Origin of the sequence: Sphingomonas sp. Leaf38 (assembly GCF_001421825.1) — a bacterium.
Taxonomy (GTDB): domain Bacteria; phylum Pseudomonadota; class Alphaproteobacteria; order Sphingomonadales; family Sphingomonadaceae; genus Sphingomonas.
On record NZ_LMLD01000008.1, the window covers coordinates 213,729 to 269,344 of the forward strand.

Annotated in this window: 57 protein-coding genes, 1 tRNA gene and 2 pseudogenes (1 of these 60 only partly in view); 29 read left to right on the forward strand and 31 right to left on the reverse strand. The window is 64.3% G+C overall.

Annotated features, from left to right (window positions below; all coding sequences use genetic code 11):
• Positions 1-56: 56 nt before the first annotated feature.
• The 7 genes from ASE88_RS02105 to ASE88_RS02135 all read right to left on the reverse strand — a co-directional run bounded on the left by ASE88_RS02105 (position 57) and on the right by ASE88_RS02135 (position 7,112).
• On the reverse strand, positions 57-1,472 hold the full coding sequence (locus tag ASE88_RS02105; RefSeq protein WP_056474793.1) for a UDP-N-acetylmuramoyl-L-alanyl-D-glutamate--2,6-diaminopimelate ligase: 1,416 nt from the start codon (positions 1,470-1,472) through the stop codon (positions 57-59).
• Positions 1,473-1,482: 10 nt separating this feature from the next.
• The gene (locus ASE88_RS02110; RefSeq protein WP_056474796.1) at positions 1,483-3,201 is read right to left on the reverse strand and encodes a peptidoglycan D,D-transpeptidase FtsI family protein; all 1,719 of its coding nucleotides are present in this window, start codon (positions 3,199-3,201) and stop codon (positions 1,483-1,485) included.
• Positions 3,198-3,893 carry a hypothetical protein gene (locus tag ASE88_RS02115; protein ID WP_056474799.1) on the reverse strand — a complete coding sequence of 232 codons (696 nt, stop codon included), beginning with the start codon at positions 3,891-3,893 and terminating at the stop codon, positions 3,198-3,200. The genes ASE88_RS02110 and ASE88_RS02115 overlap by 4 nt, the downstream gene beginning before the upstream one ends.
• Entirely contained in the window at positions 3,890-4,840 is a 951-nt protein-coding gene (gene rsmH / locus ASE88_RS02120; protein ID WP_055880004.1) for a 16S rRNA (cytosine(1402)-N(4))-methyltransferase RsmH, read from the reverse strand. The genes ASE88_RS02115 and rsmH overlap by 4 nt, the downstream gene beginning before the upstream one ends.
• On the reverse strand, positions 4,837-5,364 hold the full coding sequence (locus ASE88_RS02125) for a division/cell wall cluster transcriptional repressor MraZ (protein ID WP_235525821.1): 528 nt from the start codon (positions 5,362-5,364) through the stop codon (positions 4,837-4,839). The genes rsmH and ASE88_RS02125 overlap by 4 nt, the downstream gene beginning before the upstream one ends.
• A gap of 450 nt (positions 5,365-5,814) precedes the next feature.
• Positions 5,815-6,084: a hypothetical protein gene (locus ASE88_RS02130; RefSeq protein ID WP_056474801.1), complete on the reverse strand. Its 270-nt coding sequence runs from the start codon at positions 6,082-6,084 to the stop codon at positions 5,815-5,817.
• A gap of 59 nt (positions 6,085-6,143) precedes the next feature.
• Entirely contained in the window at positions 6,144-7,112 is a 969-nt protein-coding gene (locus ASE88_RS02135; protein ID WP_056474804.1) for a cysteine synthase A, read from the reverse strand.
• A gap of 366 nt (positions 7,113-7,478) precedes the next feature.
• On the opposite strand from ASE88_RS02135, the gene ASE88_RS18645 reads away from it, so the two are divergent.
• The 4 genes from ASE88_RS18645 to aat all read left to right on the forward strand — a co-directional run bounded on the left by ASE88_RS18645 (position 7,479) and on the right by aat (position 9,732).
• On the forward strand, positions 7,479-7,658 hold the full coding sequence (locus tag ASE88_RS18645) for a hypothetical protein (protein WP_055879993.1): 180 nt from the start codon (positions 7,479-7,481) through the stop codon (positions 7,656-7,658).
• A 124-nt stretch (positions 7,659-7,782) separates the two neighbouring features.
• A complete protein-coding gene (locus ASE88_RS02145; RefSeq protein ID WP_055879990.1) occupies positions 7,783-8,166 on the forward strand; it encodes a hypothetical protein in 384 nt (127 codons plus the stop codon).
• 127 nt (positions 8,167-8,293) lie between these two features.
• A complete protein-coding gene (locus ASE88_RS02150; RefSeq protein WP_056474810.1) occupies positions 8,294-9,004 on the forward strand; it encodes a ParA family protein in 711 nt (236 codons plus the stop codon).
• A complete protein-coding gene (aat, locus tag ASE88_RS02155) occupies positions 9,001-9,732 on the forward strand; it encodes a leucyl/phenylalanyl-tRNA--protein transferase (protein WP_056474814.1) in 732 nt (243 codons plus the stop codon). Before ASE88_RS02150 ends, aat begins: the two co-directional genes overlap by 4 nt.
• 35 nt (positions 9,733-9,767) lie before the next feature.
• On the opposite strand, the pseudogene ASE88_RS18650 reads toward aat, so the two are convergent.
• The 5 genes and pseudogenes from ASE88_RS18650 to ASE88_RS02180 form a co-directional block, all read right to left on the reverse strand.
• Positions 9,768-10,196: pseudogene (locus ASE88_RS18650) on the reverse strand (DUF2155 domain-containing protein); the annotation flags it as partial.
• Between the two features lie 2 nt (positions 10,197-10,198).
• Positions 10,199-10,591 carry an NADH:ubiquinone oxidoreductase subunit NDUFA12 gene (locus ASE88_RS02165; RefSeq protein ID WP_055879979.1) on the reverse strand — a complete coding sequence of 131 codons (393 nt, stop codon included), beginning with the start codon at positions 10,589-10,591 and terminating at the stop codon, positions 10,199-10,201.
• A 136-nt stretch (positions 10,592-10,727) separates the two neighbouring features.
• A complete protein-coding gene (locus tag ASE88_RS02170; RefSeq protein WP_200910129.1) occupies positions 10,728-11,156 on the reverse strand; it encodes a DUF192 domain-containing protein in 429 nt (142 codons plus the stop codon).
• Between the two features lie 68 nt (positions 11,157-11,224).
• Entirely contained in the window at positions 11,225-11,749 is a 525-nt protein-coding gene (locus ASE88_RS02175) for a cold-shock protein (RefSeq protein WP_056475000.1), read from the reverse strand.
• A 192-nt stretch (positions 11,750-11,941) separates the two neighbouring features.
• A complete protein-coding gene (locus tag ASE88_RS02180; RefSeq protein ID WP_082463463.1) occupies positions 11,942-12,598 on the reverse strand; it encodes a regulatory protein RecX in 657 nt (218 codons plus the stop codon).
• A 107-nt stretch (positions 12,599-12,705) separates the two neighbouring features.
• Between ASE88_RS02180 and ASE88_RS02185 the strand changes: the two genes are divergently transcribed.
• Both ASE88_RS02185 and ASE88_RS02190 read left to right on the forward strand, forming a co-directional pair.
• Positions 12,706-14,469 carry a fatty acyl-AMP ligase gene (locus ASE88_RS02185; RefSeq protein ID WP_055879971.1) on the forward strand — a complete coding sequence of 588 codons (1,764 nt, stop codon included), beginning with the start codon at positions 12,706-12,708 and terminating at the stop codon, positions 14,467-14,469.
• Between the two features lie 122 nt (positions 14,470-14,591).
• Positions 14,592-16,949, forward strand: coding sequence for a putative bifunctional diguanylate cyclase/phosphodiesterase (locus ASE88_RS02190; RefSeq protein WP_056474825.1), 2,358 nt, complete (start codon positions 14,592-14,594; stop codon positions 16,947-16,949).
• 89 nt (positions 16,950-17,038) lie between these two features.
• On the opposite strand, the gene ASE88_RS02195 is transcribed toward ASE88_RS02190, so the two are convergent.
• Positions 17,039-18,331: a M28 family metallopeptidase gene (locus tag ASE88_RS02195; RefSeq protein WP_056474828.1), complete on the reverse strand. Its 1,293-nt coding sequence runs from the start codon at positions 18,329-18,331 to the stop codon at positions 17,039-17,041.
• 200 nt (positions 18,332-18,531) lie between these two features.
• Here ASE88_RS02195 and ASE88_RS02200 point away from each other — a divergent pair, with 200 nt between their 5' ends.
• On the forward strand, positions 18,532-19,215 hold the full coding sequence (locus tag ASE88_RS02200; protein ID WP_056474831.1) for a hypothetical protein: 684 nt from the start codon (positions 18,532-18,534) through the stop codon (positions 19,213-19,215).
• 3 nt (positions 19,216-19,218) lie between these two features.
• Here ASE88_RS02200 and ASE88_RS02205 read toward each other — a convergent pair whose 3' ends face one another.
• Positions 19,219-19,674: a universal stress protein gene (locus ASE88_RS02205; RefSeq protein ID WP_055879958.1), complete on the reverse strand. Its 456-nt coding sequence runs from the start codon at positions 19,672-19,674 to the stop codon at positions 19,219-19,221.
• A 122-nt stretch (positions 19,675-19,796) separates the two neighbouring features.
• On the opposite strand from ASE88_RS02205, the gene ASE88_RS02210 reads away from it, so the two are divergent.
• The 13 genes from ASE88_RS02210 to ASE88_RS02265 all read left to right on the forward strand — a co-directional run bounded on the left by ASE88_RS02210 (position 19,797) and on the right by ASE88_RS02265 (position 32,019).
• Positions 19,797-21,152, forward strand: coding sequence for a pyruvate dehydrogenase complex dihydrolipoamide acetyltransferase (locus tag ASE88_RS02210; protein WP_056474834.1), 1,356 nt, complete (start codon positions 19,797-19,799; stop codon positions 21,150-21,152).
• A gap of 116 nt (positions 21,153-21,268) precedes the next feature.
• On the forward strand, positions 21,269-21,481 hold the full coding sequence (locus ASE88_RS02215) for a hypothetical protein (protein WP_235527713.1): 213 nt from the start codon (positions 21,269-21,271) through the stop codon (positions 21,479-21,481).
• A complete protein-coding gene (locus ASE88_RS02220; RefSeq protein ID WP_055879954.1) occupies positions 21,478-21,867 on the forward strand; it encodes an acyl-CoA thioesterase in 390 nt (129 codons plus the stop codon). Before ASE88_RS02215 ends, ASE88_RS02220 begins: the two co-directional genes overlap by 4 nt.
• 31 nt (positions 21,868-21,898) lie before the next feature.
• Positions 21,899-23,293 (forward strand): dihydrolipoyl dehydrogenase, encoded by a 1,395-nt coding sequence (gene lpdA, locus ASE88_RS02225; protein ID WP_056474839.1) that lies wholly within the window; start codon positions 21,899-21,901, stop codon positions 23,291-23,293.
• 415 nt (positions 23,294-23,708) lie between these two features.
• The gene (locus tag ASE88_RS02230) at positions 23,709-25,133 is read left to right on the forward strand and encodes a hypothetical protein (protein WP_056474846.1); all 1,425 of its coding nucleotides are present in this window, start codon (positions 23,709-23,711) and stop codon (positions 25,131-25,133) included.
• 118 nt (positions 25,134-25,251) lie between these two features.
• Positions 25,252-25,431, forward strand: a complete 180-nt coding sequence (locus tag ASE88_RS18655; RefSeq protein WP_156356864.1) for a hypothetical protein — start codon at positions 25,252-25,254, stop codon at positions 25,429-25,431.
• Positions 25,432-25,687: 256 nt separating this feature from the next.
• The gene (locus ASE88_RS02235; RefSeq protein ID WP_055879946.1) at positions 25,688-26,842 is read left to right on the forward strand and encodes a glycosyltransferase family 4 protein; all 1,155 of its coding nucleotides are present in this window, start codon (positions 25,688-25,690) and stop codon (positions 26,840-26,842) included.
• Positions 26,839-27,780 (forward strand): glycosyltransferase, encoded by a 942-nt coding sequence (locus ASE88_RS02240; protein ID WP_056474849.1) that lies wholly within the window; start codon positions 26,839-26,841, stop codon positions 27,778-27,780. Before ASE88_RS02235 ends, ASE88_RS02240 begins: the two co-directional genes overlap by 4 nt.
• Complete coding sequence (locus ASE88_RS02245; RefSeq protein ID WP_056474859.1) at positions 27,777-28,808, forward strand: glycosyl transferase; 1,032 nt, start codon at positions 27,777-27,779, stop codon at positions 28,806-28,808. The genes ASE88_RS02240 and ASE88_RS02245 overlap by 4 nt, the downstream gene beginning before the upstream one ends.
• Positions 28,805-29,905 (forward strand): acyl-CoA dehydrogenase family protein, encoded by a 1,101-nt coding sequence (locus tag ASE88_RS02250; RefSeq protein WP_200910124.1) that lies wholly within the window; start codon positions 28,805-28,807, stop codon positions 29,903-29,905. Before ASE88_RS02245 ends, ASE88_RS02250 begins: the two co-directional genes overlap by 4 nt.
• A complete protein-coding gene (locus ASE88_RS02255; RefSeq protein WP_235527714.1) occupies positions 29,902-30,585 on the forward strand; it encodes a PIG-L deacetylase family protein in 684 nt (227 codons plus the stop codon). The genes ASE88_RS02250 and ASE88_RS02255 overlap by 4 nt, the downstream gene beginning before the upstream one ends.
• Positions 30,575-31,174 (forward strand): SAM-dependent methyltransferase, encoded by a 600-nt coding sequence (locus ASE88_RS02260; protein ID WP_056474862.1) that lies wholly within the window; start codon positions 30,575-30,577, stop codon positions 31,172-31,174. The genes ASE88_RS02255 and ASE88_RS02260 overlap by 11 nt, the downstream gene beginning before the upstream one ends.
• Complete coding sequence (locus ASE88_RS02265) at positions 31,171-32,019, forward strand: glycosyltransferase family 2 protein (RefSeq protein ID WP_056475012.1); 849 nt, start codon at positions 31,171-31,173, stop codon at positions 32,017-32,019. Before ASE88_RS02260 ends, ASE88_RS02265 begins: the two co-directional genes overlap by 4 nt.
• 62 nt (positions 32,020-32,081) lie before the next feature.
• Here the strand turns inward: ASE88_RS02265 and ASE88_RS02270 are convergent.
• A tRNA-Leu gene (locus ASE88_RS02270) sits at positions 32,082-32,166 on the reverse strand.
• Positions 32,167-32,231: 65 nt separating this feature from the next.
• A pseudogene (locus ASE88_RS02275) lies at positions 32,232-33,038 on the reverse strand (ATP-binding protein); the annotation flags it as partial.
• 237 nt (positions 33,039-33,275) lie between these two features.
• Here ASE88_RS02275 and ASE88_RS18105 point away from each other — a divergent pair.
• The 4 genes from ASE88_RS18105 (at position 33,276) to ASE88_RS18660 (ending at position 37,406) form a co-directional block, all read left to right on the forward strand.
• The gene (locus ASE88_RS18105) at positions 33,276-35,003 is read left to right on the forward strand and encodes a Mu transposase C-terminal domain-containing protein (RefSeq protein ID WP_082466076.1); all 1,728 of its coding nucleotides are present in this window, start codon (positions 33,276-33,278) and stop codon (positions 35,001-35,003) included.
• On the forward strand, positions 35,000-35,908 hold the full coding sequence (locus ASE88_RS18110; RefSeq protein ID WP_082466078.1) for a TniB family NTP-binding protein: 909 nt from the start codon (positions 35,000-35,002) through the stop codon (positions 35,906-35,908). The genes ASE88_RS18105 and ASE88_RS18110 overlap by 4 nt, the downstream gene beginning before the upstream one ends.
• Entirely contained in the window at positions 35,909-36,940 is a 1,032-nt protein-coding gene (locus ASE88_RS19825; protein ID WP_082466080.1) for a TniQ family protein, read from the forward strand.
• Positions 36,941-37,061: 121 nt separating this feature from the next.
• Entirely contained in the window at positions 37,062-37,406 is a 345-nt protein-coding gene (locus ASE88_RS18660; RefSeq protein ID WP_156356865.1) for a hypothetical protein, read from the forward strand.
• Between the two features lie 103 nt (positions 37,407-37,509).
• On the opposite strand, the gene ASE88_RS02280 is transcribed toward ASE88_RS18660, so the two are convergent.
• Genes ASE88_RS02280 through ASE88_RS02310 form a run of 7 tightly spaced genes read right to left on the reverse strand, consistent with a single transcriptional unit; the run spans position 37,510 to position 42,457 of the window.
• Complete coding sequence (locus ASE88_RS02280; protein WP_235527722.1) at positions 37,510-38,184, reverse strand: TlpA disulfide reductase family protein; 675 nt, start codon at positions 38,182-38,184, stop codon at positions 37,510-37,512.
• Between the two features lie 32 nt (positions 38,185-38,216).
• Positions 38,217-38,999 (reverse strand): sulfite exporter TauE/SafE family protein, encoded by a 783-nt coding sequence (locus ASE88_RS02285; RefSeq protein ID WP_056474865.1) that lies wholly within the window; start codon positions 38,997-38,999, stop codon positions 38,217-38,219.
• Positions 38,996-40,228: an FAD/NAD(P)-binding oxidoreductase gene (locus ASE88_RS02290; protein WP_056474866.1), complete on the reverse strand. Its 1,233-nt coding sequence runs from the start codon at positions 40,226-40,228 to the stop codon at positions 38,996-38,998. Before ASE88_RS02290 ends, ASE88_RS02285 begins: the two co-directional genes overlap by 4 nt.
• Complete coding sequence (locus ASE88_RS02295; RefSeq protein ID WP_056474868.1) at positions 40,225-40,659, reverse strand: TIGR01244 family sulfur transferase; 435 nt, start codon at positions 40,657-40,659, stop codon at positions 40,225-40,227. Before ASE88_RS02295 ends, ASE88_RS02290 begins: the two co-directional genes overlap by 4 nt.
• Positions 40,660-40,677: 18 nt before the next feature.
• Positions 40,678-41,103, reverse strand: coding sequence for a DUF6691 family protein (locus ASE88_RS02300; protein ID WP_056474870.1), 426 nt, complete (start codon positions 41,101-41,103; stop codon positions 40,678-40,680).
• On the reverse strand, positions 41,103-41,540 hold the full coding sequence (locus ASE88_RS02305; protein WP_200910125.1) for a YeeE/YedE family protein: 438 nt from the start codon (positions 41,538-41,540) through the stop codon (positions 41,103-41,105). Before ASE88_RS02305 ends, ASE88_RS02300 begins: the two co-directional genes overlap by 1 nt.
• Positions 41,540-42,457, reverse strand: coding sequence for an MBL fold metallo-hydrolase (locus ASE88_RS02310; protein WP_056474876.1), 918 nt, complete (start codon positions 42,455-42,457; stop codon positions 41,540-41,542). Before ASE88_RS02310 ends, ASE88_RS02305 begins: the two co-directional genes overlap by 1 nt.
• Positions 42,458-42,542: 85 nt before the next feature.
• Here ASE88_RS02310 and ASE88_RS02315 point away from each other — a divergent pair, with 85 nt between their 5' ends.
• The 3 genes from ASE88_RS02315 (at position 42,543) to ASE88_RS02325 (ending at position 44,147) form a co-directional block, all read left to right on the forward strand.
• The gene (locus tag ASE88_RS02315; protein WP_056474878.1) at positions 42,543-43,166 is read left to right on the forward strand and encodes a peroxiredoxin; all 624 of its coding nucleotides are present in this window, start codon (positions 42,543-42,545) and stop codon (positions 43,164-43,166) included.
• A complete protein-coding gene (locus ASE88_RS02320; RefSeq protein ID WP_056474881.1) occupies positions 43,163-43,573 on the forward strand; it encodes an ArsR/SmtB family transcription factor in 411 nt (136 codons plus the stop codon). The genes ASE88_RS02315 and ASE88_RS02320 overlap by 4 nt, the downstream gene beginning before the upstream one ends.
• Positions 43,574-43,643: 70 nt before the next feature.
• Complete coding sequence (locus ASE88_RS02325; RefSeq protein WP_056474883.1) at positions 43,644-44,147, forward strand: DsrE family protein; 504 nt, start codon at positions 43,644-43,646, stop codon at positions 44,145-44,147.
• Positions 44,148-44,498: 351 nt separating this feature from the next.
• Here ASE88_RS02325 and ASE88_RS02330 read toward each other — a convergent pair whose 3' ends face one another.
• On the reverse strand, positions 44,499-45,266 hold the full coding sequence (locus ASE88_RS02330; RefSeq protein WP_056474886.1) for a MauE/DoxX family redox-associated membrane protein: 768 nt from the start codon (positions 45,264-45,266) through the stop codon (positions 44,499-44,501).
• A gap of 63 nt (positions 45,267-45,329) precedes the next feature.
• On the opposite strand from ASE88_RS02330, the gene ASE88_RS02335 reads away from it, so the two are divergent.
• Positions 45,330-45,737: a MerR family transcriptional regulator gene (locus ASE88_RS02335; protein WP_056474888.1), complete on the forward strand. Its 408-nt coding sequence runs from the start codon at positions 45,330-45,332 to the stop codon at positions 45,735-45,737.
• 344 nt (positions 45,738-46,081) lie between these two features.
• Here ASE88_RS02335 and ASE88_RS02340 read toward each other — a convergent pair whose 3' ends face one another.
• Together ASE88_RS02340 and ASE88_RS02345 are read right to left on the reverse strand one after the other, a co-directional pair.
• Positions 46,082-46,480, reverse strand: a complete 399-nt coding sequence (locus ASE88_RS02340; protein WP_031439576.1) for a VOC family protein — start codon at positions 46,478-46,480, stop codon at positions 46,082-46,084.
• A 177-nt stretch (positions 46,481-46,657) separates the two neighbouring features.
• Entirely contained in the window at positions 46,658-47,209 is a 552-nt protein-coding gene (locus tag ASE88_RS02345; protein ID WP_056409596.1) for a hypothetical protein, read from the reverse strand.
• A gap of 848 nt (positions 47,210-48,057) precedes the next feature.
• Here ASE88_RS02345 and ASE88_RS02355 point away from each other — a divergent pair.
• Positions 48,058-48,246 (forward strand): hypothetical protein, encoded by a 189-nt coding sequence (locus tag ASE88_RS02355; RefSeq protein ID WP_041394287.1) that lies wholly within the window; start codon positions 48,058-48,060, stop codon positions 48,244-48,246.
• A 243-nt stretch (positions 48,247-48,489) separates the two neighbouring features.
• Here ASE88_RS02355 and ASE88_RS02360 read toward each other — a convergent pair whose 3' ends face one another.
• The 5 genes from ASE88_RS02360 to ASE88_RS02380 all read right to left on the reverse strand — a co-directional run.
• The gene (locus ASE88_RS02360; RefSeq protein ID WP_056474893.1) at positions 48,490-49,176 is read right to left on the reverse strand and encodes a ZIP family metal transporter; all 687 of its coding nucleotides are present in this window, start codon (positions 49,174-49,176) and stop codon (positions 48,490-48,492) included.
• A 3-nt stretch (positions 49,177-49,179) separates the two neighbouring features.
• Positions 49,180-52,413, reverse strand: a complete 3,234-nt coding sequence (locus tag ASE88_RS02365; protein WP_056474896.1) for an efflux RND transporter permease subunit — start codon at positions 52,411-52,413, stop codon at positions 49,180-49,182.
• A 3-nt stretch (positions 52,414-52,416) separates the two neighbouring features.
• Positions 52,417-53,586, reverse strand: a complete 1,170-nt coding sequence (locus ASE88_RS02370) for an efflux RND transporter periplasmic adaptor subunit (RefSeq protein WP_055879912.1) — start codon at positions 53,584-53,586, stop codon at positions 52,417-52,419.
• Positions 53,583-54,848: a TolC family protein gene (locus ASE88_RS02375; RefSeq protein ID WP_056474899.1), complete on the reverse strand. Its 1,266-nt coding sequence runs from the start codon at positions 54,846-54,848 to the stop codon at positions 53,583-53,585. The genes ASE88_RS02370 and ASE88_RS02375 overlap by 4 nt, the downstream gene beginning before the upstream one ends.
• A 421-nt stretch (positions 54,849-55,269) precedes the next feature.
• Positions 55,270-55,616 carry the 3' portion of a cation transporter gene (locus tag ASE88_RS02380; protein WP_056474902.1) on the reverse strand. Its footprint extends 316 nt past the window's final position, so 347 of the gene's 663 nt are visible here — the last part of the coding sequence; the start codon falls outside the window, past its right edge; it ends in the stop codon at positions 55,270-55,272.

Sequence of the window (55,616 nt, forward strand, 5' to 3'; positions counted from 1 at the left end):
CGCGCCCTCCCCTAGCCCCTCCCGCAAGCGGGAGGGGAATGAAGATCTAGCCCCCCTCACGCAGCACACTCCCGCGCGACGCTCACATCGTCGAACGGCAGCACCATGTCGCCAACGATCTGTCCCTGCTCATGCCCCTTGCCCGCAATCAGCACGATATCTTCGGGCCCAGCCTCGCGCACAGCGGCGGCGATCGCCGCGCGCCGGTCGCCGATCTCCTCGGCACCGCGCGCGCCCTTCAGCACGTCGCGGCGGATCGCCCGCGCATCCTCCGTCCGCGGATTGTCGTCGGTCACGATGACACGGTCGGCATGCTGCACCGCCACCTGCCCCATCGTCTCGCGCTTGCCCGTATCGCGGTCGCCGCCCGCACCGAACACCACGATCAGCTTGCCGCCCGCATGCGGCTTCAGCGCCGCGATCGCGGCCTCCAGCGCATCGGGCGTATGCGCGTAATCGACATAGACCGGCGCACCCGACTTCGCGATCACCGCCCGCTCCAGCCGCCCGCGCACCGGCTGCAACCGCGCCAGGTTCGCGATCGTCGCGGCGACATCGCCGCCGGTGGCGATCACCAGCCCGGCGGACACCAAAGCGTTCGCCGCCTGATAAGCCCCGATCAGCGGCAGCGTCACGGTGTAGGTCTGGCCCTCGGCCTCGATCGTCAGCCCCTGCCCCAGCAGCGTCGGATCGCGTCCCACCAGCCGCAGCGTCTCGCCCTGCGTGCCGACCGTCACCAGCCGGTTGCCGCGTTCGCGCGCCAGGTCGATCACGCGCGCCGCCTGCGGATCATCCGCCCACACCACCGCGGTGCCATCGGTCGACAACACTTCGGAGAACAACCGGATCTTGGCGGTGAAATACGCCGCCATGTCGCCGTGATAGTCGAGATGATCGCGGCTGAGGTTCGTGAACGCGGCCGCGGCCACCTTCAGCCCCTCGGTGCGGTACTGAGTCAGCCCGTGGCTCGACGCCTCGAACGCCAGATGAGTCACGCCTTCGCGCCCCAGCCCCGCAACGTTCGACAAAAACGTCACCACGTCGGGAGTCGTCAGCCCCGTCGTCACGCGCTCGTCGGCGGTCGTGACGCCCAGCGTGCCGATCGACGCCGCGTGGAAGCCCGCCATTCGCCACAGCTGCCGAGTCATCTCGACGCACGACGTCTTCCCGTTGGTCCCGGTGATCGCCACCGACGTCTCGGGAAATGGCGCGAAGAACCTGGCCGCCAGTTGTGCGAACCGCTCGCGCGGGCTGTCGTCGGCGATATAGGCGGCACCCTCGACGGTCAGCCCGGGCCGCGCGACCACCGCGATCGCGCCCGAGCGGATCGCGTCGGCGATATAGTCCTCGCCGTTGACGCGCGCACCTTCGAACGCGCCGAATACCGTACCCGGCGCGACCTTGCGGTGATCGATCGCGAACCCCGTCACCTGCGCCTCTTCCGTCCCGTCGGTCAGCGCTGACAGCTTCATTTGGTCGTCCTCATTGCCCGGTTGGCTGCGTGCGGGTCGGGTCCTGCCACAAAGTCGGCACGATGTCAGACACGTCGATGTCGCGGTGCGCATCGGGCACCACGCCCAGCATCGCACCCACGCGCGAGATCGTCCGGCCCACCACCGGCGCGGTATTCCACGCCGCGGTCTTCCATCCGCCGGTTTCCTTCGTGCCGAGCGGCGAATCGAGCATCGCCAGCACTACGTACCGCGGCGCATCCATCGGGAACGCGGCGGCAAACGTCGCCACGTTGCGCGAATGGTCATAGCCGCCCGACACCGCCGCCTCGGCCGTGCCGGTCTTGCCGCCGACGCGGTAGCCCGGCGCATCGCCCTTGCGCCCCGTGCCGCGCTGCACGATCAGCCGCAGCATCTGCCGCATCCGTGCGCTCGTCTGCTCGCTGATCACGCGACGCCCGACCGGCGCATGCCCTGGCGCGACCTTCAGCAACGTCGCCGGCCGCCAGATCCCGCCATTGACCAACGCCGCATAGGCGCTGGCGAGATGCAGCGGGGTCACCGCGATGCCGTGGCCATAGGCGGTCGTCATCGTCGTCGTGCGCGCCCAGTATTTTGGCCACAACGGGCGGCCCTTCTCGCGCAGCTCGATATCGGGCTTGGTATCGAAGCCCAGCTTCCTGAACATCGTCTGCATCCGCGCCGGCCCGACCTCGTCAGCGACGCGCGCGGTGGCGATGTTCGACGAATAGATCAGCGTCTCGGCCATGTTGAGCCAGCGCTTTGGATCGCCGCGCTCGTCATGGATTGTGAAGCGGCCGACCTGCAGCGGGTGCGTCGCATCGAACCGCCGCGCGAACGACGTGACGACGCCGGTATCCATCGCGGTCGCCATCGTGATCGGCTTGAACGTCGATCCCAGCTCGAACACGCTCTGAGTCGTGACGTTGCGCAGCTCCTCGCTGCCCGCCATCCCGACGCGATTGGGGTTGAAGGTCGGCAGCGAGACCATCGCGATCACCTCGCCCGTCGCCACGTCGAGGACGATCCCGCCCGCGCCGCGCGCGGAGAAGGTCGTCATCGCACGGCCCAGCTCGCTCTCCATCGCCGCCTGGACGCGGTTGTCGAGCGACAGCGCGACCGGCGTGCCGTTGAGCGCAGGGTTGGTCAGCCGCTCGTCGAGCACGCGCTCCATGCCGCTCATCCCGTGCCCCGCGGTCGACAGGAAGCCCAGCGCATGCGCCGCCATCGTCGATTGCGGATACAGCCGCTGCGTGTCGCGGTCGAACACGATCGCGGGCTCGCCGATCGCATTGACCTGCTCGACGAGCGCGGGCGACGCGCGCCGCTGCAGGTAGATGAAGCTTTTGCCCGACGTCAGCAGCGCATAATAATGCGCCTGGTCGCCCGCCTCGGGCATCAGCGCGGCCAGCTTGCTGGCGACCTCGGTCGGATCGCCGATCAGCTTCTTGGGGTGGACCGCGATCGTCCACGCATCGATCGTCCGCGCCAGTGGCGCGCCGTTGCGATCGACGATGTCGCCGCGCGCCGCGATCGTCGCCGCGCGCGCCTGCGGATCGGCGAGCGACGCCTGCACCGCCAGCATCCCCAGCCGCCCGACCACCACCAGCACCGCCGCGCCGAACAGGAACATCAGCATCATCAGGCGCGTGTGCGCGGTCGCCACCAGCGCGTGACGCTGGTTGGCGCTACGATGTTGCGCGACAGGCCGGGCGACCAAGGCCGTCACCGCCGCCGGCCGCTCTCGGAGCGCGCACCGCTCATGATGTCACCCAGAGTCGTATCGGACAGCAGCTTGCGGTCGAGCATCGCGACCGCCTGCGGCCGGACCTTGGCGACGGCCGCGAGACGATCGGTCTTGGCGGCGCGGACGAGCGCTGCCTCGGTCGACCGCGGCGTCGCCACCGACGCACGGATCACCACCGGCTTCAGCGCGGTCTTCGATGCGGCCTGGATCGCGACGCTCATCGCGCGCGGCGCGCTCGCCTGCGCCATCTGGACCGGCGCGGGCGCGAGCTTCACGACGGCGGGCGCCGCGGTCACCGGAACGACCGGCGTGGACACGACCGACCCGGCCCCCGACGGCACCAGCAGCGCGGCGGTCTGGACCCCGTCCGCGCGCAGGCTGTTGACGTCGAGCGCCGCGAGCGCGGCCTCGCTTACCACGAACTGGCCCGCGGTCGGCGCCGACAGCGCCAGCGTGTCGCCGTTCCAGCGTTCGAGCTGCGCGAGGTTGCCGCGCGTGTCGAACTCGGTCTCCAGCGCGCGGATATCGCGCTCGGCTGACCGGATCTGACCATTGACCGCCTCCAGCTTCTTGCGCTCGGCGGCAACCTGCAGCGACACGAGGTAGAAACCGAGCACGACGGCGACACAGCCCCCGAACCAGCCCACACCCTTCATCCGATACGCCGCCGTCATGTCGTCACCTCTTCCGTCCAGGGTTGCGCGGAGGTCCGCCGCGCCGTCCGTAATGTCGCCGAGCGCGCGCGCGGATTGCGTGCGACCTCAGCCTCGCCGGCGCGAACACCGCGGCCGACATGAGAAAAACTAGGTTCCGCAACGGCTTTCACCTGCGGAAGATGACGGGAACCTGAAGGCGAGCCACCGGAACGGGTGCGCAGGAAGCGCTTCACCATCCGGTCCTCGAGGCTGTGGAAGGTCACGATCGCGAGCCGGCCACCGGGCTTCAGCACGCGTTCGGCGGCCAGCAATCCGTCCGCCAATTCGCCCAGCTCGCGATTCACATGGATGCGGATCGCCTGGAACGCGCGCGTCGCGGGGTCCTTCTTGTCGTGCGCCTTGTAGCCGAGCGCGCGGCGGACGATGTGCGCCAGCTCGCCGGTCCGCGTCAGCGGGCGCGCCGCGACGATCGCGCGCGCCACGCGCCGCGACTTGGGCTCGTCGCCATATTGATACAGCACGTCGGCGATCTCGTTCTCGTCCGCCTCGTTGACGAAGTCCGCCGCCGACATGCCGGCCTGCGCCATCCGCATGTCGAGCGGGCCGTCCGACTGGAACGAGAAGCCGCGCTCCGCCTGATCGAGCTGCATCGACGACACGCCGATGTCGAGCGTCACGCCATCGACCGGCGCCAACCCGCGCGTCTCGAGCTCGGACGCCATCGCCGAGAAGTCCGCGGCGATCAGCGTCAGCCCGTCTTCGGCCTCCTCGATTCCGCGGCCGGCAGCGATCGCATCGGGATCGCGATCGAACGCCACGACGCGAGCACCGGACTTCAACAACGCCAGTGTATAGCCGCCCGCGCCGAACGTGCCGTCGACCATCGTCTCACCGGGCTCGGGGGCGAGCGCGGCCAGGACTTCGTCGAGCAGGACGGGGATATGCGGCGCGTCGGGACCGCTCACAGCTGGATCCCCTTCTCGGCCATGTAGAAGCGCGCCATTTCCTTGACGACGGGGGGCATGCCGTCGGTGGCGATCAGCGTCGCGGGGTCCCAGATCTCGATATAATCGAGCACGCCGTAAAAGAACGCATGGCCCTTGATGCCCGCATAGAAGCGCGGGAACGCGGGCATGATAAAGCGACCGGAGCCGTCGAAGGGGACGGCTTCGCCCGATGCCGCGGCGCGCTTGATGTTGTAATCATACTCGCCGTTCTCGGACGTATTCTCGGATTCGCGGCGGTCGAGGCGCTCGGCGAGGATGTCGACATAGCCCGGATCATACGCCACCAGGCAGCGATTCTTCTGATGCGCGCCGATGATGATGGTCCCGCCGTCCTTGCCGTTCGCCTTGGGCGCATTTGCGGAAAGGGTCGTGCGAAGCGCCGAAGGGATGGCTACCCGGCCCTTGTCGTCGACAAGGCCGATACCGTCTCCCTGATAGCGACCCCGTACCGACACGCCAAAACCCTTCGAAATGGCGCACACGCCTCACCATCTCGGACCACGGCCTCGCCGCGATCCGACCGCGCTAACAGCTAACGGTGAACGTGCCCCTGTATTAACCTCCATCTACCATAGAGGTCCGGGGACGCAACGGGATTTTTGGGGATTTCGGGTTTTTGCGACGAGTTTCGCGCGTCGGTTCGGAGCGAATTGCGAGCAGATCGGATTTTATCGGCGCATCAACGGGGATCTGAATGCGGGAAATCTGGGGATAGGCCCATATCTTCACCGGCTAGCGCCCGTGGACGTCATCCGCGGCTGTGTCGAGCAGACTCACCTTCGATGCCGTCGATGTCCTCACCTTCGATACTGTCATTTTGGCGACAGCCGGGACTTTGTGCAAGGATATGAGGCACATCCCTCCAATGGGCCCTGCGCTTCGGTTAATTGAATGGAGAAGCCGGACCCGATCTCACGACGAGGACGGATTACCTAGGGCGCGGGCGCCTGGGCATTGGCGCTCGGCGCCACGCCCATCTCGGCCAGAGGCTCACCCGCGCTCTTGGCATCGATGACGTTCGAAACTCCCATGTTCGCGACCACGTCCGCCTGCGCAGCGCCGGCGGTCGCGACTGGCCGCTCGCGGCTCGCCGAACCGATGATCGCGCTGGCCAATCCGATCAGCAGCACGACCGCGGCGAGGCCGATCATGCCGACCTTGATGCGCTGCAGGCTTTGCGAGGGTTCATGGTGTAACTTCATCTTGCCGCGCCAAGATACCTGACCACCGCGCCTCTGTCGATTCCCGCTCATGCCGCCACTCAACCAAGCCCCTTCGCCGCGCGCCACGTCGGGTCGTACAGCGTCGAGAGATAGCGAAATCCGGTATCGCACAGGATCGTCGCGATGCGCTTGCCGGGCCCGAGATGCTTCGCCAACGCCACCGCCCCGGCGACGTTGATCCCCGACGACAACCCGAGACACAGGCCCTCCTCGTCGAGCAGGCGACGGACCCAGGCATAGCCTTCCTGGTCAGAAATCCGGAACTGCGTGTCGATCGGCGCGCCCTCCAGATTGGCGGTGATCCGGCCCTGCCCGATCCCCTCGGCAGCCGACGATCCTTCGGACTTCAGCTCGCCATGCGCGTAATAGTTATACAGCGCGGCACCATGCGGATCGCTCAGCGCGATACAGACAGCCTCGTCCTTCGCCTTCAGCCCGAGACCGACGCCGGCGATCGTCCCGCCGGTCCCCGCCGCGCAGGTGAAGCCGTCGATCCGTCCGTCCATCTGCGCCCAGATTTCCTCGGCGGTGCCGACGATGTGCGCGCGGCGATTGGCGATGTTATCGAACTGATTGGCCCAGATCGCGCCCGGCGTCTCCTCGGCAATCCGCCGCGAGGTATGGACGAAATGGCATGGCGACGAGAAGGCGGCGGCCGGCACCAGCACCAGTTCGGCGCCCAGCGCGCGAAGCGTGTCCATCTTCTCGCGGCTCTGCGTCTCGGGCATGACAATGATCGTCTTGTAGCCCTTCGCGTTGGCGACCAAGGCCAAGCCGATCCCGGTATTGCCCGCAGTCCCCTCGACGATCGTGCCGCCGGACTGGAGCAAACCGCGGTGCTCGGCATCCTCGACGATGAACAACGCCGCGCGATCCTTCACCGACGCGCCGGGGTTCGCATATTCGCACTTGCCGAAGATATCGCAGCCCGTCGCGTCGCTGGGACCTTTCAGGCGGACAAGCGGCGTGTTGCCGATCAGGGCGAGCGTGTCGGATATAGTGTGCATCGCGGCTATGTGGCCTCGCAGACCGCGCCGGGCAAGCGAGCGAAACTTTGTCACGCCCAAATCGCCCGCTGCGCGCGAAGCTCGGCCCCTCCGTCGCCATCAATAACCGCCTACCAATACCGGCGCGGCATCACGCAGTTTTGCCCTCGCTTCGCCTTGCCCCGAAAGTGTCTCGCCTCACCGGTTTGCAGGTATTCCTATTTGCCCCGGCTTTTTCCGCGTGACAGCGTGGCTCATCCTGTGAGAGGCAACGGCAGCATGAGACTGGCCAGAGTTACCACGCTTATCACCACGTCTGCGCTGTCGGTATCGCCTGCCATGGCGGCGCCGTCCGCGACTGCGCCTCGGACGACAGCTAGCGCATCAGTGAGCCAGTCGGCGGCGCGGCTGTCGCTCGCGAAATCGATCCGCACCGGCGGACAGGCGACCTCGCGCGACAGGCTGGCGGGCGGCGGTGGTTTCGTCGTCGCGATTCTCGCCGCTGCCGCGATCATCGCCGGCATCGTCATCGTGACGGAGAGCGACGACACGGCCGACAGCAAGTAGTCGGTCGCGTATCCGACGTGCAGAACGGTTCGTCATGCTCACACACCCGCCGGGCGAACGCCGCATGAATGAAAGGCCATAGTCCTTGACGCTCCATGCTGCATGCGCGAAGCGAGGTTCCGCTATGAAAATCCTCCCCCTCTCCGCCGCCGCCGCGCTGCTCGTGCTGGCCGCCTGCAACTCCAAGCCTGCTTCGCCCGAGGTGGTCGACACCAATCCGGATCCGATGGCGAACACGCTCGCCAACGCAGCGCCGGTCGAACTGCCGCCTTCGATCAAGTCCGAGGCCACGCTGCGCTGCAAGGACAACAGCCTGCTCTACGTGACGTTCTTCCAGGGCGACAAGCAGGCCGTCGTCCGCACCAAGAAGGACGGTACCGCGACGACGCTCAAGTCGGACGTCGCCGGCGCGCCGAAGACCGCCGAGGGCGGCTGGTCGATGACCGGCACCGAGACGAGCGTGACCCTGACCGCGCCGGGCAAGTCGGCACAGATCTGCCACGCGTAAGCGGACCCGCACCGCGTCGAGCATCGATCGCGGTGGTTTCTGAAACGGCCGGCGGATCATCCGCCGGCCGTTTTTCTTTGTGCCGCGCGCTCTTGCCCTTCCCGCCCCGGACCGGCACCGTAGCGTGATGGCAACAGTCGCGATCTACAGCCTCAAGGGCGGCGTCGGGAAGACGACGCTATCGGTGAACCTGGCGTGGTGCGCCGCGACCTTATCGGCCCGGCGGACCCTGCTCTGGGATCTCGACCCGCAGGCCGCGTCGACCTGGGTCCTCGGCGGCCCCGGCAAGGCGGACCAGGCGCAGGCGATGTTCTCGAAGGACGTCGCCGTCATCAAGCAGGCGCGGCCGACCGCCTATCGCCATCTCGACCTGATCGCCGCCGACGCGTCGCTGCGCGGGCTCGACCAGCTGTTCCACGATCTCGACAAGAAGAAGCGCCTCGCCAAGCTGCTGGGCGAGCTCGCGGGCTATGACCGCGTGATCCTCGATTGCCCGCCCGGGCTGACCGAGACCGCGGACCAGGTCATGCGCGCCGCCGACCTGATCGTGATCCCCGTCATCCCCTCCCCGCTCTCGACGCGCGCCTATGACGCGGTCGTCCAGCATCTCGGCGGCCGCACCGCGCTGCTCCCCGTCCACGTCATGGTCGACAAGCGCCGCGCGCTCCATGCAGAGGCACTCGCGCGGCACCCCGACTGGCCGGTGATTCCGATGGCCAGCGGGATCGAAGCGATGGCGGTCAGGCGCGCGCCGGTCGGCGTGTTCGCGCCCCGGTCGGCCGCCGCGCAGGCGTTCGCCGATCTGTGGCGCCGGATCGAACACACGCTCGCCGCATGAGCGACATCCTCGATCCGCAGATCGTGCTCGGCGCCTATTCGGTCGGCGTGTTCCCGATGGCCGACAGCCGCGACGCCGCCAGCGTCTATTGGGTCGAGCCGCGCCGCCGCGCCGTCCTGCCGCTCGACGGTTTCCAGCTCTCGCGCTCGCTCAGGAAGACGATCGTCGCCGACCGGTTCCAGATCACCATCGACACCGCGTTCGAACGAGTCGTCCAGCTCTGCGCCGAAAGCGTCGAGGGCCGGCCCGAGACGTGGATCAACGACGGCATCGAACGCGTCTTCCAGACGCTCCACGCGATGGGGTTCGCGCATTCGGTCGAATGCTGGGACGGCGGCAAGCTCGTCGGCGGGCTCTATGGCCTGGCGCTAGGCCGCGCGTTCTTCGGCGAAAGCATGGTCAGCCGCGCCACCGACGCATCGAAGGTCGCGCTGGCACACCTCGTCGCGCGGCTGCGCGCCGGCGGGTTCACCCTGCTCGATTGCCAGTTCCAGACCTCGCACCTCGCCTCGCTCGGCGCGATCGAGATCGACCGCGCGGATTACGTAGCGTTGCTGGCAGGTGCGCTAGACGGCGCGCTCGGCCCCGCGTCGTCGGCCGCCGGCGTCGCAGCAGCAGGCGATTTCCGCGCGCTCGATCGCTTGGCGGGCAAGGCCTCGGCGACCGGCGCCGTATCGGGCCCGGTCGCGGGGAAAGTCATCGCGCAGCTCTTGGTCCACACGTCGTAGATCGGATGCTGCACCGCGTTCAGCGCGGGGCGTTCCTTGTACAGCCAGCCCGAAAAGCTCCGCCGCCATTTCGCATCGACGCCGCGCACCAGCACCTGGACGAACGCGCCGGTCAGCTGCTCCTGCTCCCACGGCGCGGTCTGTTCGCACGCGCGCAGCCGCAGCACGACATCGCCCATCCGGGTCGCCTGGCCGGGCCTGAGCGTCACCGCTCGGGTTTCGCCGTTCCGCTTGTTGAGCAGGCCGAGCACGGCCACGCGCTGCGCCATCGGCGTGCCGCCGGTGGCGATCGTCGCGGCACCGGTGTCGATCGTCTCGATCGAGGAATTCGCCGGCTCATCGGCGCCCGGCAGCTCCTGCTGGACCGCCGCCACCGTCGCCACGGGCGTGGTGAGCGCGCGGTATCCGAACCAGCCGCCCACCCCCAGCACCACGACCAACACGGCCGCGGCGAGCCAGCGCATGATCACCCTTCGGGCGTCCAGGCTTCGTAGTCACCCGTCGCGGCGGCGCGCTTGCCACCCTTTTCGAGCGCACCCGACGGCCGATAGGCGAGCGCGGTACCGGTCATGTTCGGCACGGCCGGCTTCTGCCACGCGCGCACCGGCGGCAGCGCGCGCTCGGGCACGTCGTCGACCTGGTGATGCAGCCAGCTGAACCACGCGGGCGGCACGCGGCTCGCGTCGGTGGCGCCCTGATAGATCACCCAGCGGCGCGGATTACCCGACGTGTCCTTGCCGCCCTGGTAATAAACGTTGCCGAGCGCGTCCTCGCCCATCTTCGCCATGCTGCGCAGGCCGAATTTGGTGCCGAGGGTGGCGCCGTTCCACCACGTGAAAGTCGATGCGAGAAAGCCCATGCGCCGCGTTTAACCCGAGTGGGGGCGGGCTTCAACCATGATGATGCGGCAGGGCGGGAAACTCCGCGATCGGGAGCGCGGCCCAGCCGATACCCAGCCGATAAAACGTACTCGCCCGCCCGCTTAGTCCGCCCGCTTAGTCCGAGCGCTTGTCCCACGTCACCAGGTCGCCCTCGGCGATCCCCAGTTCGGCCGACCGGCCACCCATCAGCTCGAGCACCGCCCCGACCGGCTCGCCCGACGGTACCGGCGTCTCCGAGAACGGCACCGTATTCTCCGCGATCCGCGCGATCGTGCCATCCGCCCGGATATAGAGGATATCGAGCGAGCTCGGCGTATTCTTCATCCAGAAGCTCGCATCCACCGGCGCCCCCCCAGTCGAAGGATAAGGCCAGAACAGCATCCCGCCATCGGGCCTCAGGTCGGTACGATACATCAGCCCGCGCGCCTGCTCGTCCTGCGTCCTGGCGCGCTCGACGGTGAACGCGTGCGTCCCGTTTGTGCTTTTGATCGTCAGCTTCAGCGTCGCGACCTTGGCCGCTTCGGTTTCATCGCTGCCGTTCATATACGCCACACTTCCGGCGCCGACGCCCAGCGCCAGCACCCCGGCCAGCACGGCCTTCGCAACCAAACTCATCCAAGGCCCTCTTCGACTGCGACAGCGAGCGGCCCCTTGCGTCCCGCGACGACGCGCGCGCGCAGCGGCTGCTCGGGCTCGACCGTCTCGATTCCGGCGCGACGCAACGTTTCCATATGGACGAAGATGTCGCTGCCATCCGACCCTCGTACCAGAAAGCCATAGCCCTTCAACCGGTTGAACCATTTGACCGACACCGGCTCGAACGGTCCGGCGGCGTCGATCATCGCGATCGGATCGATCCGGTCTGGCGATGCAGGCGGCCGGACGGTTTCCTCGACCGCGTTGCTCATGTCGATCGAGACGATCTCGCGCGCCTGGAACCCGCGGCCACGCTGGACCGACAGCGTCTCGACGCGCGCGCCCTCGGGCAGGCTGCGACGGCCATGCGGTTGTAGTACCGAGAAATGCACGAGGATATCGCCGACCGTCGGGTCGTCCGCGACCGCAAAGCCGAACCCGCGCGTCACGTCGAACCACTTGATCACGCCGCCGATCGCACGCACGTCGCCAGCGGGCATGGCGGTCTCCGGGACGGCCCTCCCCGGCTCGCCCCCCAATTCGCCCACACGGTCGCCCCCGAGGTCGTGGCCAACCGCGACCATCGCCGATCCGGTCTGCGTCATCATGTCCGCATCCTGCTGCGTCTACGCATTGTTACACCCCTGATCCCCTTGCTAGCACGCTTCGTCGCGGTCGCAATGAATCCGTTGCTAATCGGCGTCGAAAACCACCGTTTCGGGCGCATCGGACGGTGGCATCGCAACAATTTTGCGGGCGAGATCGAAACGGTGCCCCGCGCGCAGCATCGCGCCGAGCTGTTTGTCGTGCAGCTTCCGGTCGCCCTCGCCGCTGCCATAGGGCCCGATTCGCTTGCGCCGCGCAAAGGCGAGCGCCGATTCGACCGCGCGATCCGCGATCGCGGGCGCGACCGCATCCGCATCGCCCTCGTCGATTCCGGCCTCGCGAAACGCCCCCGCGACACGCCGCGCGCCCAGCCCGCGGCGCTGCATCGCCGCCGCGCGCTGTTCGGCAAAGGCACGGTCGTCGACATACCCCAGATCGGCCATGCGCTGCGCGAGTTCGGCGGGATCGGCCGGTGCCGCCGCCGCGCCGTCGTCCCAGCCGCGCTCGCGGATCTTGCGCACCAGATAGTCGGTCAGCCGCCCCCGCGTCGTCGCGAACCGCTCGACATAGCGCAGCGCCAGCCGCTCCAGCGCCGCGGCGTCGAGCGGCTTGGGCGGCGCCCGCTCGCCGCCACGGCCCCCACCGCGCCCGCCAGCACGCGCGCCACCACGCCCGGCGGGACGCGCGTTACCGCGGTTTTCGCGACGCCCAGGCGTCTGATCGGGGTCGTCATCGTCGGACACGCCATCATTGTGCCACACTGACACCCGAAGTTGAACGGCTAGAGTTGAGATTAGGGGTGGTGCGTTCAGCCGCCATGCCGGGCACGACGCCAGAGACAGGAACTGCGATGACGACCGAAACGCTTCACAAGGACGGCCAGACCGCGGCGACGATCGTCGCGACGCCGACCGAGGACGCGCTGCCGCGCCGTTTCGCCGATTTCGCGACGCTGGGCGAAGCGCTCGATTACGCCGCAACCGGTAACCGCGGGCTTAATTTCCATGATGCGCGCGGCACGTTGTCGCAGCCCTATCCCTATGCACAGCTGCGCACCGATGCGCGCGCAATGGCCGATCGCCTGATCGCCGCGGGCGTCGGCCCTGCCGATCGCATCGCACTGGTCGCCGAAACCGGCCCCGAATTCGCCGCGCTCTTCTTCGGCGTCGTCTACGCCGGCGCCTGGCCCGTGCCGCTGCCGCTGCCGACCTCGTTCGGCGGCCGCGATTCGTACATCGAACAGCTTCGCGTCCAGCTTGCCAGTTGCGACCCGAAGATGCTGATCTTCCCGCCCGAACTCGCGCAGATGGCGGGCGAGGCCGCGCGCCTGTCGGGCACCGTCGGGATCGACTGGTCCGAGTTCGCCACCCGCGAAGCCCCCGTCGCGACGCTGCCCGAGGCAAAGCCCGACGACATCGCGTATCTGCAATATTCCAGCGGCTCGACGCGGTTCCCGCACGGCGTCGTCATCACGCACGCGGCGTTGCTCAACAACCTCGCCGCGCACAGTTACGGCATGGAAGTCTGCGGCACCGATCGCTGCGTCTCGTGGCTGCCCTGGTATCACGACATGGGGCTGGTCGGCTGCTTCCTGTCGCCGATCGCCAACCAGGTCTCGACGGATTACCTCAAGACCGAGGATTTCGCGCGGCGTCCGCTCGCCTGGCTCGATCTCATCAGCCGCAACACCGGCACCACGCTCAGCTATTCGCCGACCTTCGGCTACGATATCTGCGCGCGCCGCATGTCGTCGCAGACCAAGGCGAGCGATCGGTTCGACCTGTCGCGCTGGCGCGTTGCGGGTAACGGCGCCGACATGATCCGCCCCGACGTGATGCAGTCGTTCGTCGACGCGTTCGCCGATGCGGGTTTCAAGGCGACCGCGTTCCTCCCGAGCTACGGCCTTGCCGAGGCGACGCTCGCAGTCTCGCTGATGCCGCCGGGCGAAGGCATTCGCGTCGAACTCGTCGAGGAAACGCAGCTTTCGGGCGGCAGCCGTGGGAATGACCGCCCGCAACGCTACCGCGCGATCGTCAATTGCGGGAAGCCCGTCCGCGACATGCGGATCGAGATCCGCGAAGAGGACGGCACCCCTCTCCCCGACCGCGCGATCGGCAAGGTCTGGTGCAGCGGCAAGTCGGTAATGGTCGGCTATTTCCGCGACGATGCCGCGACGCAGGCGTGCATGGCCGACGGTTGGCTCGATACCGGCGACATGGGCTATATGTCCGATGGCTATATCTACATCGTCGGCCGCGCCAAGGACATGATCATCGTCAACGGCAAGAACCACTGGCCGCAGGACATCGAATGGGCGGTGGAACAGCTGCCGGGCTTCAAGGCGGGCGACATTGCCGCGTTCGCGATCACCACCCCTGGCGGCGAGGAGACCCCCGCCGTGCTGGTCCAGTGCCGCAGCTCGGACGAGTCCGAGCGGCTGCGTCTGCGCGACGAGATCCGCGAGCGGGTCCGCTCGGTCACGGGCATGAACTGCCTGATCGAACTCATCCCGCCGCGCACGCTGCCGCGCACCTCGTCGGGCAAGTTGAGCCGCGCCAAGGCGCGCAACCTGTATCTCAGTGGCGACATAAAACCCTACGATATCGCTGCCTGACGGGCATAGTCAGCCGGGACCAACGGCGCCGGCGACATATTACCCCAAAAAACGACAGGAATTGGATCCAAATCGGTGCAGTGCAAACGTTCTGCTAACCAGAGCGCGTCTATCTCTCCGCCGTGTCCAAGATCCCCCCCTCCCTCCCGCCTCGTATCTCCGTAGCCATCCCGACTCTGTTGGGACTGCGCGAGGGTAAGGATCCGATGGTCTGGGGCCGGATACGCGCCGCGCAATTGCTCGCCGTCCGTCGGGCCGCGCTATTCCTGTTGGCAACAAACGTCATGGCCTCGCTGGTCATCGCGTTCCTGTTGCGTGCGGAGATCCCGCATTGGCAGATCGCCAGCTGGGAAGCGCTGGTGATCGCTGCGGCAGTATGGGTCGGCTTCCGCCGGCTCGCAACGCACGATCGCGGCGACGGCTATGCCAGCCTGCGCGATCTCCGCACCACCGTGTCGGACGGCTGCATTCTCGCATTTGTCTGGTCGGCAGTGCCGGTCGTGTTCTGCACGCACGCATCGTCGGGAACGACGACCGGGCTGGGATTGACGCTCGCGGTGCTCATGACCACCGTCGCGCTGGCAATGGCGCCGCTCGCGCTCGCGACTTTGATATTCCTCGGGTATCTTGGCGCGGCGATCGTCGTCCAGCTCGCCTTTGCCGGGACGTTTGCCGCCGCCGCCGGTCTTTTGTTGTTCACACTGCTGCTGATGACTGCCTGTCTCCACCGCGCGCGCGCACTGGTCCTGATCCGCGCCGGCGAAATCGTGCTCGACGATCGCGACGAGACGGTCAGTCTGTTACTCGGCGAGTTCGAGGGGGGCGGCGCCGACTGGCTTTGGGAGACCGATGCGACGCGGCGCGTGGTCAAGCCCGGCGCGCGGTTCGCGTTCGCGTGCGGGGTCGATGCTGCCAGCATCGACAACATGCCGCTCTTGCAGCTGCTCGCCGGGCCAGGCTGGGAAACGGGCGAATTCGATACCGGACTTCACACGCTCGCGGACCGCCTGAAACGTCGCGAAAGCTTCCGCAATCTGCGCCTACCGGTCCAGATCGGCGGCGAAGAACGCTGGTGGGACCTGGCCGCCGCGCCGCGCTTCGACGATCACGGCGAGTTCATCGGGTTTCGCGGGGTCGGCTCCGATGTCACCGAACAGCGCGCGTCGGCGGACAAGGTCAACCGGATGGCGCGGTTCGATACGCTGACCGGGCTGCCCAACCGGCTGATGGTCAACGAAACGCTGGTCAAGACGATGGCCGACGCGGATCGCTGGGGCGGACGCTATGCGTTCATGATGCTCGATCTCGATCGCTTCAAGGCGGTCAACGATACGCTTGGCCACCCGATCGGCGATCGGCTGCTCGGCCGCGTCTCGGAACGGTTGAACCAGCTGATGGGCGTCAATGAAACCTGCGGACGTCTTGGGGGCGACGAATTCGCGGTCGTCGTTCGCGATGCCAGCGATCTGGCCGCGGTCGAACAGCTCGCCGAACGGATCATCGAGTCACTTTCACGCCCGTATGAGATCGACGCGCATACGCTGCACATCGGCACGAGCGTCGGCTTGGCGATCGGTCCGCGCGACGGTCGCACCGCCGACATGCTGGTGCGCTCCGCCGATCTCGCGCTGTACCGCGCCAAGGACGCGGGCCGCGGGGTCTTCCGCCGCTACGAGCCGGAGTTGCATGTCCAGGCGGAAGAGCGCCGCGTCCTCGAAATGGCGCTCCGCGGCGCGATCGAGAAGGGCGAGATGCATCTCGTCTACCAGCCGATCGTCAAGGCAGGCAGCGAGACGCTGTGCGGGTTCGAGGCACTGCTGCGCTGGACCAGCCCCGAATTCGGCAGCGTGTCACCGACCAAGTTCATCCCGCTTGCCGAGGAAACGCGACTGATCGGACCGATCGGCGCCTGGGTCGTCCGCGCCGCCTGCGAGGAAGCCGCGCACTGGCCGTCCGAGATGCGGATCGCGGTCAACGTCTCGGCCGATCAGCTACGCAACCCGAGCTTCGTGACGACGATCGCGGCCGCGCTGGCCAATACCGGCGTAGCGGCGGAGCGGCTTGAACTCGAAGTGACCGAAGGCGTGTTCATGCACGAAGGTCTTGGCGCAACGCAGATTCTCGATCGCGTCGCCGAGCTTGGCGTGCATCTGAGCCTCGACGACTTCGGCACCGGCTACGCCTCGCTAGGCTATCTCGGGCGCACCCGGCTCTCGTCGCTCAAGATTGACCGTAGTTTCGTCCGCGACGCCGCCAGCGGGCTCCGCGAGGCAGTCGCGATCGTCCGCGCGGGCATTGCGCTGGCCGACAGCCTCGGCATGGCGACAACCGCCGAGGGCGTCGAAACCGAAGTCGAATATAAAACGCTGCACGACCTGGGCTGCACCAGGGTGCAAGGCTTCTACTTCGGCCGCCCGATGTCCCCCGAAGAGGCACGCGCGCTCGCCAATCGCGGATGGAAGGAGGCGGCGGCCGCCTGATCGCACTGCAGGGGCCGCCACCGGCTACCAAGCCGCATCACCGCCAGCGGCCCTCAAGCCGCATCACCGCCACCGGCCCTCAAGCCGCATCACCGACGCCGGTCGCGCCCTGCAAAGCTTACCACGCTTTCCGCTCCATCAGCCGATAGCGCGGAGACGCCGACGAAATTATCGTCGACCGGGACCTGTACCAGCACCGTGCTCGTCCCCGGCACGTCACGCGTCTGCGTCCAGTCCTGCGCATCGTTGCTACGCCAGCGGACCCGGTATCCGGCCGCGCCCGCGACCGCGGACCATTTCACGGTGGTGTCGCGCGACAGCGCGCCAGCGATCGCGACGTCCTCGGGGGCGGCGGGTGCCCCCGCGATCCGGGCGAGCGTCGCAACGTTGATAGCAGTGACCTTGGCGAGATACGGGAAATCCATGCCCTCGATCGTGTCGCCATAGACCACGCCCTGCTCGGACCGAAGATCCTGGTGCTGGCGGTCCCAATTCTCGACCGCGACCGAGAACCGCACCGCCGGGTAGCCCAGCTTGAGGAATGGTTCGTGATCGCCGCCGCGCCCGAACCGATCCGGGCGGCGATCGAGCATCACGTCGAGGCCGCCGGGGATCCCAGAGGCGATCCCGTCGATCGCCTTGGCGAGTGCGCGGCTCGGACCATCGTCTTCACCGCCTTCGGCGCGTCGGCCCTGCTGCGCGACCAGATCTTCGGAGGCGCGAATCCCTTCGGAGAACACCCGGACCTTGTCGGCGACACGCACACCGCCCTGCCCGACCGTGTTGCCCACGATGTCGTTGTTGAGCATCGCCGAGACCTGCCATCCGCGCGCCTTGGCGGTGTCGGCAAGCAGTTCGGCACCCCACAACCCCTGCTCCTCGCCCGAGAATACGGCGTAGACGATCGTCGCGTCGAACTTGCGCTGCGCCAGCAGCCGCGCCGCTTCAAGGACCAGCGCGACACCCGATGCGTTGTCGTTCGCACCCGGTGCATCGGAGGTCGCGTTCATCACGTCGGTCACGCGGCTGTCGATATGCGCGCCGACGATCACGACGCGATTCGGGTCGCGGCCCTTCTGGATGCCCAGCACATCCTCGACGACCACCCCGGTCGGCGCGCGCGGTCCGGTGAACCTGCGCGAAATCCGGTCGACCGTGATGCACCCGCCGCAGGTCGCACCGATCGCGGTGAAGCGCCGCGCCGCCCAATCGCGCGCCGCGCCGATCCCGCGCTTGCGATCAGTGGTCGTCGATGCGGTATGGCGCGTGCCGAACCCGACCATCGTCGCGACGTCCGCTTTCAATCGGTCGGCGGAGGGAGCGGGAAGCGGCGGCGTTGCGGCGGCAGCGGCGGCGAGCAACGGAAGAGCAAGAACGATCATCGCCTATCGTGACGCGATCGGCGCGCCTGCTCAAGCGTCTTGTCGCCGATCGCGGTAAGCAATCGCACCCAGCCTTACTAATTCGGATTATTCGCCACATGTTGATGCAGATCAGTATGATTTATCGTGATGTATGATCCAGGTTTGAGGGAGATTCGTATTTCTACTACATGGTATAGTACAAAAATCGGGACTTAGAGATGATCATCGGGCATTCCATTTCCAATGCCAGCGGGATCCTCCAAGCCATTGACGAGCCCGTCGCGATGCTGTTGCAGCGCACGCAGAAGCATCTCATCGGCTTGTCCTATCTGGCGATTACGCATGCAGCGGATATGGCCCGCAGCCTGAACCGGGTCGCGGCACTGCAAACCAATGGCGGCCCGTCGATGATACGCAAACGCTATATCGGCGGAGAGGGCGGGATCATCACGCTGGATGTGCAGGTGTCCCGTCTCGGCAATGGCGATTCGAGTTATCTTGTGGGTACCTTCGCCACCGTCAACCAGGCGGATCTCGTCGCCAATGCCGACAAGATCCCCCAACGCCTGTGGCTGCGGGCCAAGGATCTGCTTGGGGTCATGCGCGCGCGCGACGCCGCGCTGGGCGCCGACATCTTCGCCGATCACGCCTGGGGCATCTTGCTGTTGATCTATCTATCCGAGGCCGAAAGCTGGATTGCGACGCCTCCGGCAATCGCCGACCATCTTGCTCTCCCGGCGACAACCGTAGAACGCTGGCTTCGCGTGTTGCTTGGCAGGAATCTGATCGAGCCGGTCGATTCACTCCGCAACGCCGTCCAGCTCTCGCCGACCGGTATTCGCCGCGTTGAGCGTCTTTTGCAGGAGCGGCCGGCCGAGACGGCGGCGCGATCGCCTGTTTGACGATCAGCTCAGCCGATCGATCGCCTCGCGTGTCAGCGACCCCGGGATGATCATCACCGGCACTGGCAGCGCGCCCGCGTCGGCGCCGGTGAAATGCGCGATCAACTCGCCCGGCGCGCCCGTTGCGGCAGCGCCGAGCACCAGTGCCGCAATTTCGGGGTTCGCCGCGATCATCGCGCGAATGATCTTGGGGCCTTCGCCCTCGCGCACCGTGATCGATGGACGCAGCCCCGATTCCTCCAACAACGTGCCCGCCGCCGCCGCGACCAGGCCTTGCGCATGGAGGTGCGCCTCCTCCTCGATCGTCGCCTGGACGCCGCCGAACGCGATGAACTCCTGCGGCGGGATGACGGTGAGTATCTCGACGCCGCCGCCGGTCTTCACGGCTCGCCGCGCGGCAAACCGCAACGCGATGCCCGCTTCGGGACTGTCGTCGATCACCACCAGATAAATGCGCATTTTCGCCCCCGTTATTGGCCGTAATTGGGCCGCAGCGGGTCGATACGCAAGTGCGGCGGGGTTGACCCGAGCGGACGAGGGCGCGAGTAGGCATGCCGTTACGTCACGCCCTGGGGAAATCCATGTCGATCGAGATCAAGATGCCTGCGCTGTCCCCGACCATGGAGGAGGGTACCCTCGCCAAATGGTTGATCAAGGAAGGCGCCGTCGTGAAATCCGGCGACCTTATGGCCGAGATCGAGACCGACAAGGCGACGATGGAATTCGAAGCCGTCGATGAGGGCACCGTCGTGAAGATCCTCGTCGCCGAGGGTACCGACAACGTGAAGGTCGGCACGGTTATCGCGATCATCGCCGAAGAGGGCGAGGACGCATCGTCGGTGTCCGCACCCACCAAGAGCGAGACGCCCGAGCCGGCCGCCAAGGAATCGGAAGCCAAGCCCGATCCGAAGGATCCCAACGACACCGGCAGCGAGGCCAAGCCGGTCGAACGCACGGAGGCTTCGGCCGAGGATCACGGTCGTCCCGCAGATGCGGGCACTGCGTCTGCAACCGCGCCCGCCAGCGGTGACCGTGTGAAGGCGAGCCCGCTCGCCCGCCGCCTGGCCGCCGACAAGGGTATCGATCTTGGCTCTGTCTCGGGTTCGGGGCCCAAGGGTCGCATCGTCAAGGCCGACGTCGAGAGCGCAAAGCCAGGTGCGGCACCTATTGCTGCCAGGACCGACGCTGCGCCGACTGCCGCTGCTGCAGCCCCCGCGCCTGCCGCCAAGCCTGCGACCGTGCCGGATATCCCGCACGAGGCGACCAAGCTCAGCAACGTGCGGAAGACAATCGCGCGTCGTCTGACCGAATCGAAGCAGACCGTTCCGCACATCTACCTGACGGTGAACATCCGTCTCGACGCGCTGCTCAAGCTGCGCGGCGAGCTGAACAAGAGCCTCGAAGCGCGTGGCGTGAAGCTGTCGGTCAACGATCTGCTCATCAAGGCACAGGCCGTCGCGCTGATGCAGGTGCCGACCTGCAACGTGATGTTCACGCCAGACCAGCTGATCAGCTTCCAGCGCGCCGATATCTCGGTCGCGGTCAGCACGCCATCGGGGCTGATCACGCCGATCATCGTCGGTGCGGACACCGCCTCGCTGTCGTCGATCTCGACGCAGATGAAGGACCTTGCTGCCCGCGCCCGCGACGGCAAGCTGAAGCCCGAGGAATATCAGGGCGGCACCGCCTCGATCAGCAACATGGGCATGTTCGGCATCACGCAGTTCGATGCGGTCATCAACCCGCCCCAGGCGATGATCCTCGCGGTCGGCGCGGGCGAGAAGCGTCCGTACGTCGTCGGCGACGAACTCACCGTGGCCACCGTGATGTCCGCGACCGGCAGCTTCGATCACCGCGCGATCGACGGTGCGGACGGCGCGCAGTTCATGAAGGCGTTCAAGCATCTCGTCGAGAACCCGCTGGGCATGCTGGCGTAAGCTGACGGACATGGACGTCCCGTCTCCCACTCCGTTCGCCCTGAGCGAAGTCGAAGGGCATGAGACGCATGGACCTCGACTGCGCTCGGCACGAACGGTTTAGGGGGATGTTCGACATGAAGAAGACGACCATCGAGATCTTTCACATTCTCGCCGGGCTCGGCGTGGCGGTCGCAATTACCTGGGCGGCGGCATGGTCCTATCCGCTCGGGCGAGACGTGATCTGGGCGTGCGGGGCCGCGGCAATGGTCGCGACCTTGCTGATGGGCGCTGGGCCACTGCGTCGCGCCCGCCGTCTCGACCAGGCGACCCGCAGGACTGAAGCATGACCGAACTACCGCCTGAAAAGGCTCCTACCATTCGCGTCACCGCGATGCCCGCCGACGCCAACCCCTATGGCGACATCTTCGGCGGCTGGCTGATGGGCCAGATGGATCTCGCCGCCGGTTCGGTCGCCTCGCGACGCAGCGGCGGCCGTGCCGTCACGATCGCGGCGGATGCGATGAAATTCCACATGCCCGTCGTCGTCGGCGACGAGGTGTCGGTCTACGCGCATCTGCTCGCGGTCGGTCGCACCTCGATGACGATCGAGGTCGAGGCCTGGCGCCGCGCGCGGCACAGCAACGACAGCTGCAAGGTGACCCAGGCGCGCTTCATCTTCGTGGCGGTCGACGACGACCGCAAACCGCGGCCCGTGCCGCCCGCTTCTAGCTAAGCAGCAACCAACTAATCCAAAGGACTCTACCGTGGCTGATACCTATGATCTCGTCATCCTCGGCTCGGGCCCCGGCGGCTACGTCGCCGCGATCCGCGCGTCGCAACTCGGCCTGAAGGTCGCGATCGTCGAGCGCGAGCGCCTGGGCGGCATCTGCCTCAACTGGGGCTGCATCCCGACCAAGGCGCTGCTGCGTACGTCGGAAATCTATCACTACATGCAGAACGCCGAGAGCTATGGCCTAAAGGCCGACAATGTCGGCTTCGATCTCGCCAAGGTCGTCGACCGCAGCCGCAAGGTCGCGGGCCAGCTGAATGCCGGCGTGAAGGGCCTGATGAAGAAGAACAAGGTGACCGTCGTCGAAGGCGTCGGCACCGTAACCGCAACAGGCAAGCTCAGCGTCAAGCAGGGCGACAAGACCGTCGAGCTCGAAGCCAAGAACATCATCGTCGCCACCGGCGCGCGCGCGCGCGACCTGCCGTTCGCCAAGGCCGACGGGAAGACGATCTGGACCTATCGCCACGCGATGGTGCCGACCGAGATGCCGACCAAGCTGCTGGTCATCGGATCGGGCGCGATCGGTGTCGAGTTCGCCAGCTTCTACAACGACATGGGCGCCGACGTGACGATCGTCGAGATGCTCCCGCGGATCCTGCCGGTCGAGGACGAGGAAGTCTCCGCGTTCATGGACAAGGCGCTGACCAAGCAGGGCATCAAGCTTCTGACCGGCACCGGCCTCGAAGGCCTGGCGCCATCAGGCACCGGCGTCACCGCGAAGATCAAGCACAAGGACGGCAAGGTCGTCGAGGAGACGTTCAGCCACGCGATCGTCGCGATCGGCATCGTCCCCAACACCGAGAATATCGGGCTGGAGGCGCTCGGCGTCGAGACCGATCGCGGGCACATCAAGACCGACGGCTATGGCCGGACGAACGTCGAGGGCATCTGGGCGATCGGCGACGTCACCGGCGCGCCCTGGCTCGCGCACAAGGCCAGCCATGAGGGCATCATCGCGGTCGAGAAGATCGCGGGCGGGTCGCCGCACCAGATGGACAAGGCCAACATCCCGGGCTGCACCTATTCGCGCCCGCAGGTCGCGAGCGTCGGCATGACCGAGGCGAAGGCCAAGGAAGCCGGCTATGAGCTCAAGGTCGGCAAATTCCCGTTCATCGGCAACGGCAAGGCGATCGCGCTCGGCGAGGCCGAGGGTTTCGTGAAGACGGTGTTCGACGCGAAGACCGGCGAGCTGCTCGGCGCGCACATGGTCGGCGCGGAAGTCACCGAGCTGATCCAGGGCTATGTCGTCGCGCGCCAGCTCGAGACGACCGAGGCCGAGCTGATGGAGACGGTGTTCGCGCACCCGACGCTCAGCGAGATGATGCACGAGAGCGTCCTCGGCGCCTACGGCCGGTCGATCCACTACTGATCGCGGTATCCTCCCCCGCAAGGGGGCGGTCGCTGAGGTGTCGGAGGGGGAACACGGCGCAGACGTGGCTGCTTCCCGCCCCCTCCGCCTGCCAAGTGGCCCCCCCTTATGCGTAAGAATCCATGCCGGCGATCGGGCTGCCCTCCCCGCCATCGGGGCGGAGGCAGGACCCGGGTGCTCGCTACGCAGCATGCCCGCCGTCGGCAAAGTCACCACTCGCGTGATCCAGCGATGCCTTGATCCGGCAGCGTCATCGACCATCCCGGTACCCGGCCGATCGACCGCGCCGGGCAAACCGTCTCGTTTCGGCCCTATCGCCCTTGACCCTTAGGCGGACGGCCCCGCAAGGTCGCCGCGTCACGCCTCCACGTTCGCGGGATCCGCGACGTATCGCCCATCGGTGCAGGACCTGCGAATGTCGATCGAACCTGCGTCCCGTCTCAAACCGCGCCACATCGCCCTCGTCGCGAGTGCGCTGTGGATCGCCTCGCTTGCACTGTTCTGGCCCGGGGTCGCGATGTACGACACCGTCGCGCAATATCGTCAGGTCCTGTCGGGCGTGTATGATGACTGGCACCCGCCCGCGATGGCGCGCATCTGGGCGCTGCTCGCCTCGCTGGGACCCGGCGCGACGCCCATGCTGGTGCTCCAGCTCGCCACCTATTGGCTCGGCCTCGGCCTGCTCGCCGCGGCACTCGCCCGTGCCGGACGCACCCGCAGCGCGCTGGTGATCCTCGTCATGGGCGTGTTGCCGCCGTTCCTCGGCTGGCAGGGTGTCGTGCTCAAAGATGCGCAACTTGTCGGCGCGCTGCTCGCCGCGGTCGGTATCGTCGGCTGGTGGCGTCTCGCCAACCGACCGACACCGGCTTCGGCGATGATCCCGGTCGCGCTGCTGCTCGTCTATGCCGTGCTCGTTCGCGCGAACGCCGTCTTCATCGTCGTGCCGCTGAGCGTGATGCTGTCGCCCCGCCCCGCGCGTGCGCGCGCCAAACTCGCCACGGCCTGCATCGCGGTCGTCGTCATACTGGGCGTCGCCCCCCTCGTGAACCACCAGGTGCTGCGCGCGAACCCCAGCGGGGTCGAGGCGACCCAGGCGCTCTACGATCTTGCCGGCATCGCCGCCCGCGCGCCCGACAGCACGACCACAGGCCTGACCCCGTCCGAATCGGCCGCCATCGTCGCCCGCCACTGCGCAAAGCCGTTCTTCTGGGATCCGCTTGGCGACGACGAGCATTGTGCGCCGACGATGGCACGCTTGCATACGCTGCCCGCGTCGTCGCTCTACCCGACGCTCGCGTCTGCGGCACTTCACCATCCGGTCGCCTATGCCGCGCATCGGTTGGCGCATCTGAACTCGACCGACCGCTGGCTCGTCCCGTTCCACTGGCCCGGTGCCGCGCCGCCGGCCGCATCCGAGCCCAACACGCTCGGTCTCGATAGCCCCAACCCAGCAGCGCAGCGCTGGGAAACCGTGACCGCTGCGATCGTCGAGATGCCGCTCGGCTGGCCGATCGTCTGGATCGTGCTTGCGATCGTCGCGCTCGCCGCGGCGCTGGCACGCCCCGACGACGCGCCGCGGCGTTTGGCGATCGCGCTGCTTGTGTCCGCACTCGCGCTGGAAGCCAGTTTCGGCGTCCTCAGCATCGCCTCGGATCTGCGCTATCATCTGTGGCCGATGATCGCGACCGCCATCGCCATCGTCCTGCTCGCCGATCATGCACCGCCGCGGCGCGTGGTGATCATCGGCCCGGCCGCGCTGCTGCTGGTGATCGTCGCCGGAACAGCCGCACGCATGATGCTTCAGGCGCCACCCCAAAGCTATGCGGGCATGCTGAACTGACGTGCATGCGCGCCCGCCAGCGGCTCTGCGACCGAGGAATCATATCCAAACCCGTTGAAAGCCCTTTCCCGACGCGGCTTTCCCTTGTCTCGCATTCTGCATTATTCTAACATGGATCATGCCAAGACGTTCTGAAACCGCCCTGTCTTTGATGAAAATGGCGCTCGCGTTGCTAGATCGCGATTTGGAAATTCTCGCCGCCTGTCATCTCCAGCATGCCATCGAGCTGACGGAGCAGAGCGGGGCGGCCGATTGCCCGGCACCGGTCGAACGTCAGACCAACTATTCGTCCCATTGATCGGCAACAAGTGGCGCGACCGGGTTGATCGACCTGCCAGTGCTACGCGTGTCGTATTTGAAGTGCGCCAGGCGCATGGAACCCGGGCATAGCTTTCGCGCGCCCCTGTTGCGCGGGCATCGAATATCCAGGCCGGCCAATAGTATAGTGCAACGCTTGATCCCTATCAGCACGATTTTGCAATAGTATACGGACCCTGTGGCGCTCCACGGTCGTTACGTCCGCTCAACTATTGTGTGGATGGTTCAGTCCGATCATGCGTATCGCGATCATCGCCCATCTCAAGCATGCCATCGTCGAACCGTTTGCGGGCGGGCTCGAGATGCACACGCACCTGCTCGCGACCCGCCTGCGCGCACGCGGCCATGACGTGACGCTGTTCGCCTCGACGCGGTCCGATCCGGCGACCGGGCTTACCGCGATCTGCGACGAAACCGCGTTGATGGCGACAGGCGTTGCGGAGGCGACCGACATCGCGTTCTTTCGCGAACATCATGCCTATCTCAGGCTGATGTCCGAACTCCGCCGGGGCGCGTTCGATATCGTCCACAATAATTCGCTGCACTATTTGCCCGTGGCGATGGCGGATACGCTGCCGATGCCGATGGTGACGACGCTGCACACGCCGCCCTTCTGTTGGCTCGAAAGCGGGATCCGGCTGTGCCGTGCCGAAGCGACCCGGTTCGTTGCGGTCTCGGAGGCGATCCGCACGATGTGGTCGCCGATCGTGCCGATCGATCGCGTGGTCGGCAACGGCATCGATCTCGATCGCTTCCCGTATCGCGCGCAGCCCGATGCCGAAGCATATCTGGTCTGGTATGGCCGGATCGTTCCCGAGAAGGGCCTTCATCTGGCGATCGCGGCGGCACGGCACATCGGTCTGCCGTTGCGGATCGCCGGCCCGATTTCCGATCCGACCTATTATGCCGCCGAGATCGCGCCGCACCTCGATGCCGCGATCCGCTATGTCGGCCATCTCGATCATGCCGACCTGTCGCATTTGATCGGCGGGGCGCGGGCGTTTCTGTGCACGCCACGCTGGGACGAGCCCTATGGCCTGGTGGTCGCGGAAGCGCTGTCGTGCGGGACGCCGGTCGCGGCCTTTGCGCGTGGTGCGATACCGACGCTGCTCGACGCCACGAGCGGCGTGCTCGCCGATCCCGACGATGTCGGTGCATTGGCGAACGCGGCGATCCAGGCGATGCGGCTCGACCGGTCGGACAGCCGCGCGCGGGCCGAGGCGATCTGCGATGCCGAAACGATGATCGACGGCTATGAGGCGCTCTACGCCGAGATGACGGCGCGCCCCGTGCCGATCCCCGAGCCGGCCGCCGCGGCGATGTCCGCGATGTGGCCCGCGCGCGGGGGCATGGCCGGGATCAAACCGGCGACCGGCGCACGCTTGGGATGACCACCCCCGCATTCTGCGTCTGCGTGCCAGCGCGCAATGAAGTCCAGCGTCTGCCGATCCTGCTCGACGCGCTGGCGGCGCAGGCCGTGCGCGAGCGCATCCGGGTAGCCGTCTGCATCAACAATAGCGACGATGACAGCCTCGCGGTGGCGCAGGACGCCGCGCTGCGTCACCGCGGGCGTTTGGATATCCGGGCGGAGGCCTGCACATTCCCTCCACCGCGTGCCCATGCCGGTAGTGCCCGCGGGCACGCGATGGCGATGGGGCATGCCTGGCTCGACGGAGAGGGCGTACTCATCTCGACCGATGCGGATTGCCGCCCGCCCGCCACCTGGATCGCCGCCAATCTGGCCGCGATCGATGCCGGAGCGGATATTGTCGGCGGGCGGATCGTCCTCGACGATGCGGAGCCGATCGCCCCGGCGGTCGTCGCGCTGCGGGCGCGGTTCGATGACTATTGGGCGGCGGTGCGCGCGATCGAGGATGCGATCGACCCCGCCCCTCACGATCCGGCGCCGCGTCACGGCGACCATACCGGCGCGAGCATTGCGATAGACGCCGCGCTGTTCCACGCGATCGGCGGAGTCACGCCGATTGCGTCCGGCGAGGATCGCAAGATGGTCATCGACGCGGTCGCGGCGGGCGGGCGACTGGTCCACCCGCCATCGGTGTGGACGCGCGTATCGGCACGCACCGATGGTCGCGCTGAGGGTGGCATGGCCATCGCGATGGCCGATCTGGCCGCGACGCTGGCCGACGGCACCGCGCCGCAGGTACCGGCCTTCGAACATTGGCGCGCGCGGGCGCAGTGGCGCCGCGCCGAGCGGGCAGCCCATGGCGTCGCGGCGATGCTGACGCACGAGGCCACGCTGCCACCGATGCCGGCAGACATGGCGCTGCCAGGGTCGGTCCCGGCTGGCGCGGCAGTGTCGCGATGACCCGACCGGTCGGCTATTATGTTCATCACCACGGCGCCGGGCACCGCGCACGCGCGCTGGCGGTCGCCGAGCGTGCCGATGGCCGCGTCACGCTGATCGGCACGAACCTGACCGGGCAGACCGGCTCGCATGCCTATGTCGATCTTCCCGACGATCGTCTGCATGCGGCGTTCGACGGAGACGATTTGGGCGGAGACCGTCCCGCGGCACTGCATTACGCCCCGCTCGATCATGACGGTATCCGTCGCCGGGTCGCCGCCGTCACGCAGTGGATCGCCGAACATCGGCCAGCGCTGATGGTCGTCGATGTCTCCTGCGAGATCGCCATGCTCGCGCGGCTGGCATCGGTCCCGACCGTGTTCGTCAGGCTGAACGGGGTCCGCAACGACATCCCGCACCTCGATGCCTTCCGCGCCGCGACGGCGATCGTCGCGCCGTTCGCCGCTGCGCTGGATGATCCGGAAACACCCGATTGGGTACGACGCAAGACACGATACTGCCCCGGCGTAACCCACCGCGCCGATCCGGATGCGGTCGAGCCCGGTTCGGTCCTCGTCGTCGGCGGGGGCGGCGGATCGCCGATCGACGGCGCGGTGTGGGCGCGCGCCGCCTGCGCGACGCCCGACCGGACCTGGCACGTCATCGGCGCGTGCACGCCGATCGTCGATCCGCCGGGCAATCTTGAACGTTTCGGTTGGGTCGACGACGCGGCCGCGCGGATCGCGCGGACAGCGATCGTCGTCGGCAGCGCCGGGGACGGCGTCGTCGGCGCGGTACTGGCGGCGCGGCGCCCGTTTGTCTGCCTGCCCGAGGATCGACCATTCGACGAACAACGGTCAAAAGCGCGCCAATTGGTTGCAGCGGGGGCGGCGCTGTCCTGCAACGATCCCGCGACGGCAGACTGGCCGTCGCTGCTCGCCAAGGTCGAACACCGCGATCCCGCTGCGCAAGCCGCGCTCGACGATCCCCGTGGCGCGGACCGTCTCGCCGCCTATGTGATAGCCTTGGCCGATGGAGACCGCGGATGAGCGAGACGATGATGCCGGTGCTTGACGATCCGCTGGTCCGCGATCTCGCGCGGCTCGGTGACCATTACGATGCCGTTCGCGCGCACCCCGCCGACAGCATCGAACGGCTAGCCGAGGCCGGGCTGTTACGACGATATTCACCGGTCGAGTCCGGAGGCGATCGCTTCGCCGACGCCGCCGCCCGACACCACGCCATGTTCGATTCGCTGCGCCGGATCGGTCGCGGCGACCTGAGCGTCGGCCGGCTCTACGAGGGGCATGTCAACGCGATGGCGCTGTTCGATTGGTATGCGACCGCCGCGCAGAAGGCATGGTTGCGCGACGTCCTGGATCGCGGTGCGACGTTCGGCGTATGGGCGACCGAGCCCGCACCGGGTGTCGCGCTGGTCGATACCGCGAACGGCCTTTCGTTGCTGGGGGCGAAGAGTTTCGCCAGCGGCGCCGGCGGAATCCGCTACGCGATCGTCACCGTCCAGCCCGAAGATGGCGACCGTCGGTTGGCGATCGTCGCTGCCGACGACGTCGCCCGCACCGACGCAAGCGGCTGGCGTGTCCGCGGCATGCGCGCGAGCATGAGCGGCAGCTACGACCTGACCGGCTATCCGATCGACGAGGCCGCGTTGCTGGGGCAGCCGGGCGATTACGACCGCGAACCGCGCTTCACCAGCGGGGCATGGCGTTTCACCGCCGTGCAGCTCGGCGGGATCGAGGCGTTGCTCGCCGAAACGCGCGCCGCGCTGTCGGACACCGCCCGCGCCGATCCGCTCGCGCGCGCCGCCTTGGGACATGCCATCGTGGCGACCCGCACCGCTGGTCTCTGGGTGCGCGAGGCAGCGATACGCGCCGCGCGCGAGGACGCCGATGCCGCCGCGTTCGCACGCATGACCCGCGGGGTGGTCGAACGCGCCGGGCTCGACGTCATGGAGCACGCCGCCCGACTGATCGGCACCCGGAGCAGTTTCGAGGGGCAGCGGGTCGACAAGATCATTCGCGATCTCGGACTCTATCTGCGCCAGGCCGGACCAGACCAGGTCCGCGATACCGCGATACGCGACTGGCTCGACCATGATTGCTGGGGCGAGGATCGCTTGTGGTGAGCATCGCCCGCCCCCTGCACGCGAGCCGGTTCGCCGGCGCCCGCTGGCTGGTGCTCGCCCCACATGCCGATGACGAGACATTGGGTGCAGGCGCGCTCATCGCCGAGACGGCTGCTGCAGGGCGCTTCGCCGGCACGATCTATCTCACCGATGGCGCCGGCTCACACGACGATGGCGGCACATGGCTTGCCCGATTGCGACACCGCGAGGCGGCACTGGCGGGACGCAGGCTCGCGGGCGCCGACGCCCCTCGTCCGGTGTTCCTCGACTGGCCCGATGCGCACCCGCATCAGCCGGGCAGCGCGGATTGGCGCAGGACGGTGCGTCGTCTGGCCGCGCTTTTTCGCGCCCGGTGCGTCGACGCGGTCGCCGTGACCGGTGCGGAGGAACCGCATTGCGATCACGCCGCATGCCATGCGCTCGCGCGTGCGGCGCTCTGCGTTTCGCGCCGACCCGTGACGCTGTTCGACTACCGTGTCTGGACCGATCCGGCGCTACCGCCTGCCCGGACGACGTTGACGACCCGCGCGATCCCGCCGGGCCAGCGGCGTCACGCATTGCTGGCGCATCGCAGTCAGACAAGCGCAGCTTACGGTCCGGGCTTCCGGCTCGCCCGCGCCGCGTGGCGGATGCCGTCGCGCGACGTTCTTCACCTGAGCAGGATCGCCGATGCCCGTTGACCACCGCGCCGCCAATGCCAGTCTCGATGCCGGCTATTTCGACGGGATCTTCGCGCATGACGACGATCCCTGGTCGCTGGCGAGCAGCGCCTACGAAGCGGCGAAGTTCGCGCGCACCATCGCCGTGCTCGACGACCGCCGCTATGGATCTGCGTTGGAGATCGGCTGTGCGCACGGCGTGCTCACCCGGCAGCTCGCGCCGCTCTGTGCCGACCTGCTTGCGATCGACATTGCCGGAAAGGCCATCGCCTACGCCCGCGAGCGCTGCCGCATGTTGCCCCAGGTCCGGTTTGAGCGAAAGGCGTTCCCGGGCGCGCTTCCCGTGGTGGGACCGCTCGATCTCGTCATGCTGTCCGAAGTCGTCTATTATTGGAGCGATGCCGACCTGCTGACCGCGGGGGCATGGCTGCGGACGCACGTTGCCGCGGGTGGACGCATATTGCTGGTCCACTGGGTTGGCGCCACCGACTATCCCCAGACCGGCGACGCCGCCGTGGCCAAGCTTCACGACGCGGTTGGTGGTGCCGTTGCCGTCGAGCATGTCGAACGGACGGACTGCTATCGGCTGGACCTATGGCGGCGTCGATGACCGAGCACCGCGCCGGGCTGAGCATTCTCACGATCGTCCGCAACCGAAGTGCGCATTTCGCCAATTTGGTCGAGGGCCTTCGCCGTTCGTCGTGTCAGCCGGCCGAACTGGTCGTGGTCGACATGAGCGACGCGCCGCTGGCCGCCCCGAACACGGACTTTCCCGTGAAGATGGTCCGCCTGGAAACCGATGGGCTTCCCCTGGCGGCCGCGCGCAACCTGGCCGTGGCGGCGAGCACCGGCTTCCGCCTGATCTTCCTCGACGTCGACTGCATCCCCCTCCACTCCTGCCTCGCCACGCTGGACGACATACTTCTCGACCAAGACGCATTGTTGTGCGCAAACGTCCGTTATCTTGGCCCCAACGATGCGCGCGGTATATGGACCGAACACGATCTTCTTGCCGCCGGTACACCGCACCCGGTCCGCGACTTCCCCCGCTCCGGGGTTCGCTGGGAGCCAAACCCTGGTCTCTTCTGGTCGCTGGCGTTCGCGATTCGCCGACAGCGGTTTACGGGATTAGGGGGCTTCGACGAGCGCTTTTCGGGGTATGGTGCAGAGGACACCGATTTCGGCTTCCGGGCGGATGCGGCTGGCGTACGGTTATTTTTCGTTGGCGACGCAATCGCGTGTCATCAGCATCACGCAACCTACGACCCGCCGCTCCAGCATTTTGCCGACATAGTCCGCAACGCCCGGCAATTTCGCAAAATCTGGGGAATCTGGCCGATGCACGGTTGGCTTGACGCGTTCGCCGAGATGGGACTGATCATTCTGGCTGGGAACGCGCTGTCCGTCGTTCGATCACCGACCCCGGACGAGATAGTAGCAAGTCGCCGCTCTTGAGCGGCGAGCTCAGCTACATCCCGCCGCATGTGACATTGCCGAGATGCAATAAAATGCGTGAATGGTGCCCCTGGCCGGAATCGAACCAGCATGCCTTGCGGCAACCGATTTTGAGTCGGTCGCGTCTACCAATTTCGCCACAGGGGCAGCGGCGGGTTGGCTAGACGAAGCGTTCGTCCACCGCAAGCCGTCTTGATCGGAAAACGCAGCGGTCAATTTCTTGGCGGTTGGCGACGGTAACTGAGCGCCTCGGCAATATGGAGTCGGCCGACGGTTTCGCAGCCGGCAAGATCGGCGATGGTGCGACCGACGCGGAGGATCCGCGTGTAGCCGCGCGCGGTCAGGTGCATCGCTTCGGCCGCTTGTGCGAGCAATCGACGACCGGCGTCGTCAGGCGTGGCCACGACATCGAGCAACGCGCCATCGGCCTCTGCATTCGTACGAACCGGGTGGTCGCGATAGCGTTCCGATTGGAGCGCGCGAGCGGCGGCGACGCGGACGGAGACCTCGACCGACCCCTCGGTTGGTGGTGGGAGAACCAGATCAGCGGCGCTGACCGCCTGGACGTCGATGTGAAGGTCGATCCGGTCGAGCAAAGGGCCTGATACCTTTGCCTGATAATCGGCTGCGCATTTGGGCGCTCTCGCACACGCGAGACTCGCATCGCCGAGGTGCCCGCACCGACACGGGTTCATCGCCGCGATCAGCTGGACGCGTGCTGGGAAGGTGACGTGCGCGTTGGCCCGCGCGACGCTGACTGTGCCTGTCTCTAGCGGCTGGCGCAGCGAATCGAGTACCGCGCGTTGAAACTCCGGGAGTTCGTCGAGGAAGAGGACGCCGAGATGCGCGAGGCTCACTTCGCCCGGTTTTACCTTGAGACCGCCTGTAAAGCAGGTACACCGGTTTGCACTGTGCACCCGCCCGCGCCCCGCTCGGCTCGCACTAACGTTTGCACTGAGACGGGCTGAGCATTGCACTACATTCGCATACGTGCATCGCGATAGCATTGGTGCGAAACCCGATCGTCTGAACTTCTTCCCTATCAGACTAACAGTCGTTCGCTAATACGCACTCACTTTCACGAAACCCTTGATCAATGATGTCAGACAGCAATTGTCCGGATAACGGTTCACTTTCAAGCATTTCGGACACCCGCTCCCACTAAGTCAATGTGGACTTAACCGTCCGAAAGTAGCATTACTTTCTTCAGAGCACATATTTTGCGGACCCTAGTCCGCATAAGGATTTTCAAGGCAATGAAGGGTATCGAAGACCAAGTGGAGCCTTTGACGATAGACGGGGCGGAAATGTCCAACCGTCAAATGAATAAAGCTCTTGAACGAAAGCCCGTTATTGATTCGCTTTTGCTATCTAGCAGAAATACCAGCAAGCAGGTTCGGGAAGCCGCAGTAAAGCTCCATTGCTCGCCTAGAACGGTTTGGTATCTAATCAAACGTTATGGGGCTACCCGGCGCCTAGTTGATCTTGCTCCAAGACAAGGCCACGGGCGCAGTGGCATGACATTCATTAAACCTGAGGTGGAAGACGTCATCTCTGAGGTTTTAGATCGGTTTCATCTCAGCCGGATGCGGCCAACGGTCACTCAGACCGTCATGGAGATCAGACGTAAGTGCACCTCGGCTGGTCTTCCGCCTCCCGACGAAGGCACAATTAAACGCCGGCTAAAAAAGATTCCGGATATCGAGATCGTAGCGGCCCGAGAAGGCAAGAAATTCGCCCGCGAACGGTACAAAGCGATGCCAGGAAAAACGTTGGATACGCAATGGCCACTTCAGAGAGTACAGATAGACCACACGATGGTTGATTTGGTTGTTGTAGACGAGATGAATAGGCAACCACTAAGACGGCCATATTTGACGATAGCAATAGATGAGTTCTCGCGCGCGATTCTGGGCTTCCATCTAAGCTTAGAGGCTCCTTCTGCGACATCTGTCGGCCTCTGCCTCGTTCATAGCATCTTGCCGAAAGAGCAATGGGCGGGGCGAATAGGTTTACAGTTTGATTGGCCAATGCACGGGCGACCGGACTGCCTCTATGTCGACAATGGCTCAGACTTTCATTCGGAGGCGGTCGAAAAGGGCTGCATCGCTTGGGGAATGAATATTGAATACCGCCCGCCGGGAATGCCGCATTTCGGAGGCATCGTCGAACGTATGATGCGAACTGCCATGGGAGCGGTCAAGATATTGCCCGGAGCGACCGGTGGCTCGATCGCCGAAAAGGGAGACCGTGACCCTGATGCCAGCGCGGCTATGACGTTGAAAGAGTTGGAGCGCTTTTTCGCAACTTTTTTTGCCGGTCAGTATCATCGATCTCCCCATTCTTATCACAGCAAGACGCCCAATACCCGATGGAGAGAAGGTATCTTCGGCACCGCATCTCAACCTGGGCGGGGCACCCCGCCATTGATTAATGACCCGGAACGCTTGTTGATAGATTTCCTACCCCTTGAGCGTCGGCGCATCACGCAACGTGGCATTCGCTGGGGCTGCGTCCATTACATGGACGATGTTTTACGGGAGTACATGGGCTCCGATAACGCGGATCCATTCATAGTTCGACGAGATCCAAGAGATGTATCAGCTATTTGGTTTTTATCGCCGAATGATGGTCGCTACTATCACATCCGTTCCCGAGATATTGCTAGGCCGTCAGTATCTCTTTGGGAGCTCGAAGCGGCACGCCAAAAAGTGAGATCGGAAAGAAATTCTGACTATGACGAGTCCGCCCTGTTTGAGGCCGTCGAAGCGCAGCGCCGCATCGTCGAAAAGGCTGCGGAAAGTAAAGCGGCTGCTCGAAGAGGTCGTCTCGCCGTTGAAAGGCGCGCACGAAACGCAGAAGGCACACACGCATCGTTCGAAGGACAAGGTGACGGCACCGCCCGCTCCAGCTCCCATAGGCCTTGGAGTTTCTCCAAACTGCCTGACTTGCCAGAGGATGATATTTTTGAGATCGACGAATGACGGACGATCGCCGCCTTTCGAAAACAGCGCGGGATTTGCTCGGCGCAACTGCAGAGACGCGGATCAATGCGATCCAGAGTATCCCTTTCATATCCTACGCAGCGGCAAAACTCATTCGAGCGCGGATGGAGCAAATCGTCATCGCGCCGAGGTCACACCGACCGGCAAGCATGTTAATTGCCGGTTCCACCAATAATGGCAAAACAATGTTGGTGCGGAAATTTGTTGAATCTCATCCTGACTTTGACGACCCCGACGCAGACGCGTCATTAGCTTCAGTTCTTTACGTCCAAATGCCTCCCACCCCCGATCCGCGCCAGTTTTATATGGCCATACTCGACCGATTACAATCGCCGGTACGAAGAACTGCTGTTTTAAGTCAGCTTCAAAGTCAGACGATACGCCTTTTAGGCTTAGTAAACACCAAGGTTTTAGTTATAGATGAGATTCATAACATACATGCCGGCAGAATAGAGCATCAGCGGGGTTTTTTGAATCTACTCAGGTACATATCCAATGAGCATGGTATTCATCTGATTGCTTGCGGATTAGCAACATCTGTAAGAGCTCTACAATCGGATGAACAACTTGCTAACCGTTTTGAGCATTGGCCTCTGCCGAAATGGCGGGTCGACGGTTACACTAAGGCACTTTTAAACACCATTGAGACTCTCCTACCTTTACAAAAACAGTCAAGTCTATCTGATCCAGAATTGATTAAGCGTATTGTCGGACTTTCCGAAGGCACGATAGGAGAAATAGTAAGACTGATATTATCCGCTGCTTGCGAAGCAATCCGGTCTGGTCAAGAGTTTGTGAATAACATACTCATAGACGAACTTCGATGGATTCCTCCCAGTGAACGTCGTGCTGCTGCGGAGCACATGCTTGGGGTGAGAACGTAAGTGTCCCAGCTCCTGCCGTGGCGACCAAAGCCGTATGATGACGAGATTCTCTCGTCATGGTTACGACGTGTTGCTTATGGCAACTCGTCTAAGCTGCACACATTCTGCCATCTTAAGTGGCCCGGCCTTCAGATATGGAATAGGGACTTAGACTCTTTAGGATCTCGGTCTTTCATCAACGACCTTTGTGTGATGACGGGAACCTCTGAAAACCGAGGGCATGCTACATCACTGAGATCTCTAGAAGGCATCGTATTTGATAAACTTAGGCTGACCGGCCTTACCCGCTGGATTCTGCCTTTGGGCATCTATCATCGAACCAGGAGACGCTCCGGACAACAATGGTGCCCCTCCTGCTTAAAAGAAGGCAAAGCCCCATATTATAGAAGGGCGTGGCGACTGGGGTTTTCTACGACGTGCTCTAGCCACGGATATGTGTTAGCAGATCGTTGTCATCAGTGTGCACTACCAGCATCCCCTCATCGCGGGGAGGATCCATACTGCAGCCATTGCTTCACCGATCGTCGGGACCATCCTACGATGTTCGGGGACGCCCTGACACTGCAGCTCGAACATCGCATGCGAGCAACGTGGTTAGGCCCGCCCTCCGCCATGCCCGAGCTTGGGTGTGGGCACCCGCTCAGCTATTTCGCGCTCGTCCGTCAAATTCTAAGCATTGTGACGTCTAACCCCCGAGCCAGTCGACTCAGGGACGTAGTTTGTCGAGAACATGGCTTAGATCCGGCGCCCCCCATATTTGAGTCGAAGCTGCCGATGCCAGAGTTTCTTCCGGTTATTGAACGCCATCGTATGATGGCAATCGTAGCTCGACTTCTTCAGGGCTGGCCCTTCAAATTTGCCGCGCTTTGCGCGGAGGCTGGGATGTGGCGATCATGGGCCATCAGAGGCAACTCTGGTGTCCTGCCGTTCGCATATGATGCAGTTATTGATACATATTTGACATCACCTGACGCGCCGCATCGCAAGCTTAAGCCAGTGCGCTTATCAGCGACCTCCCAAGGTTATCCATGAGTACCGATGCACTTCGTCATGTAATCATCCATGTTGACGTCGTTCCACGGCTTCGGCCTTAGAAGCTACGACACAACCTGCAAGGTGCCGTCGCTTTGGTTGGTTCAGAATAGGAAACGGCATGATCGGTTGGAGAATTACAGTTTATCGACATTCGCCGGAGAACTATCTGTTGAGTTTGACCCGCACTTCAGTTTTGGCTGATTGGAAGGTTGGGTCTAGAGGTACAGTCTGGCTTGATCAACTGGTCGAGAACGGGGAGGCCCAACTGGTGAAGACCGGTGGTTATCCTAACCTATACACGGCGTTGGCGGGATCGATCGTGCCGCTATTTCTTGGAGAGGCACCTCCAGCAGAAGACGACGTACCGTGGCGTATGCCACGGGAAATTACTATCAAGCACGCTGAGCTGGCGCTGTGCCAAGCCAATGAAGTGCTGACTATCACGGCGTGGGATCAGAGCTGAACGCTGGCCACTGGCGACCATCGCAAACCCAGCACGGACGAATGATGAGGGGTGAAGCGCCTTGCATTACGATGACGCCATCTGGAGCCAACGCCATCAGACATCAGTAAGCGTGTTCGGCAGGCCGCCTTGCGACGGCGCCGGTACGGGAAGGATCGAGCGCGACATTGTTCACGCCGATGCCTTCACGGGTAAGAAACCCGGTGACGATTGCTGGTGACTCACCCTGATCGGCGAGCAGGATCGGCACATCCCGATTGCGCGTTGCCGCGGCGTCGAGCATCGGCAGCTCGCGCCGGCACGGCCCGCACCATGTCGCCCATAGATTGACCACGAAGGGGCGGCCTCGGAAACGTGCAAGCGGGAGAGGAGCGCCGGACGGCGTCGTCAACGTTAAATGATAGGGGAAGGGGCCATAGGTCACGGGCGGGATAAGCGCCTGGAGCGTGAACCACAGGCCACCCGCTATTGCCAACGCCCCCCAGCCCACCGCCAAGGCGCGTGTTCGGCCAAGCTGGAAGGCCAGCGTTGCGGCAGCACCAACGATGCCGGCCATCGCAGAGAAGCCACCCTGCCAGACGGCGAAAATGGATAGCGGCGCTTCGACATAGCTTGCCCAATGTGCCGCGACATAGCCGATCCGCGCCGCCACCAGTCCAGCGACGATGGCACCGGTCGTAACCGTAGACACTTGCGGGAAGCGGAACCGCCCTGCCACGGTCGTGAGCCCCAGGAACACGGCGACGCACAGTACCGCCAATCCACGATCGACCGCCATCATAAGCGGTCCGATGGCAATCGCGCTTCCCATCAGAGAAACGCGCCTGCGCTCTTCCAGAGCATGTAAGCTGCCACGACGAAGATCAGCACCGCGAAGACGGTGGTAAGCGTTCCGCCCGAGCCAAGGCGCTTGGCGATGCGTGTGCCGATCAACCCGCCGCCGACCCCGCCGCCAATGAAGACGAAGGCAAGCGGCCAGTCGACCAGCCCGGAGAATGCATAATTAGCGGCGGTCGTCAGGCCGAAGGCGGTGACAGCAATCAACGACGTGCCGACAGCGTTGATGATCGGCATACCCGTCGATCCGATCAGGCCCGGAACGATCAGAAAGCCACCTCCGATGCCGAAGAACCCTGAGAACAAGCCCGTCCCAAGGCCGTAGCCCAGCACCTTGGGTGCCTTTTCCCGGTTACATTCCGCGCCGGGATTACCTGCGTCACCCCGCCCGCGAAGCATCAGGACGCCGACGACGACCATGACGAGCGCGAACAGAAAGAGCAGCTTGCCGCCATCGACGGCCTTGCCGACGGTGGACCCCAGCAGCGCACCGATGACGCCCGCTGTGGCATACAGGCCCCCGCACCGCCATTTTACGGTATGAGCCTTTGCATGGCCGATCAGACCGGTCGCGGCATTGGCTGCCACGGCAAACGCACTCGTGCCGATTGCAAGGTGTGCATCGGGCACGCGCACCAGATACACCATCAGCGGTACGGCAAGGATCGAGCCCCCGCCTCCTACAAGGCCAAGGGTAAATCCGACCAGGCTGCCCGAAAGGGTGCCAAGCAGATACTGGATCGGTTCGAGAGTCATGCTGCCTCGCCGATTTTATGCGGGGCGGCCATCCACTCGCGGCCCTTCAGCATGCCCTGCCAATAGATCGGGGGAAGCATCCGCTCCTTCAGGAACCAGGCGGCGCGCGTGGGTCGCGTTCCGTCCAGCAGCCAGGATGGGAAGCTGGGCAGCAGCTTTCCGCCATAGCCAAACTCGGCGAGGACGATCTTACCGCGTTCGACCGTGAGAGGGCATGAGCCGTAACCATTATAGTCGGCAACGGGGGGGCTGCCGTCGAGCGCCGCCAGCGCGTTGACCGCGACTACCGGCGCCTGGACGCGAGCAGCAGCGGCCGTCTTGGCGTTGCTGGTGCCAGCGGCATCGCCAAGGCCAAAGACGTTTTCAAATCGCTTGTGCCGCAGCGTAGTCTCGTCGACCTCGACAAAGCCGTTCGCGGCCGCGAGCGGGCTATTGGCGACGACGGCATGCGACACTTGGGGCGGAACGACGTGGAGCATGTCAAACGGGCGTTCGATCCTCTCGGAGACGCCGTCCTGCTTGCGCTCGAACGTGGCGACACGACGATCGGCGTCGACTGCGACAAGGTTGGATTCAAGCCTGAGATCGATGCCGTACTTCTCGACATATTCCATCAGCGCCGGGACGTAGGTCGGAATCCCGAACAGGGCGGCGCCGGCGTTGTGGAACTCAACATCGATCGCGGGGAGGACGCCGCAGCCTCGCCAGATATCACATGAGAGATACATGGCCTTTTGCGGTGCGCCGGCGCACTTGATCGGCATTGGTGGCTGCGAAAACAGCGCACGCCCCCGCTGCAATTCCTTGGCGAGCCGATAGGTGTAGGGCGCCAGGTCATAGCGATAGTTTGAGGTGACACCGTTGCGGCCAAGGGCTTCTGGTAGCCCCTCGATCTTCTCCCACGCCAAGCGCAGCCCGGGCGCTACAATCAGGACGTGATAATCAATGGAGCTTCCGTCTCCGAGCTGGATCGCGTGGCGGTCGGGGTCGATGGTGATCGCGGGCAACCGTATCCACCGGACGTTCTTAGGCATCACATCGGCTTCGGCCTTCCGGGTTTGCTCGCGCGTGAAGACGCCGGCTCCGACCATCGTCCAACCAGGCTGGTAATAGTGGTCCGTGGCGGGATCGACGACCGCGATCGTCACCTTGGCGTTGCGCTTCAGAATGCTGGAGGCGGTCGCGATGCCGGCGGCACCGCCCCCAATGATGACGATGTCGTAGGTCATTGATCCACCCTCTCGGAACGGCGCTTTAGCGCAGGCGTCAGATCGGCAAGGTCGTACCCGGCTGCCTTTGCCTGGCCGATGATCGTCGCCGGATCGGCGCGATCGGCCTCGGCCAATGCCCACAATGTCGCCGCGCGCGTCCCGCTGCGGCAGAAGCCGAGCGTCGGCTGTGGCAGCGTGGCCAGCGCCTCCTTCATGCGATCCGCATCGGCGTCAGTCGCCTTGCCCGGTACGATAGGGACATGGGCAAACGCGAGACCGTGGTCGCCTGCCATTCGGGCCATTTCTTCCGCGCTTGGCTGGCCCGCCTCCTCGCCGTCCGGGCGGCTTGAGATGATCGAGCGATATCCTGCCTGCGCGGCAGCGGCGAGGTCGTGTTGTGTCAGCTGGGGGGCGGCAGAGAAGGACGAGGTGATCTGCTTGAAAGCCATGTGATGTCTCCTGTCTGATCAGGCCGAACGGCGGGACGTGAATGCAAAGCGGTGGACGGCAACGCCGAGGGCCATTGCAGCGATGAAGACCAGTGCCGGCAGAGGCTGGATCGCCAGCGCGGCGATGGCAGGGCCTGGGCATAATCCGACGATGCCCCAGCCTATGCCGAACAAGGCCGCACCGCCGATGAGGCGCCGGTCGATCGGCGAGGTGGCAGGTGTGTGGAATTGTTCGGCCGCAATCGGGGTCGAGCGACGCCGCACAACGAACCACGCTATCGCCATTGGCAGGATTGCGCCCGCCATGACAAACGCCAAGGTCGGGTCCCACACGCCGGTGACATCGAGGAACGCCCGCACGCGCGCCGGATCAATCATTCCCGAGACGGCAAGGCCGGCGCCGAACAGCGTCCCGCTGGCGAGTGAAATGAGGTTCTGGCGCATCACAGTATTACCCCGGACAGACGCATGATCGTGACCGTGACGACGCCGGTCGCCATGAACGTAGCGGTCGCGGCGATGGACCGGTGCGACAGGCGAGACAGGCCGCATACGCCGTGACCACTGGTGCACCCGGACCCGAGCCGTGTTCCGATACCGACGATCAGACCGGCGACGGCGATCAGCGAAAGCGATGTCGGAAAGCTGGCCTTCACGCCTAAGCTGGCTGCAACAATACCCGCGCCCAAAGGCAGACCCGCGGTGAAGAACAGCGCGATTGCCCATGGTGGACCTCCAGCGGAAAGACCTAAAACTCTCGCGAACATGCCGCTGACTCCGGCGATGCGGCCGTTTCCGAGCAGCATGATCGCCGCGGCGACACCGATCATCAGCCCGCCGATGAAGCCTTCGAGCGGCATGGCATGGGGAAAGCCTGGCATCACAACGCATCCAGCGGAATCTTGAGGTAGCGGGTGCCGTTGGCTTCCGGCTCCGGCAGATGACCACCGCGCATGTTCACCTGGATCGAGGGCAGGATGAGCTTGGGCATCGACAAGGTCGCGTCGCGACTGGTCCGCATCGCGACGAAGTCGTCTTCGCTGACCCCTTCATGGACATGGACGTTGCCGACACGCTGCGCGCCTACAGTCGTTTCCCAGACATATTCGTCGCGCCCCACCGCCTTATAGTCGTGGCAGAGGAACAGGCGCGTCTCGTCCGGCAGCTGCATGAGCCGGCGGATCGAGCGGAATAGCTGGCGTGGGTCGCCACCAGGGAAGTCTGCCCGCGCGGTGCCGTAATCGGGCATGAAGAGCGTATCCCCAGTGAAGACCGCGTCGCCAATGACATAGGCCATGTCCGCCGGCGTATGGCCGGGCACATGCAGCGCAATGGCGTCGATGTTGCCGATGGCAAAGCGGTCGCCGTCCTCGAACAGCCGGTCGAACTCGGAACCGTCGCGCTCAAAATCGGTGCCGGCGTTGAAGATTTTGCCAAATACGTTCTGGACCCGGATGATCTCACGACCGATCGCGAGCTGCCCGCCAAGCGCCTGCTGAAGATACGGTGCCGCAGACAGGTGATCGGCATGTGCATGGGTTTCCAGCAGCCAATCGACCGTCAGTCCCTGATCCCGCACGTAAGCGATCACTGCGTCCGCCGACGCGGTTTTGGTCCGGCCCGCCGCGGCGTCAAAATCGAGGACGCTGTCGACGATCGCAGCCTTTTTCGTTGCCGCGTCCCAAACGACGTGGGTCGCTGTGTTGGTAGGCTCATCGAAAAAGGACTGAACGACCGGCGATCCGGTCGTTTTTGCGCGTCTGATCTGGGTGTTAGCTTCGCTCAAAACCAAGTCCATGACCGTCTCCGTTTAGTCAGCCTCACAGTTTATGTAGTTATGTAAGCGTATTGCGTCAACGGGGTGTTCGTGCCATTTGGGAAGAATGGAAATGATGGATGCGAACATGCCGCGCTCGCTGCGCATCGGGGATGCAGCCCCGAACTTCACCGCCCGCACCACGCAGGGCGAGATTGCGCTGGATCAGTATCGTGGGCGCTGGGTCGTGTTCTTCTCGCACCCTGCCGACTTCACGCCGGTTTGCACGAGCGAGTTTGTGGCCTTGGCCAAAGCGGCTCCTCAATTCGAGGAGTTGGATTGCGTATTGTTGGGGCTGTCGGTCGACAGCCTCTACTCTCATGTCGCCTGGCTTCGCGCGATCCACGAAGTTTTTGATGTCGAGGTGCCGTTTCCGGTGATCGAGGATCCCTCGATGGCGGTTGGGTATGCCTACGGCATGCTCGACGAGCAGGCCGGCGATGCCTCAACCGTGCGTGCAACCTACTTCATTGATCCCGAAGGCGTTATCCGCGCACTCAGCTGGTATCCGATGAATGTCGGACGCTCAGTCGACGAGATGCTTCGCACCGTCAGGGCGTTGCAGCGTTCTGCCGATGGCGAGGCCTATACGCCTGCTGACTGGCAGCCGGGCAACGACGTGCTTCTCCCTCCTGCCTTACCGGGGAGCGCAGGCGCTGACTGGTTTCACCAAACGAAAGCTGACCGGTGACGGCGATTTACCAGTCCCGCGCACTCGCCGACGTTGCAGTTGAGAAGCTGCGCGTATTCGCGCAGCCTCAGCGTCTTATGATTCTGTCTTATCTGTTGGGCGGCGAACGGCAGGTAGCGGACATTGAGGCCGCCACGGGCGTGACTCAACCCGCGCTCAGCCAGCAGCTTGCCGAGCTGCGGCGCGCCGATCTCGTTAAGACCAGACGCGAGGCCAAGCAGGTTCACTACCGTCTTGCCGACGACGCAGCCGCATTGTGCGTGCGAACCCTGGAGGCGATGTTTGGAGCCGACGATCTGTCGCCCCCCCAAACAGCCCCTGCCCTCCGCCAAGTACGACCGAGTGAGACGCCGTCCGTGGTTCGGCCGCAAAACATTGGTGCGGCCGTTTTTGCGAGAGTTGGCTGATCATTTCGGCTAAAGAAGGAAAAAGCGGATGCGTATGCCAATCATTGCTCTTGCAGGATGCTTGTCACTCATGAGCAGCGTCAATGCTTCAGCCGGCGTGCCTAGGCAGACGGTGATAGCGGGATATGGCGCGATCACACCCATTGAAGGTGCTGCGGAACGGCCTGATCGCAAGTTGCGCTATCGCGTGCTGTTCAATGTGACCAAGGCCGCGGCAACGCCGGATAAGATCAATCCATCTCTGGAGAAGGTAGCCCGCTTCCTGAACCTGCTAGGCAACGACGGCGTTCGTCCAGAACAAGGCGATGTCGTCGTGATTGTCCACGGTGCGGCGACGCCCATCGTCACCGAAGATCGCGCCTATGCGACAAAGACGGAGGTAGCTGCGAACCCCAACCTTGCCTTGATTGAGGCGTTGAAGAAGGCGGGTGTGTCCGTTCGGGTATGCAGCCAGGCTCTTATTGGAAACAAGATCGACCCCGCTACGGTTGCAAAGAGTGTCGAGACTGACGTGTCTGCGCTAACTACTTTGGCGACATTGCAGCTGCGTGGGTGGGCACTGATCCCAGACTGATCGCGACGAAACGTTTACTGTTTCATCATCCCACTCCGTAACGCTGCTGGTGTCATGACCGTTCGGTTGCCTCACTTACTTTGACGATGTGAACGGTTCGAAGGTCCAGAGCCATGCCACCAACGTCGGGATTGCCACCACGCACAGTGTTTTGACTTCAAGGCTTCGTTGGAACGGCCGTGTATCGTGTGGCGCAAATCGCTAGCGGAGCCTTTTGACGGGCGCTGGCGTGCCATCGCCATCGCACCCGGCCATCGCCGGCGCGATCGGTGCGGCTTGCGCCGTGGCCTCGTGGTGCTCCCTTCGTCATCTCGGCTATCGAAACCTTCTCCGATCCAACGTCGATGAGCGTCAGTGCGCCCCGGCGATGCCGATCGTGGCTGCAGCCATCCACAGCGCCATCGCCACCATCATCACGTTTTCGGTGAGCGAGATGAAGCCCAACGGCACGTTGCTGTCCCCGCCCACGCACGCGCATTTCAGCTCTCGCTTGTCGAGATAGACGGCCTTGAACACCGACACCGCTCCGATCGAGCCGATGAACAGCGCAACCGGCACCGAGAGCCAGGTAAGCGCGCCTGCGATCATCAGCACGCCCGCTCCGCCTTCCGCAAATGGATAGATATAGGAGTAGGGCACCCAGCGTTTGGCGAGCAGGTCATAGTTCAGAAACATGCTCGAAAAGCTCTCAATATTCTGAAGCTTGAGCAGTGCCAGCACACACATCGAGAAGGCAATGAACCATTCGATCGCGCGAATCGTGAATGGGGTGCCGAGCACGGCGTAACTGGCTGCGAGCGCCATCAGCGCCGTCATCGTGAATAACGCGACCACTGGCCTATAAGTAAGCGCCTTGGGGTCGCGGACCAATTTGCCAACGAAGCGGCGCAGATCATCATAGCCGCCTACCCGCTCGCCGTTGATGAAGGTCTGGGGTGTGGTTTTCACGCCATGCTTCGCCTTGAACGCATCGGTTTCCTCCCGCGTTGTCAGCCAGTGGTCATCGACCGCATATCCTTGACGACGCAGAAGGTCTTTCGCCTTCAGTCCATAAGGGCAGGTGTGTTCCGGCATCACCATCCTGTAGATCGTCGCCTGTTTGGCGGGGGCGGTCGCCATGTCGCTTCTCCAGCTTGCTCGCCCCACCTATATAGGGTCCGTACCATAGTCCGGAGTCAAGACATGACGAGAATGACAATTGCGGGGCTGGCGCGAGAAGGCGACGTAGGCGTCGAGACAGTGCGTTACTACCAGCGCCGCGGCTTGCTCGAAACGCCCGACCGGCCGAGCGGGGCCGGGATTGCGGGTGGTGTTCGGCGCTATGGGGGCCAGGACGTGCGCCGGCTCCGCTTCATTCGATCAGCTCAGGCAGCCGGATTTACCCTTGAACAGATCAGCGAGCTGCTTGCGCTGGATGCAACCGATGATCGGGCCCGCGCCCGCGAGCTTGCGAGCGAACGCATTGCGGCATTGGATGAGAAGATCGTGGACCTTGAGCGAGTGCGCGCCTCGCTTCGCCGGCTCGCCCAGGAATGCGGGTCTGGAGCGTCAGGCCCTTGCCCTATACTGACCGCGTTCGATCAGGGCTGACCGTATCAACCGGGTCGGTTGTGAAGCTGCAGCAGGCGCACTTATTTTTGCGCAACCCAATCCTGCCGACCATGACGACACGAACCCCACGATCCTGGGGACTGCTGCCAGCAGCGCGAACCGGGTTCCCAGGCGTCTAAGGTAATCGGCCATCCTAGCATTCAGCACACAGCTTCCGGCGTCTGCAATGGGTCGATAGCCGACCCACTGCCTTACACCTATCCCGCTGATGCAAAACTTTTGATTTTTGCATCAGGAACGACCGGGTTTGGTGGAAAGCGGACATTCTCGCGATCGCAAAATCCGGGTCCGCTAGGGTCAAAAGCGGACCCGTGCCGGACAGATCAGGCAGGGAAATGAATTCCGCATAGTTTGTTGCCGTCTGGGTCGCGAAAATAGGCAAGTTCGACTGTCCCCAGCGATGCGGTATTACGCGGGCCGGGCGGGGCTTCGATCGAGGTGCCACCGTTGGCGACCGCGGTATCATGAAGCTGCTTCACTTGTTCAAGCGAGTTGCACGAAAAGGCGACGGTGCTGCCGTTGGCGACGCTTGCCGGTTCGTCGTTAATCGGCTGGCTGACGATGAAATTGGTTCCGTTGCCATTATTATAGATCAGCCGTGTATGGCCGCTGTCGGCAATGTTCCGCGTCCCTTCGCCTGCCCCCAAAGTGGCGAGCACCGTGTCGTAGAAGCGCTTCGACCGTTCAATATCGTTCGATCCGACCATGGTGTGAAAAAGCATGCGGGCTCTCCTTGCAGCTGATCGACTTCCGATTGCCACTAGCCTTCTCACCTAACCGGCCGTTAGGACGCGGTCACCCCCGGGTCGTCGAAATGTCCGCGATTGGGCGTCAGCGGTCATTCGATGCGACCGGCTTTGGAACGTCCAGAATGGTGGTTAGCGGTCGTTCCCGATCTGTCAGTAGACGATCGACATGTCCGGCTTCAGCGGCTTGGGCGGCGTTGGCGGACGCAAGCCGGCGGCAAGATAGTCGGCAGCTACTGGCTTGAGATTGAGGGCAGCTTGATAGCAGCCTTCCAGCGGCCGATCTGTGATCCCTGCCGCCTCCCAGAATTTCTGCCCAGCTGCGGTCGAGAGAGATTTCCGAACCTCCGCTATCTCAGAAGTTGATAGCCGTCGCGCTATCCCGTCCACCGCACATGCCGCAACCGCAGTGTCCAGCTGGCTTCGGTTCACGGGCACTTGGCGGGCGATCAGCGGCTTTAATCTGTCGTATGCACCCAGATAGATCTTGGTCACCGACAACTTCGGGCTCGGCTGCATGCCAACCATGAGGAGGGCTTGCCTCGTTGCTTCCGCCACGGCGCTATCAATCGCCTGCTGCCTCGTAAATTCTTCCGGTGGATGGTCCGCCCACAGCTGGATGGCTGCCGCAAGGCTGTCGGCCGGCGGTGCTGGCACGGGTGGGGACGGCAAGGCCTGCAAAAGAATGGCGAGTAGCTGGAGCATTTACCGATGTTGCCATACCTGAGCCGATGTCCGCAATTGGGCGCTTCCGGCCCGTCCGCTTTTCAGACGAATACCGCCTACCCCTCCCCCCTCTCCTGCCGCCCCCCTCCATATGCTCGGTTTTCCGAAGGTACGTTTTAGGTATACCCCCAGTGGACCTCTTTAATCTGGTTCGTTTTACGTCAAAAGTTTACGCATAAAAATCTGGTCAATCTGCTCGGTTAGTCCGGCTTAAGCCTTGACCAAGAAGGACCATACGGCACCCGTTCAAACGGCACCGCAGTAGGCATTGTACGTGGCATCAGGGGTTTCTGAACTCGATCGAACCAGAGCTAAATTAGGGCGTCTGGATTCTCAAAAAGGATGGTGGATCGAGAAACTGAGATAGAAGGGGAAAACCGGTCTAGCGCCATCCGCCGCCACCTACGACATTGTGCATCACTGATTGTGCTTCTAGATGCATCCAATGAAACGCCGGGCTCGCCCACTCTCCAAGATATTGCATTCTATGGCGTTTCTCGTCCTGGCGGTGATGTTGCTGGTCCGGCTTGGCCCGCTCTGCGAGACGATGGCGATGGCCGCGCCTCCGGCTGCGTCCGCGATGATGGACTGCGCCAGCAAGGCACCAGGCGCTCCCATCAAAAAGGCACCTGCGTCGGCCTGCGCCATACCGTGCGTTGCGGTTGCCGGCGAAACCGTCGAGCATATCGGACTGGTTCCTTCCTCCCGTCTATCGCCTTGGCCGGCTTCACAGACGGGCCTTTTGGGCATGGCATACGCTCCGGCCACACCCCCTCCGCAAACCGTGTGACGTCGAACACCATCAGACGTAATTTTCGGAGAATATCATGACCAAGTTCAAGCTCATCAGCGCTGCCTTCGCTCTCACCCTGTCGACTGGCGCATTCGCCGCTGTCGCCAATTGCTGCGCCGACATGGCGTGCTGCAAGGACGGTGCGGACTGCTGCAAGGATGGCGCAAAAGCCAAGGCTGCTGACTGCTGCGATCATGCCAAGGGCGGCATGAAGCACGGCTAAAGCCAGGTAGGGGCGGGCAACCGCCCCTATTTTTCTAGTCTACATCTACTCGGCGCGGCACGCCGTCCCGCCACGGTCGCTGTGAAGAGCGGAGAGTTACCCTCAGGGTTGAGGCTCTTCCCCGAACCGCATCCATCGTTCGTCCCATCTCTCGCGCGATTACTGCCAAAGTCTGCCTGGCCTTGATACGCTGACGAAGCTCGGCGTCATCATCATCGGTCCAAGACGTTCCACGTCGAGCGGTCATCCCAAAAACTCCTCGATCAGGAGCAATCCCAGAAACCCGATGAAAAACATCGCGCTGATAAGCGGGGTGTCTGGTTTCTCGTGCGCTTCGACCAACAGCTCTTCCGTCACGAGATAGAGCAGCGCCATCAGACCGAAACTGAGAAACCCGGCGATGACAACGGGGGGAAACGTCGCAACGGGCGTCGCTATCGCCGCACCGATCGGCAGCAACAACGCGATCCCCATCGTAATCGCAATGATACGCGCCTTGGACTTGATTGTCTCACCCAACTCGGTCGTCACGGTCAGTCCGAGAAACAGCACCTCCAAGGTCAACGCGATCGTCAGCAACACGCCAGCCTTCCCGCCAGCGACGAACGCCAACCCGAGAACAAGCCCGTCGATCAGAATATCGACTGCAACCGCGCCCAACATAGCGATCGGTCCACTGGCGCGACCCTCAAGGGCTTTGAGCGACAGCATCACGACTATGCCCAACGCGCCGCCTGTGAATGTCGCGATCGGTGAACCTTCGTGCATCACCTGGGGCAAGATCTCGGCTGCCGCTGCGGCAAACACGACGCCTGCCGCCAAGTGCTGCATGGCGCTTACGAATGCATCACTTGGCCGTCTCGATACCGCAAAAAGCGAGCCGATCAGTACGGCGACGACGGGAATGAGCGTGAAGGCAACGGCCTGCATAGCTTAAGCCCTCACGCCGTCGTGAGCTAAAGGCGGCAGTTCGATGTGTCCCCCTGATGGAGCTGGCAGCTCGCGCCGTCCGAAACGAGCGTAGAGGGTCGGCAGCACGAACAAGGTGAGCAGGGTTGCGGATATCAGGCCACCGATGACGACGGTCGCCAGCGGCTTTTGCACCTCGGCTCCGGCACCATGACCAAGCGCCATCGGCACAAAGCCAAGCGACGCAACGAGAGCCGTCATCGCAACCGGCCGGAGCCGCGCCAGAGCGCCTTGATGCGCCGCTACCGCACGATCCATGCCTTGCCGCATCAGATCATGGATGGACGACACCATGACCAGCCCGTTGAGGACCGCGACGCCTGATAGCGCAATGAAGCCGACTGCCGCTGAAATGGAAAACGGCATGCCTCTTAGCACCAGCGCAAGGATGCCTCCGACCAGCGCCAGCGGAACCCCGGTGAACACGATCAACGCATCCCTGACGGAGCCGAGCGCGCCGTAGAGCAGGAACATGATGACCACGAAGCAGATCGGCACAACAACGCTAAGCCTATCGCGGGCAGATGCCAGGTTCTCGAACTGACCGCCCCATTCGAGATACGTGCCGGGCGGCAACTTCACCTGAGCGTCGATGCCTGACCGGGCATCAGCCACGACGCCGGCCACGTCTCGATCGCGCACGTTGGCCTGCACCACGACACGCCGCTTGCCGTTCTCGCGACTGATCTGGTTGGGACCATCGACCACGGCGATATCCGCCACAGTCGATAGCGGTACGAAGCCGCCACTGCCGGTCGGCACCGGCACCTGAGCAACCGCCGTCAGATCGGAGCGCGAGCTTTCCGCCATCCGGATCACGACCGGGAAGCGACGATCGCCTTCAAAGATCACGCCAGCCTGTCGGCCGCCAATAGCTGCTGCAACCGTGTCCTGCACATCACCCGCCGTCACCCCGACGCGGGACATGGCAGTGCGGTTCGGCCGGATATCGAGCATCGGCAAGCCTTCGGTTTGCTCAACCCGCACGTCTGCTGCACCCCGCGTCTTTCGCAGAATGCCGGCGATCCGATCTGCGGTCGCGTTCATCTCACCAAAGTCGTCGCCGAATACCTTGATCGCGATATCGCCGCGCACGCCTGCGATCAGCTCGTTGAACCGCATCTGGATCGGCTGGGTGATCTCATAGGCGTTGCCCGGTAGGGTGGAGAGGCGCTTTTCCAGCCGCTCCACCAGCTCTTCCTTAGACAGGCCGGGGTCGGGCCACTCCTTCTTCGGCTTCAGGATGACGAACGTGTCAGTCGCGTTAGGCGGCATCGGGTCCGATGCGATTTCAGACGTGCCGGTGCGCGAGAAGGCGAAACGGACTTCAGGGGCCTTGGCGAGTGCCTTTTCCACCTGGAATTGCATTGCCTGGCTCTGATCGACCGATGTGCCGGGGATGCGGACCGCCTGCACGAGGATGTTGCCCTCATCGAGCTGCGGCAAGAACTCCTGCCCCAATGTCGTGAAAGCGGCACCGGCAAGCGCCAGCGCGCCGATCGCGACGCCGATGGTGAGGGTGGGTCGGCGCATTGCCGCATCAAGTCCCGGCTCATAGCGCTGCCGGAGGAACGTGACGACGCGGCTTTCCTTCTCCTCGACCCGATTGCTGAGCCAGATCGCAATCGCTGCCGGTATGAAGGTCAGCGACAAGATGAAGGCGAACACCAGGGCGATGATAACCGTCAGCGCCATCGGCTCGAACATCTTGCCCTCGACACCCGTGAAGGTGAGCAACGGCGCATAGACCAGGATGATGATAGCCTGCCCGTACACCGATGGGCGGATCATTTCGCGCGCCGATGCCGCGACAATCCCGAGACGTTGCTCGATCGTCAGCACGTCATCACGACCATGCTGCGCCTCTCCCAAACGCCGTAATGCGTTCTCCACAATAATGACCGCGCCATCTACGATCAGCCCAAAGTCGAGCGCACCGAGGCTCATCAGATTGGCCGAAACGCCCGCCTCCAACATGCCGATGCTGGTCAGGAGCATCGTGATCGGAATGACGCAGGCCGCGATCAGCGCCGCACGGAAATTGCCAAGCAGCGCAAACAGAACGACGATCACCAGCACCGCACCCTCGGCAAGGTTGCGGGCAACCGTGGCGATCGTGGAGTTCACCAGCTCGGTCCGGTTCATAACCGGCTTCACGACAACATCGACCGGCAATGAGCGGCCGATCTGCGTGAGCCGTTCGGCAACGCCCGTCGACACCGTGCGGCTATTCTCCCCGATCCGCATGACCGCGGTGCCGACGACAACCTCATGGCCGTTTTCCGACGCCGATCCCATGCGTAGCGCCTGCCCGGTGCGAACGGTCGCGATCTGGTTGAGCAGAATCGGAACGCTCTCGCGGGTAGCAACGACGGTACGGGCCAGCTCGTCAGCGTTGCGGACACGCCCATCCGATCGAACCGCCAACCCTTCGCCGTTGCGGTTGACCACGCCAGCGCCCGCGCTGGTATTGCTGAGCTGAAGGGCGGTGGTGAGATCCTGAAGCGTCAGCCGCATCGCCGCCATGCGCTGTATGTCTGGAATAACGAGATATTCCTTGGTGTAGCCACCAAGGGAGTCGATGCCAGCAAGCCCGGCCGTGCTTTTTAGCTGCGGCGTGACGATCCAATCCTGCACGGTGCGCAGGTAGGTCGCCTTGTCGGCGTCGCTCACGAGGTGATCGCCCTCGGGGGTGATATAGCTGGCATCGCGTTGCAGGCCGGGTTCGCCGTTGCGGTGGTGAACCTGATCCAGCTCGCGGTATTCGACGGTCCACATGAAGATATCGCCAAGCCCCGTGGCGATCGGCCCCATCTCCGGGTTCACGCCTTCGGGAAGGTCTTCCTCTGCGGTTCGCAGGCGTTCCGCGACCTGCGCCCGCGCAAAATAGATATCGGTCTTTTCGGTGAAAACCGCTGTGATCTGGGCAAAGCCATTGCGGCTTAGCGAGCGGGTATATTCAAGGCCGGGAATGCCCGCGAGCGCGGTTTCGACCGTGAACGCAACCTGCTTCTCGATCTGGTCGGGAGAGAGGGCAGGAGCAACGACGTTGATCTGCACCTGGTTGTTGGTGATGTCGGGTACGGCATCGATCGGAAGCTGACGCAGCGCGCCGATCCCGAGCAATGCAGCCGCGATGGTCAGAAGCAGGGCGAGCCAACGCTTCTCGACGGAGAGGGTGACGATGCGACCGATCATGGCTCAGTCCTCATCCCCGCCCGCGCCCTTGCCGAGTTCGGCCTTGAGCGTGAAGCTGTTCGTGGAAGCGATGCGCTCCGAGCCGGTAAGGCCTGCCGTTACCGTGACCTGTCCGCCATTGGTGCGACCAAGCGTCACCGGAATTGCCCGGAAACCCGTCGCGGTCCGGACGAACACAAACGACTTGTCCTCGATCATCTGCACTGCGGCCGATGGCACGGCGACGGTGCGGTCCCCGGTCGCAGGAACGAGGATAGATACGTTGACCGTTTCACCAACGCGCCATGTGCTGCCGGCGTTGTCGAGGGTGGCGATCACCGGCACCAATCGGGTCGTCTCGTCCAGAATGGGGGACACGAACGTGACGCGCCCCTCCTGACGCCGCCCCGGTGCCGTCACTTCGACACGCACGCCAGGTTTTACCCGGCCGGCATCGGTGGGGACGAGTGATGTGGTGACAGTCACCTTCGACAGGTTAGCGACACGGAACAGCTCTGCATCGGCCGCGACGGCCTGCCCGAGTGTAGCCGACCGCGCGATGACCTGGCCGGCGATCGGCGAGCGGACCGCGATGCGGTTGAGCGCGCCGCCTCCGCTGCCCGTCGCTGACAACTGCTGCTGCGCCAGGCGAAGGGCAATACTGGCCTCCGTTGCGGCCGTTCGCGCTGCGACCAGATCCTGCTCTGGCGAAACCCGTTCAGCGAACAAACGCTGTTCGCGGCGAAGGTTTGATTGGGCGAGTGCGGAACGCGCGCGCGCGGCTTCTACCTCCGCTTTCAGTGATGCCGCTTCCCGGCTTTCGATGATAGCCAGCGGGTCTCCCCGGCTGACTGACTGCCCGAGATTGCGGGTAAGGGAAACGAGCCGACCGCCTACGGAGGTGGACACAACCTGCACACCCTGAGGATCGCCCTCGATCGTTGCCGATAGCTCGATCGCTCCGGCCACGCCGCCTACTGTAGGACGCGTAACCTCTATCCCGGCATCCGCGATCTGCTGCGCGGACAGGGTGACGATATCCTTTGGACCCTCCTTGGCTTCGCCGGCCTCGGCACCTTCGGTCTTCTCGGCTCCGGCCTTCTCACCGGCCTCGCTGTTGCCACCCCCGCCGCACCCGGCAAGGAGGATAGCCAGGGTCACAGGCGCGAGCGCCCGTATGATGATCTTCGTCATTGATTGGTTTCCTCGGGCGAGGGCGCTGCGGCAACGAGCCGTTCGAGGCGTGCCTTGGCGTCGTGATAGGTGGCGAGCGCATCGATCGCGGCGGTTCGTGTTTCAGACAGGGTACGTTCGGCATCGAGCAAATCGAGCTGACCAAACTTGCCCTCCCGGTAGCCGATCCGAGCGATCCGAGCGGCTTCGCTTGCCGACGCCAATGCCGGCCCGCTGGCGTTGCGAGCGGTCGTCGCGGCATTCGCGACGTTTGCCTGTGCGCTTGCGATGTCCTGGGCGGTATCCAGCTCGGCCGCGCGACGTAGAGCCTGCGCCTGATCGGTCTGCGCCCGCGCCTGCGCCACTGCCGCCTTGCCGTTGTTGAACAACGGAAACGGGATCGACAGCCCGAACACCGCTGCCACGTCGTTCGTAGCCTCAAGCCGTCGTGCGCTGGCGCTGAGTGTCACGTCGGGAATGCGCTGCGACCTGGCAAGCCGCACCTGTGCCTCTGCCGTTGTCACGTCCGCGCGCGTGGCCGCCAATGCCAGCGTCCCGGCGGTCTCGATCGGCCGTGCCGGACCAAAGCCCTCGACACGGCCGAACCACGCCAAGTCCAACGGTCCTGTGAGAGGTTGGCCAATCCGTCGTGCAAGATTGCTTCGCGCGACCTCCGAAAGCCGCTCCGAGCGCTCCACGGCTGTCTCCGCATTGATCCGCAATACATCGGCGCGCTGCTGTTCGAGCGGTGATGCTCGTCCAGCCTGAACGCGAACGCCGGCTGCGCGCGATGCCTCGCGGGCGATACCGGCTTGCTCGCGCGCGGTCACAAGTCGGCGTTCCGCTGCGGTCGCCTCGATGTAGAGCTGCGTGATGGCAAGCCGTAGATCAGCCTCGGCCAGCGCCGTGCCTATCCGCGCTCGATTACCGATTGCATCCGCGACGGCAATCCGTGCCGATCGTTTGCCACCCAGCTCGATCGGTAGTGCCAGACCGGCCGTTGTCTCCGCGCTGCGAAGACCGCGATATTGACCGCTGCCGGCAATATTCTCAGTCTCGGCGACGATCGACGGGTTCGGCCGGTAGCCAGCAACCGTTCGGCCTGCTTCTGCTGCCCGGACGCCCGCTGTGGCGGCCTCCAAGCTAGGGGCGGTCGCTCCGGCAAGTGAAAGCGCCTGCTCAAGGGTGAGCGGGGGACTGCTTGATGTGGAATCGGTTGACTGCGCCTGCGCGATCGACGCGCACGACGCCACGGCCAATAAGGCCGCAATAAAACGGTGCATGGGTAACGGACTCCTGACGAACCTTTGAGCATCCGCACGGGCTTTCCCGGCGAAATTAGGCGTCGATCAGGCTTGGGGAGGACGTAGGGCTGGGTCGGACGCTACCGGGGCCTTGGGCGCGTTGCGCCACACCGATGCATTCATACGAACGCTGCTGGTTGGTCCGGTTGGATCGGACGCAATCGGCACGCCCACATGATGGCCGTGACAACCGCCATGATGATGGGGATACGCCTTGTCGGCGTCTGCCGGCACTTGGTCGGCATCGCCATCGCAATGGTCTAGGGAACTGACCGCTGTGGTATCAACGCACGTCACGCCTTCTGTCGCATGCGCGACTGATCCAAGCCCGAGCATAAGCACGAGCATGAAACTGAGGAACAGGGCGGAAAGGCGGTGCATTGGCCCGCGCCTTAGCAGCTTACCGACTGCCATGTAACGACTGCTGGTAAGTAGCGGGGGCGGGTGAGGGCTCGCTACGCATTTCGGCGCGTGCCTGCCGCATGATCTGAACACCGCCCGATATTCCCAACACAGCCATCAAGGTGGCGACGGCAAGATCAGGCCACGCGCTGTTGAGGCCGAAGACCCCGCCTGCGGCTAGCACGACGGCGATGTTGCCGATCGCGTCATTGCGCGAGCAAATCCATACTGACCTCATGTTCGCGTCACCGCTTCGGAAGCGGTACAGCATGACCGCGACGACAAGGTTCGCGATCAGCGCGGCGATGCCGACCACGCCCATAATCTCGGCATGGGGCGTCGCGT

What these genes read in the sequence shown, in the direction of transcription:
- ASE88_RS02285 (WP_056474865.1), bottom strand. Translation starts at nt 38,999, where the DNA reads ATGACTCTCGAACCGATCCAGTATCTGCTTGGCACCCTTTCGGGCAGC.
- ASE88_RS02230 (WP_056474846.1), top strand. Translation starts at nt 23,709, where the DNA reads ATGTCGATCGAACCTGCGTCCCGTCTCAAACCGCGCCACATCGCCCTC.
- ASE88_RS02280 (WP_235527722.1), bottom strand. Translation starts at nt 38,184, where the DNA reads ATGGCGGTCGATCGTGGATTGGCGGTACTGTGCGTCGCCGTGTTCCTG.
- ASE88_RS18105 (WP_082466076.1), top strand. Translation starts at nt 33,276, where the DNA reads ATGAAGGGTATCGAAGACCAAGTGGAGCCTTTGACGATAGACGGGGCG.
- ASE88_RS02195 (WP_056474828.1), bottom strand. Translation starts at nt 18,331, where the DNA reads ATGATCGTTCTTGCTCTTCCGTTGCTCGCCGCCGCTGCCGCCGCAACG.
- ASE88_RS02175 (WP_056475000.1), bottom strand. Translation starts at nt 11,749, where the DNA reads ATGCCCGCTGGCGACGTGCGTGCGATCGGCGGCGTGATCAAGTGGTTC.
- ASE88_RS02235 (WP_055879946.1), top strand. Translation starts at nt 25,688, where the DNA reads ATGCGTATCGCGATCATCGCCCATCTCAAGCATGCCATCGTCGAACCG.
- ASE88_RS02265 (WP_056475012.1), top strand. Translation starts at nt 31,171, where the DNA reads ATGACCGAGCACCGCGCCGGGCTGAGCATTCTCACGATCGTCCGCAAC.
- ASE88_RS02115 (WP_056474799.1), bottom strand. Translation starts at nt 3,893, where the DNA reads ATGACGGCGGCGTATCGGATGAAGGGTGTGGGCTGGTTCGGGGGCTGT.
- ASE88_RS02205 (WP_055879958.1), bottom strand. Translation starts at nt 19,674, where the DNA reads ATGCGCATTTATCTGGTGGTGATCGACGACAGTCCCGAAGCGGGCATC.
- ASE88_RS02375 (WP_056474899.1), bottom strand. Translation starts at nt 54,848, where the DNA reads ATGCACCGTTTTATTGCGGCCTTATTGGCCGTGGCGTCGTGCGCGTCG.
- ASE88_RS02165 (WP_055879979.1), bottom strand. Translation starts at nt 10,591, where the DNA reads ATGGGCTTTCTCGCATCGACTTTCACGTGGTGGAACGGCGCCACCCTC.
- ASE88_RS02245 (WP_056474859.1), top strand. Translation starts at nt 27,777, where the DNA reads ATGACCCGACCGGTCGGCTATTATGTTCATCACCACGGCGCCGGGCAC.
- ASE88_RS02330 (WP_056474886.1), bottom strand. Translation starts at nt 45,266, where the DNA reads ATGGCGACCGCCCCCGCCAAACAGGCGACGATCTACAGGATGGTGATG.
- ASE88_RS18110 (WP_082466078.1), top strand. Translation starts at nt 35,000, where the DNA reads ATGACGGACGATCGCCGCCTTTCGAAAACAGCGCGGGATTTGCTCGGC.
- ASE88_RS02185 (WP_055879971.1), top strand. Translation starts at nt 12,706, where the DNA reads ATGACGACCGAAACGCTTCACAAGGACGGCCAGACCGCGGCGACGATC.
- ASE88_RS02250 (WP_200910124.1), top strand. Translation starts at nt 28,805, where the DNA reads ATGAGCGAGACGATGATGCCGGTGCTTGACGATCCGCTGGTCCGCGAT.
- aat (WP_056474814.1), top strand. Translation starts at nt 9,001, where the DNA reads ATGAGCGACATCCTCGATCCGCAGATCGTGCTCGGCGCCTATTCGGTC.
- ASE88_RS02335 (WP_056474888.1), top strand. Translation starts at nt 45,330, where the DNA reads ATGACGAGAATGACAATTGCGGGGCTGGCGCGAGAAGGCGACGTAGGC.
- ASE88_RS02135 (WP_056474804.1), bottom strand. Translation starts at nt 7,112, where the DNA reads ATGCACACTATATCCGACACGCTCGCCCTGATCGGCAACACGCCGCTT.
- ASE88_RS02300 (WP_056474870.1), bottom strand. Translation starts at nt 41,103, where the DNA reads ATGCGCCAGAACCTCATTTCACTCGCCAGCGGGACGCTGTTCGGCGCC.
- ASE88_RS02360 (WP_056474893.1), bottom strand. Translation starts at nt 49,176, where the DNA reads ATGCAGGCCGTTGCCTTCACGCTCATTCCCGTCGTCGCCGTACTGATC.
- ASE88_RS02325 (WP_056474883.1), top strand. Translation starts at nt 43,644, where the DNA reads ATGAGCAGCGTCAATGCTTCAGCCGGCGTGCCTAGGCAGACGGTGATA.
- ASE88_RS02355 (WP_041394287.1), top strand. Translation starts at nt 48,058, where the DNA reads ATGACCAAGTTCAAGCTCATCAGCGCTGCCTTCGCTCTCACCCTGTCG.
- ASE88_RS02145 (WP_055879990.1), top strand. Translation starts at nt 7,783, where the DNA reads ATGAAAATCCTCCCCCTCTCCGCCGCCGCCGCGCTGCTCGTGCTGGCC.
- ASE88_RS02130 (WP_056474801.1), bottom strand. Translation starts at nt 6,084, where the DNA reads ATGAAGTTACACCATGAACCCTCGCAAAGCCTGCAGCGCATCAAGGTC.
- ASE88_RS02370 (WP_055879912.1), bottom strand. Translation starts at nt 53,586, where the DNA reads ATGACGAAGATCATCATACGGGCGCTCGCGCCTGTGACCCTGGCTATC.
- ASE88_RS02305 (WP_200910125.1), bottom strand. Translation starts at nt 41,540, where the DNA reads ATGCCAGGCTTTCCCCATGCCATGCCGCTCGAAGGCTTCATCGGCGGG.
- ASE88_RS02260 (WP_056474862.1), top strand. Translation starts at nt 30,575, where the DNA reads ATGCCCGTTGACCACCGCGCCGCCAATGCCAGTCTCGATGCCGGCTAT.
- ASE88_RS18660 (WP_156356865.1), top strand. Translation starts at nt 37,062, where the DNA reads ATGATCGGTTGGAGAATTACAGTTTATCGACATTCGCCGGAGAACTAT.
- ASE88_RS02105 (WP_056474793.1), bottom strand. Translation starts at nt 1,472, where the DNA reads ATGAAGCTGTCAGCGCTGACCGACGGGACGGAAGAGGCGCAGGTGACG.
- ASE88_RS02340 (WP_031439576.1), bottom strand. Translation starts at nt 46,480, where the DNA reads ATGCTTTTTCACACCATGGTCGGATCGAACGATATTGAACGGTCGAAG.
- ASE88_RS18655 (WP_156356864.1), top strand. Translation starts at nt 25,252, where the DNA reads ATGCCAAGACGTTCTGAAACCGCCCTGTCTTTGATGAAAATGGCGCTC.
- ASE88_RS02315 (WP_056474878.1), top strand. Translation starts at nt 42,543, where the DNA reads ATGGAAATGATGGATGCGAACATGCCGCGCTCGCTGCGCATCGGGGAT.
- ASE88_RS02170 (WP_200910129.1), bottom strand. Translation starts at nt 11,156, where the DNA reads ATGAACGGCAGCGATGAAACCGAAGCGGCCAAGGTCGCGACGCTGAAG.
- ASE88_RS02220 (WP_055879954.1), top strand. Translation starts at nt 21,478, where the DNA reads ATGACCGAACTACCGCCTGAAAAGGCTCCTACCATTCGCGTCACCGCG.
- ASE88_RS02290 (WP_056474866.1), bottom strand. Translation starts at nt 40,228, where the DNA reads ATGACCTACGACATCGTCATCATTGGGGGCGGTGCCGCCGGCATCGCG.
- ASE88_RS02200 (WP_056474831.1), top strand. Translation starts at nt 18,532, where the DNA reads ATGATCATCGGGCATTCCATTTCCAATGCCAGCGGGATCCTCCAAGCC.
- ASE88_RS02210 (WP_056474834.1), top strand. Translation starts at nt 19,797, where the DNA reads ATGTCGATCGAGATCAAGATGCCTGCGCTGTCCCCGACCATGGAGGAG.
- ASE88_RS02310 (WP_056474876.1), bottom strand. Translation starts at nt 42,457, where the DNA reads ATGGACTTGGTTTTGAGCGAAGCTAACACCCAGATCAGACGCGCAAAA.
- ASE88_RS02295 (WP_056474868.1), bottom strand. Translation starts at nt 40,659, where the DNA reads ATGGCTTTCAAGCAGATCACCTCGTCCTTCTCTGCCGCCCCCCAGCTG.
- ASE88_RS02240 (WP_056474849.1), top strand. Translation starts at nt 26,839, where the DNA reads ATGACCACCCCCGCATTCTGCGTCTGCGTGCCAGCGCGCAATGAAGTC.
- ASE88_RS02215 (WP_235527713.1), top strand. Translation starts at nt 21,269, where the DNA reads ATGAAGAAGACGACCATCGAGATCTTTCACATTCTCGCCGGGCTCGGC.
- ASE88_RS02150 (WP_056474810.1), top strand. Translation starts at nt 8,294, where the DNA reads ATGGCAACAGTCGCGATCTACAGCCTCAAGGGCGGCGTCGGGAAGACG.
- ASE88_RS02345 (WP_056409596.1), bottom strand. Translation starts at nt 47,209, where the DNA reads ATGCTCCAGCTACTCGCCATTCTTTTGCAGGCCTTGCCGTCCCCACCC.
- ASE88_RS02365 (WP_056474896.1), bottom strand. Translation starts at nt 52,413, where the DNA reads ATGATCGGTCGCATCGTCACCCTCTCCGTCGAGAAGCGTTGGCTCGCC.